This window comes from Micrococcus sp. CH7, from assembly GCF_001595485.1.
Classification (GTDB): Bacteria; Actinomycetota; Actinomycetes; order Actinomycetales; family Micrococcaceae; genus Micrococcus; species Micrococcus luteus.
The window spans coordinates 1-56,888 of record NZ_LOSQ01000004.1 but is presented as its reverse complement, the minus strand read 5'-3'; the positions used below and the strand labels follow the sequence as shown (position 1 = coordinate 56,888).

General features: G+C 74.6%; 50 protein-coding genes (1 of these 50 running past the window's edge). 36 read left to right on the top strand and 14 right to left on the bottom strand.

Annotation, left to right across the window (positions count from 1 at the left end):
* From AUV08_RS01610 to secA, 12 genes are all read left to right on the top strand, one after another.
* Positions 1–1,015: the 3' portion of a TrkH family potassium uptake protein gene (locus tag AUV08_RS01610; RefSeq protein WP_166437547.1), read on the top strand. 344 nt of this gene lie to the left of the window's left edge; 1,015 of the gene's 1,359 nt are visible here — the last part of the coding sequence; the start codon falls outside the window, past its left edge; it ends in the stop codon at positions 1,013–1,015.
* Complete coding sequence (locus tag AUV08_RS01605) at positions 1,008–1,697, top strand: TrkA family potassium uptake protein (RefSeq protein WP_061867007.1); 690 nt, start codon at positions 1,008–1,010, stop codon at positions 1,695–1,697. Before AUV08_RS01610 ends, AUV08_RS01605 begins: the two co-directional genes overlap by 8 nt.
* A 37-nt stretch (positions 1,698–1,734) precedes the next feature.
* Positions 1,735–2,937, top strand: a complete 1,203-nt coding sequence (locus tag AUV08_RS01600; RefSeq protein WP_061873071.1) for a cysteine desulfurase family protein — start codon at positions 1,735–1,737, stop codon at positions 2,935–2,937.
* A gap of 39 nt (positions 2,938–2,976) precedes the next feature.
* Complete coding sequence (gene mnmA / locus AUV08_RS01595; protein ID WP_061873070.1) at positions 2,977–4,113, top strand: tRNA 2-thiouridine(34) synthase MnmA; 1,137 nt, start codon at positions 2,977–2,979, stop codon at positions 4,111–4,113.
* 9 nt (positions 4,114–4,122) lie between these two features.
* A complete protein-coding gene (locus tag AUV08_RS01590) occupies positions 4,123–4,512 on the top strand; it encodes a chorismate mutase (RefSeq protein ID WP_061867004.1) in 390 nt (129 codons plus the stop codon).
* Complete coding sequence (locus tag AUV08_RS01585; protein WP_061867003.1) at positions 4,505–5,620, top strand: hypothetical protein; 1,116 nt, start codon at positions 4,505–4,507, stop codon at positions 5,618–5,620. Before AUV08_RS01590 ends, AUV08_RS01585 begins: the two co-directional genes overlap by 8 nt.
* Before the next feature lie 152 nt (positions 5,621–5,772).
* On the top strand, positions 5,773–6,453 hold the full coding sequence (gene mtrA, locus AUV08_RS01580; protein ID WP_061867002.1) for an MtrAB system response regulator MtrA: 681 nt from the start codon (positions 5,773–5,775) through the stop codon (positions 6,451–6,453).
* A gap of 4 nt (positions 6,454–6,457) precedes the next feature.
* Entirely contained in the window at positions 6,458–8,398 is a 1,941-nt protein-coding gene (gene mtrB / locus AUV08_RS01575; RefSeq protein ID WP_061873069.1) for an MtrAB system histidine kinase MtrB, read from the top strand.
* Positions 8,395–10,140 carry an LpqB family beta-propeller domain-containing protein gene (locus tag AUV08_RS01570; protein ID WP_061873068.1) on the top strand — a complete coding sequence of 582 codons (1,746 nt, stop codon included), beginning with the start codon at positions 8,395–8,397 and terminating at the stop codon, positions 10,138–10,140. Before mtrB ends, AUV08_RS01570 begins: the two co-directional genes overlap by 4 nt.
* A gap of 109 nt (positions 10,141–10,249) precedes the next feature.
* Entirely contained in the window at positions 10,250–11,047 is a 798-nt protein-coding gene (locus AUV08_RS01565) for a ComF family protein (protein ID WP_061873067.1), read from the top strand.
* A gap of 149 nt (positions 11,048–11,196) precedes the next feature.
* Complete coding sequence (gene hpf, locus AUV08_RS01560) at positions 11,197–11,874, top strand: ribosome hibernation-promoting factor, HPF/YfiA family (RefSeq protein ID WP_061873066.1); 678 nt, start codon at positions 11,197–11,199, stop codon at positions 11,872–11,874.
* Between the two features lie 174 nt (positions 11,875–12,048).
* Entirely contained in the window at positions 12,049–14,784 is a 2,736-nt protein-coding gene (gene secA, locus AUV08_RS01555; RefSeq protein WP_061873065.1) for a preprotein translocase subunit SecA, read from the top strand.
* Between the two features lie 87 nt (positions 14,785–14,871).
* Here the strand turns inward: secA and AUV08_RS01550 are convergent, their stop codons facing one another.
* Both AUV08_RS01550 and AUV08_RS01545 read right to left on the bottom strand, forming a co-directional pair.
* On the bottom strand, positions 14,872–15,384 hold the full coding sequence (locus AUV08_RS01550) for an Rv3235 family protein (RefSeq protein WP_061866997.1): 513 nt from the start codon (positions 15,382–15,384) through the stop codon (positions 14,872–14,874).
* A 50-nt stretch (positions 15,385–15,434) separates the two neighbouring features.
* Positions 15,435–16,187 (bottom strand): LysM peptidoglycan-binding domain-containing protein, encoded by a 753-nt coding sequence (locus AUV08_RS01545; protein WP_044659782.1) that lies wholly within the window; start codon positions 16,185–16,187, stop codon positions 15,435–15,437.
* Between the two features lie 156 nt (positions 16,188–16,343).
* Between AUV08_RS01545 and AUV08_RS01540 the strand changes: the two genes are divergently transcribed.
* A complete protein-coding gene (locus tag AUV08_RS01540; RefSeq protein WP_036383497.1) occupies positions 16,344–16,901 on the top strand; it encodes a hypothetical protein in 558 nt (185 codons plus the stop codon).
* 15 nt (positions 16,902–16,916) lie between these two features.
* Here the strand turns inward: AUV08_RS01540 and AUV08_RS01535 are convergent, their stop codons facing one another.
* Positions 16,917–17,141 (bottom strand): helix-turn-helix domain-containing protein, encoded by a 225-nt coding sequence (locus AUV08_RS01535; RefSeq protein ID WP_002854861.1) that lies wholly within the window; start codon positions 17,139–17,141, stop codon positions 16,917–16,919.
* Positions 17,142–17,366: 225 nt separating this feature from the next.
* Here AUV08_RS01535 and AUV08_RS01530 point away from each other — a divergent pair, with 225 nt between their 5' ends.
* Genes AUV08_RS01530 through AUV08_RS01520 form a run of 3 tightly spaced genes read left to right on the top strand, consistent with a single transcriptional unit; the run spans position 17,367 to position 21,078 of the window.
* Positions 17,367–18,014, top strand: a complete 648-nt coding sequence (locus AUV08_RS01530) for an SAF domain-containing protein (protein WP_060973787.1) — start codon at positions 17,367–17,369, stop codon at positions 18,012–18,014.
* A 2-nt stretch (positions 18,015–18,016) separates the two neighbouring features.
* Entirely contained in the window at positions 18,017–19,600 is a 1,584-nt protein-coding gene (locus tag AUV08_RS01525; RefSeq protein WP_061866996.1) for a tyrosine-protein kinase family protein, read from the top strand.
* A complete protein-coding gene (locus AUV08_RS01520; protein WP_036316015.1) occupies positions 19,570–21,078 on the top strand; it encodes a sensor histidine kinase in 1,509 nt (502 codons plus the stop codon). The genes AUV08_RS01525 and AUV08_RS01520 overlap by 31 nt, the downstream gene beginning before the upstream one ends.
* Positions 21,079–21,140: 62 nt before the next feature.
* Here AUV08_RS01520 and AUV08_RS01515 read toward each other — a convergent pair whose 3' ends face one another.
* Complete coding sequence (locus AUV08_RS01515) at positions 21,141–21,389, bottom strand: WhiB family transcriptional regulator (protein ID WP_002854852.1); 249 nt, start codon at positions 21,387–21,389, stop codon at positions 21,141–21,143.
* 367 nt (positions 21,390–21,756) lie between these two features.
* On the opposite strand from AUV08_RS01515, the gene AUV08_RS01510 reads away from it, so the two are divergent.
* On the top strand, positions 21,757–22,233 hold the full coding sequence (locus AUV08_RS01510) for a hypothetical protein (protein WP_041105247.1): 477 nt from the start codon (positions 21,757–21,759) through the stop codon (positions 22,231–22,233).
* 67 nt (positions 22,234–22,300) lie between these two features.
* Here the strand turns inward: AUV08_RS01510 and AUV08_RS01505 are convergent, their stop codons facing one another.
* Positions 22,301–22,672 (bottom strand): DUF1844 domain-containing protein, encoded by a 372-nt coding sequence (locus tag AUV08_RS01505; RefSeq protein WP_061866995.1) that lies wholly within the window; start codon positions 22,670–22,672, stop codon positions 22,301–22,303.
* Positions 22,673–23,000: 328 nt separating this feature from the next.
* Here AUV08_RS01505 and infC point away from each other — a divergent pair, with 328 nt between their 5' ends.
* The 4 genes from infC to AUV08_RS01485 all read left to right on the top strand — a co-directional run bounded on the left by infC (position 23,001) and on the right by AUV08_RS01485 (position 25,830).
* Positions 23,001–24,023: a translation initiation factor IF-3 gene (gene infC / locus AUV08_RS01500; RefSeq protein ID WP_225348917.1), complete on the top strand. Its 1,023-nt coding sequence runs from the start codon at positions 23,001–23,003 to the stop codon at positions 24,021–24,023.
* 104 nt (positions 24,024–24,127) lie between these two features.
* Positions 24,128–24,322: a 50S ribosomal protein L35 gene (gene rpmI, locus AUV08_RS01495; RefSeq protein ID WP_002853699.1), complete on the top strand. Its 195-nt coding sequence runs from the start codon at positions 24,128–24,130 to the stop codon at positions 24,320–24,322.
* 88 nt (positions 24,323–24,410) lie between these two features.
* On the top strand, positions 24,411–24,797 hold the full coding sequence (gene rplT / locus AUV08_RS01490; protein ID WP_041105250.1) for a 50S ribosomal protein L20: 387 nt from the start codon (positions 24,411–24,413) through the stop codon (positions 24,795–24,797).
* Between the two features lie 136 nt (positions 24,798–24,933).
* Positions 24,934–25,830 carry an RNA methyltransferase gene (locus AUV08_RS01485; RefSeq protein WP_049145970.1) on the top strand — a complete coding sequence of 299 codons (897 nt, stop codon included), beginning with the start codon at positions 24,934–24,936 and terminating at the stop codon, positions 25,828–25,830.
* Between the two features lie 109 nt (positions 25,831–25,939).
* Here AUV08_RS01485 and AUV08_RS01480 read toward each other — a convergent pair whose 3' ends face one another.
* Positions 25,940–26,212, bottom strand: coding sequence for a GlsB/YeaQ/YmgE family stress response membrane protein (locus tag AUV08_RS01480; protein WP_061866994.1), 273 nt, complete (start codon positions 26,210–26,212; stop codon positions 25,940–25,942).
* Between the two features lie 142 nt (positions 26,213–26,354).
* Positions 26,355–27,677: an MFS transporter gene (locus AUV08_RS01475; protein ID WP_061866993.1), complete on the bottom strand. Its 1,323-nt coding sequence runs from the start codon at positions 27,675–27,677 to the stop codon at positions 26,355–26,357.
* Between the two features lie 56 nt (positions 27,678–27,733).
* Here AUV08_RS01475 and AUV08_RS01470 point away from each other — a divergent pair, with 56 nt between their 5' ends.
* Positions 27,734–28,246 carry a (deoxy)nucleoside triphosphate pyrophosphohydrolase gene (locus AUV08_RS01470; protein WP_061866992.1) on the top strand — a complete coding sequence of 171 codons (513 nt, stop codon included), beginning with the start codon at positions 27,734–27,736 and terminating at the stop codon, positions 28,244–28,246.
* Positions 28,247–28,280: 34 nt separating this feature from the next.
* On the opposite strand, the gene AUV08_RS01465 is transcribed toward AUV08_RS01470, so the two are convergent.
* Positions 28,281–29,354 carry an Rv2578c family radical SAM protein gene (locus AUV08_RS01465; protein ID WP_020624690.1) on the bottom strand — a complete coding sequence of 358 codons (1,074 nt, stop codon included), beginning with the start codon at positions 29,352–29,354 and terminating at the stop codon, positions 28,281–28,283.
* A gap of 92 nt (positions 29,355–29,446) precedes the next feature.
* Here AUV08_RS01465 and AUV08_RS01460 point away from each other — a divergent pair, with 92 nt between their 5' ends.
* Entirely contained in the window at positions 29,447–30,109 is a 663-nt protein-coding gene (locus AUV08_RS01460; protein WP_060974027.1) for a hypothetical protein, read from the top strand.
* A 45-nt stretch (positions 30,110–30,154) separates the two neighbouring features.
* Here AUV08_RS01460 and AUV08_RS01455 read toward each other — a convergent pair whose 3' ends face one another.
* Together AUV08_RS01455 and AUV08_RS01450 are read right to left on the bottom strand one after the other, a co-directional pair.
* On the bottom strand, positions 30,155–30,604 hold the full coding sequence (locus AUV08_RS01455; protein ID WP_049147952.1) for a hypothetical protein: 450 nt from the start codon (positions 30,602–30,604) through the stop codon (positions 30,155–30,157).
* On the bottom strand, positions 30,601–31,008 hold the full coding sequence (locus tag AUV08_RS01450; protein ID WP_061866991.1) for a CHY zinc finger protein: 408 nt from the start codon (positions 31,006–31,008) through the stop codon (positions 30,601–30,603). The genes AUV08_RS01455 and AUV08_RS01450 overlap by 4 nt, the downstream gene beginning before the upstream one ends.
* An 86-nt stretch (positions 31,009–31,094) precedes the next feature.
* Here AUV08_RS01450 and pheS point away from each other — a divergent pair, with 86 nt between their 5' ends.
* From pheS to AUV08_RS01435, 3 genes are read left to right on the top strand one after another with little or no spacing between them, the layout of a single operon-like run.
* The gene (pheS, locus tag AUV08_RS01445) at positions 31,095–32,177 is read left to right on the top strand and encodes a phenylalanine--tRNA ligase subunit alpha (RefSeq protein ID WP_049147954.1); all 1,083 of its coding nucleotides are present in this window, start codon (positions 31,095–31,097) and stop codon (positions 32,175–32,177) included.
* 3 nt (positions 32,178–32,180) lie between these two features.
* Complete coding sequence (pheT, locus tag AUV08_RS01440; RefSeq protein WP_061873064.1) at positions 32,181–34,760, top strand: phenylalanine--tRNA ligase subunit beta; 2,580 nt, start codon at positions 32,181–32,183, stop codon at positions 34,758–34,760.
* Between the two features lie 2 nt (positions 34,761–34,762).
* Complete coding sequence (locus AUV08_RS01435; RefSeq protein ID WP_061873063.1) at positions 34,763–35,383, top strand: 4'-phosphopantetheinyl transferase superfamily protein; 621 nt, start codon at positions 34,763–34,765, stop codon at positions 35,381–35,383.
* Positions 35,384–35,401: 18 nt separating this feature from the next.
* Here AUV08_RS01435 and AUV08_RS01430 read toward each other — a convergent pair whose 3' ends face one another.
* The 3 genes from AUV08_RS01430 to AUV08_RS01420 form a co-directional block, all read right to left on the bottom strand.
* Positions 35,402–36,742, bottom strand: a complete 1,341-nt coding sequence (locus AUV08_RS01430) for a M1 family metallopeptidase (RefSeq protein WP_036337490.1) — start codon at positions 36,740–36,742, stop codon at positions 35,402–35,404.
* Positions 36,739–40,746 (bottom strand): Pls/PosA family non-ribosomal peptide synthetase, encoded by a 4,008-nt coding sequence (locus tag AUV08_RS01425; RefSeq protein ID WP_061873062.1) that lies wholly within the window; start codon positions 40,744–40,746, stop codon positions 36,739–36,741. Before AUV08_RS01425 ends, AUV08_RS01430 begins: the two co-directional genes overlap by 4 nt.
* Positions 40,747–40,867: 121 nt before the next feature.
* Positions 40,868–41,869, bottom strand: coding sequence for a quinone oxidoreductase (locus AUV08_RS01420; RefSeq protein ID WP_041104185.1), 1,002 nt, complete (start codon positions 41,867–41,869; stop codon positions 40,868–40,870).
* A gap of 102 nt (positions 41,870–41,971) precedes the next feature.
* On the opposite strand from AUV08_RS01420, the gene argC reads away from it, so the two are divergent.
* The 6 genes from argC to argR are packed head-to-tail and all read left to right on the top strand — an operon-like array spanning position 41,972 to position 47,894.
* Positions 41,972–43,012 (top strand): N-acetyl-gamma-glutamyl-phosphate reductase, encoded by a 1,041-nt coding sequence (gene argC / locus AUV08_RS01415; protein WP_061866989.1) that lies wholly within the window; start codon positions 41,972–41,974, stop codon positions 43,010–43,012.
* Positions 43,009–44,169, top strand: a complete 1,161-nt coding sequence (argJ, locus tag AUV08_RS01410) for a bifunctional glutamate N-acetyltransferase/amino-acid acetyltransferase ArgJ (RefSeq protein WP_041104181.1) — start codon at positions 43,009–43,011, stop codon at positions 44,167–44,169. Before argC ends, argJ begins: the two co-directional genes overlap by 4 nt.
* Positions 44,170–44,180: 11 nt before the next feature.
* On the top strand, positions 44,181–45,167 hold the full coding sequence (gene argB / locus AUV08_RS01405) for an acetylglutamate kinase (protein WP_196296765.1): 987 nt from the start codon (positions 44,181–44,183) through the stop codon (positions 45,165–45,167).
* Positions 45,164–46,450, top strand: coding sequence for an acetylornithine transaminase (locus AUV08_RS01400; protein ID WP_061866988.1), 1,287 nt, complete (start codon positions 45,164–45,166; stop codon positions 46,448–46,450). The genes argB and AUV08_RS01400 overlap by 4 nt, the downstream gene beginning before the upstream one ends.
* Positions 46,447–47,406, top strand: a complete 960-nt coding sequence (gene argF, locus AUV08_RS01395) for an ornithine carbamoyltransferase (protein ID WP_041104176.1) — start codon at positions 46,447–46,449, stop codon at positions 47,404–47,406. Before AUV08_RS01400 ends, argF begins: the two co-directional genes overlap by 4 nt.
* Positions 47,406–47,894, top strand: a complete 489-nt coding sequence (gene argR, locus AUV08_RS01390; protein ID WP_036337506.1) for an arginine repressor — start codon at positions 47,406–47,408, stop codon at positions 47,892–47,894. The genes argF and argR overlap by 1 nt, the downstream gene beginning before the upstream one ends.
* Positions 47,895–48,008: 114 nt before the next feature.
* Here argR and rpf read toward each other — a convergent pair whose 3' ends face one another.
* Positions 48,009–48,929, bottom strand: coding sequence for a resuscitation-promoting factor Rpf (gene rpf, locus AUV08_RS01385; protein WP_061866987.1), 921 nt, complete (start codon positions 48,927–48,929; stop codon positions 48,009–48,011).
* A gap of 621 nt (positions 48,930–49,550) precedes the next feature.
* Between rpf and AUV08_RS01380 the strand changes: the two genes are divergently transcribed.
* From AUV08_RS01380 to tyrS, 4 genes are all read left to right on the top strand, one after another.
* Positions 49,551–50,792, top strand: a complete 1,242-nt coding sequence (locus AUV08_RS01380; protein ID WP_060775414.1) for an argininosuccinate synthase — start codon at positions 49,551–49,553, stop codon at positions 50,790–50,792.
* Between the two features lie 85 nt (positions 50,793–50,877).
* Entirely contained in the window at positions 50,878–52,338 is a 1,461-nt protein-coding gene (gene argH / locus AUV08_RS01375) for an argininosuccinate lyase (protein ID WP_061866986.1), read from the top strand.
* 168 nt (positions 52,339–52,506) lie between these two features.
* Entirely contained in the window at positions 52,507–54,795 is a 2,289-nt protein-coding gene (locus tag AUV08_RS01370) for a UvrD-helicase domain-containing protein (RefSeq protein ID WP_061866985.1), read from the top strand.
* Between the two features lie 69 nt (positions 54,796–54,864).
* A complete protein-coding gene (gene tyrS, locus AUV08_RS01365) occupies positions 54,865–56,208 on the top strand; it encodes a tyrosine--tRNA ligase (RefSeq protein WP_061866984.1) in 1,344 nt (447 codons plus the stop codon).
* The last annotated feature ends 680 nt before the right edge of the window (positions 56,209–56,888 follow it).

Sequence of the window (56,888 nt, the reverse complement as noted above, 5' to 3'; positions counted from 1 at the left end):
CGACGCCGCGGCCTCCACCCGGGCCGAGGGGATCGGGGACCTGCCCCGGGTGCTGCGGGCCCTGATCCTGTACTCCACGGCCGTCGAGGCCTCGGTGGCGCTGCTGCTGAGCCTGCGCTTCTGGCTGGGCGCGGGAATGTCCCCGGGCCAGGCACTGTGGCAGGGGGTCTTCCACGCGGTCTCCGCATTCAACAACGCCGGGTTCGCGCTGTTCAGCGACAACCTCATGGGCTTCGTCTCGGACCCGTTCATCTGCCTGCCGATCGCGGCGGCGATCATCTTGGGCGGCCTGGGCCTGCCGGTCGTGCTGACCCTGCGGCGAGACCTGCGCCGACCCGAGCGGTGGAACCTCACGGTCCGGCTCGTGCTCGTGGGCACCGCGGTGCTGCTGGTGGGCGGCACGCTCATGTACCTCGTCCTCGAGTGGTCCAACCCGCGGACCCTGGGCGGTCTGGACCCGGCCTCGCGCGTGCTCGCGGCGTTCTTCCAGTCCGTCACGACCCGCACCGCCGGCTTCAACACCCTGGACTACGGGCAGATGCACCCCGTGACGCTCTTCGCCACCGACGTGCTCATGTTCATCGGCGGCGGCCCCGCCGGCACCGCCTCGGGCGTGAAGATCACGACGGCGAGCGTCCTGCTGTTCATCGTGCTCGCGGAGATCCGGGGGGAGGGCGCCGTCCATGCGTTCGGCCGCCGGCTCTCCCGGACCACGCACCGCGAGGCGATCACCGTGATCATGCTCTCCGCGACCGCGATCGCCGTCGCCACGATGGCGCTCATGGGCCTGTCCTCGTTCACGACCGACCAGATCCTGTTCGAGTGCGTGTCCGCGTTCGGCACGGTGGGCCTGTCCACCGGCATCACCGCCCAGCTGCCGCCGGCCGCGCAGGGCATCCTGATGCTCCTCATGTTCGTCGGCCGCATCGGCCCCGCCACCGTCGCCGGCAGCCTGGCCCTGACCGACCGCACCCGCCACTTCGAGTACCCGAAGGAGAGGCCCCTCATTGGCTGATCTCACCCGTTCCCTGTTCGCCCCCCGCCGGGGCGACCGCCCCACCGTGGCCGTCCTCGGGCTCGGCCGGTTCGGCTCCGGGGTCGCCCGCGAGCTCATGGAGTCCGACTGCCACGTGCTGGGGGTCGACGCCGATGCCGAGGCCGTCCAGGCGCTCAACGGCCGGCTGACCCACGTCGTCCGCGCGGACAGCACGGACGAGGAGGCGATGCGCCAGCTCTCGGTCCACGAGATGGACCACGTCGTCGTCGCCATCGGCGGCGACCTCGCCGACTCGATCCTCACCGTCTCGCTGATGCGGCGGTTCGGGACGCACCAGCTCTGGGCCAAGGCCAATGACGACCGCCACGGCGAGATCCTGCGTCAGCTCGGCGTGGAGCACGTGGTCCACCCGGAGCGGGACATGGGCCGCCGCGTGGCGCACCTGGTCAGCACGTCCTTCCAGGACTTCGTCGAGGTCGAGCCGGGCCTGGCCATGGTCCGGGCCGCGCCGCCGTCGCGCCTGCTGGGCAGGGACCTGCGAGCCACCGGGCTCGCGGGGGAGCGGGGCATGCGCGTGGTCGCGGTCCGCAGCCGCGGCACGTGGCTCTACCCGCCGAGTCACTACGTGCTCGAGCCCGAGGACACGATCCTCCTGGTGGGCCCGACCCGCGACGTCGAGCGGTTCCTCGCCCGGGACTGAGCCGGGGCACATCCGGGGCGGCTCCTAGACTGGCCGGGTGACCACCCCGGACCGCGTGCACCTGGACCACGCCGCCACCACGACGGTGCGCCCCACCGCGCTCGCGGCCCTGGCCGAGGCGGCCGCGCTGCCGGGCAACCCGGCCTCCCTCCACGCCTCGGGCCGCCGGGCCAAGCTGCGCCTCGAGGAAGCGCGGGAGCGCATCGCCGCGGCGCTCGGGGCGCACCCCACCGAGGTGATCCTCACGTCCGGGGGCACCGAGGCGGACAACCTCGCCGTCCAGGGGCTGTACCGGGCCCGCCGCGCGGCCGCGCCGGAGCGCACCCGGATCGTGCTGACCGGCATCGAGCACCACGCGGTCCTCGACGTGGTGGACTGGCTCGCCGCACACGAGGGTGCCGAGCCGGTGCTCGTCCCGGTCGACGACGACGGGCGGGTCGACCTCGTCGCATGGGAGGCCGCGCTGGCGACCGCGCCCGAGCGGACCGCCCTGGCCACGCTGATGTGGGCCAACAACGAGATCGGCACGGTCCAGCCCGTGGCCGAGGCCGCCCGGCTCGCTGCCGACCACGGGGTCCCGTTGCACACCGACGCCGTCCAGGCCCTCGGGGCGGTGCCCGTGGACTTCGCCGCGTCCGGGGCCGCGACCCTGGTCGTCTCGGGGCACAAGGTCGGCGCCCCCGTGGGTGTCGGCGCCCTGCTCGTGCGCCGGGACGTCACGCTGGAGGCCGTCGTGCACGGCGGCGGCCAGGAACGTCGCCTGCGCTCGGGCACGGTGTCGGTGGCCCTGGCCGCAGCGCTGGCGGCCGCCGTGGCGGAGGCCGTCGGGGAGCAGCCCGCCGAGGCCGCCCGCCTGGGCGGGCTGCGGGACGAGGTGATCGCCGCCGTCGACGCCCTGGACGGGGTGCGCCTGACCGGGCCGCGAGACCTCGACCCGGCGACGGGGCAGGTGCTGTCGCCGGGGACGCGCCGACTGCCCGGCAACGTCCACATCACCGTGCCGGGCCGGACGGCGGACGCGCTGCTGTTCTCCTTCGACATGGCCGGACTGGACACCTCGTCCGGGTCGGCGTGCACCGCCGGGGTGGCGGAACCGTCGCACGTGGTCGCCGCCCTGCCGGGGCGGACGGAGGCCGACGCGCGGGCCACCCAGCGGTTCACCCTCGGCCGGACGACGACGCCGGCCGAGGCAGCCGCGCTCATCGACGCGCTGCGGGCGCTGCTGGGGCCGGGCGTCTAGACTGGACCGCCCGTCCGTCGTCGAGAGAGGAGTACGCCCGTGAAGGTCCTGGCCGCCATGTCCGGGGGAGTCGACTCCGCCGTCGCCGCGGCGCGTGCCGTGGACGCCGGGCACGACGTCGTCGGCGTCCACCTGGCCCTGTCCCGCATGCCCGGCACCCTGCGCACCGGCTCGCGCGGCTGCTGCACCATCGAGGACGCCTCGGACGCGTGGCGCGCGTGCGAGCGGCTCGGCATCCCCTTCTACACGTGGGACTTCTCCGAGCGGTTCGCGGAGGACGTCGTGGACGACTTCGTGGCCGAGTACGAGGCCGGCCGCACGCCCAACCCGTGCATGCGCTGCAATGAGCGCATCAAGTTCGCGGCGCTGCTCGAGCGCGCCCTCGAGCTGGGCTTCGACGCCGTCTGCACCGGCCACTACGCCGCCGTGCGGCCCGGTCCGGACGGCTCGCTGGAGCTGCACCGCGCTGCGGACGACGCGAAGGACCAGTCCTACGTGCTCGGCGTGCTCACCGCGGATCAGCTCGCCCACTGCCTCTTCCCGCTCGCGGACACGCCGTCCAAGGAGCTCGTGCGCGCCGAGGCGGCCGAGCGCGGCCTGTCCGTGGCGGCGAAGCCGGACTCCCACGACATCTGCTTCATCCCCGACGGCGACACCCGCGGCTGGCTCGCCGAGCGCATCGACCTGGCCCCCGGCCCCATCGTGGACCCGGAGGGGCGGGAGCTCGGCACCCACGCGGGCGCCCAGGCGTTCACGGTCGGCCAGCGCAAGGGCCTGGCCATCGGCCGTCCCGCGCCCGACGGCAAGCCCCGGTTCGTGCTCGAGGTGCGGCCGAAGGAGAACACCGTGGTGGTCGGCGGACGCGAGCTGCTCGACGTCGACCGCATCACCGGCATCCGCCCGTCGTGGGCCGGCGCCCCGGTGCCCGAAGCCCGCACGGGCGCCTGGTTCGAGTGTGCGCTGCAGTTCCGGGCCCACGGCGAGATCGTCGAGGCCCGCGCCCGCCAGCGCGCGGACGAGGCGGGGAATCCGGGGTGGGAGATCGAGCCGGCGCGCCCCCTGCGCGGCGTGGCTCCCGGTCAGACGGCCGTCCTGTACCGGGGCACCCGCGTGCTCGGCCAGGCCACCATCGACACCGCCCGCAATGCCCGGCTGTCCGCCCCCGCGGATGCGTAGGCTTCGGCCATGAGCCCGGACTACGACCCCCACGCCAGCTCGCTGCCCGGCACCGCGGACCCGGCGGTCCTCGACGAGCTCTTCGCGATCCGCGGCAGCATCGACAACATCGACGCCTCGCTCGTCTACCTCCTGGCCGAGCGGTTCAAGTTCACGCAGCGGGTCGGTGCGCTGAAGGCCCGCCACGACCTGCCGCCCTCGGACCCCGGGCGTGAGGCCGCCCAGATCGCGCGGCTGCACCGGCTCGCGCTCGAGGCCGACCTCGAGCCCGCGTTCGCCGAGAAGTTCCTGAACTTCATCATCGCCGAGGTCATCCGCCACCACCGCGCGCTGGCGGCCGAGGGCCGGCCGGACGCCGAGGCGGAGTCGGGGGAGAGCCCCGGGGACGCGGATGACTGAGGCCGCCCACGACGCCGGCGCCACCGGCCCCGTCGCCCTCGGCGGCACGCCGTGGCGCGGCACCGACGTCGCCGAGGCGCAGCGCGTCACGCTCGGCGAGCTCGGCGCGGACCACTGGCCGGTGCTCCCCGAGCTGCCCGATCGCGGACCCGGCGCCGACGCCACCGGCCGCTCGGCCGCCCTCCTGCAGGAGCTGGCCGTCGACCTGCAGCCGCACGGCTGGCGGGTCAGCCCGCCCGGGGCCGCCGGCTCCGGCCGCGACCGACGCCGCGCCGTCTCCCTCTGGCGCGAGGACGCACACCGCTGGGCGGACACCGCGGGCGCCGAGGGCGCCGTCGTCGACCGTCTGGCCGTGCGGGTGCGCGGCCCGCTCAGCCTGCTCGCCGGCCTCTGGCTGCCCGGGGGAGAGCGCGTCCTCGGCGACCACGGCGCCCGCCGCGACGTCGCCGAGTCCTATCTCGAGGGACTGCAGGACGCCCTGCCCCGCCTTCGAAGGGCCACCGGGGCGGCCCGCCTCGGCGTCGTCGTCGACGAGCCGTGGGCGGCGGCCGTCCTCGCCGGAACCCTGCCCACCGCGAGCGGGTACCGCACCGTCCGGTCGCTGCCGCGCGAGGAGGCCCGCGGACTGTGGCGCGCCGCCCTCGACGGGCTCACCGCCCTGCCCGACGTCGCCCGGGTGTGGCTCGCGCCGGGCCGCCGCGCCGCCTCCCCGGGGGCCGAGCTGCCCGGGACCGCCGCGCTGGCGACGCTGACGGGAGAGTCCCTGCCCAGGCCCGACGCAGCCGCGGACGCGCCCGCCCCGGCCCCGGTCTCGCTCGTGGTGGGCGTGGGCCCCCTCGACGACGGCGCGGACGGTTCGCCCGGCACCCGCGAGGCGTGGGAGGCGGCGGCCGGCTGGGCCGACGTCGGGCGCGGGCTGACCCTGGCCCCCGAGCCGGGCGTGCGCCCGGTCGACGTCGTCCGCACGTGGGAACGGCTGGGGGTGGACCCCGGACGGGTGGGCGACGTCGGCCTCACGGCGGCGGGGCCGCACGACCCCGCCGTGCTCCGCACTCTGCGGCGGGACGCGGAGGAGCTGGCCGCGCGGCTCGCCGAGCTGCGCGGCTGAGCCGGCGCCCCGACGGACCGGGACGACCTCCGGCGTCGTCGGCCGTGGACGGGCCCGCCCGGCGGGTATCATCGGGCTGATCCTGAAAATTTCCTGTGCCCGGGGCCGGTCCCGCCTGCGGCGCCGGGGGGAGCGCTGACGAGGAGGTCAGGATGGGCAAGGCCAAGATCCTGGTGGTGGACGACGACGAGGCGCTGGCCGAGATGATCGGCATCGTCCTGCGCAACGACGGCTTCGAGCCGGCGTTCGCCGCGGACGGCACCTCCGCACTGCCCGCGTTCCACCGCGAGCGTCCCGATCTCGTGCTGCTGGACCTCATGCTCCCCGGCATCGACGGCATCGAGGTCTGCAGGCTCATCCGAGACGAGTCGGACGTGCCGATCGTGATGCTCACGGCCAAGTCGGACACGGCGGACGTCGTGCGCGGCCTCGAGTCGGGTGCGGACGACTACGTGCCCAAGCCGTTCAAGCCGGCCGAGCTCGTGGCCCGCGTCCGGGCCCGCCTGCGTGAGGGGGAGGCCAAGCCGGCGGAGGTCCTGCACATCGGGGACCTCGAGATCGACGTGGCGGGCCACGAGGTCACCCGCGGCGGCGTCGGCATCGCCCTCACCCCGCTGGAGTTCGACCTCCTCGTGGCCCTCGCCCGGCGGCCGCGCCACGTCTTCACCCGCGAGATGCTGCTGGAGGAGGTCTGGGGGTACCGGCACCAGGCCGACACCCGGCTCGTGAACGTCCACGTCCAGCGCCTGCGCTCGAAGGTCGAGCCGGATCCCGAGAACCCGTGCGTCGTGCTGACCGTCCGCGGCGTCGGGTACAAGGCCGGCCAGGGCTGAGGGCATGACGGTGTCCGGCCCGGGTCTGAGCGCGGCCCCGGCGGCCGAGCCCGGCGCCGAGCCGGTCGAGCCCGCCGCCGGCCGCCCACGGTCGTGGGTCCCCGGCCCCGCGTGGCGTGCGCTGCGCCGCCGGTGGCGTCGGTCCCTGCGGCTGCGCACGGCGGTGCTCGCGGCCCTGCTCTCGATCCTCGCGGGCCTCGTGGTCGCCGCGTTCCTGACGCAGCAGATCACCCAGGCCCTCTTCGAGGCCCGCTACGAGCAGGTCCAGGCCGAGGCCCGCCGTGGCCTGAGTCAGGTGCGCGAGACGTTCGCGCAGACCACCGCCACGGACGCGCAGAGCACGGACGTGCTGGTGACCCAGACCCTGCGTGCCCTCGAGGGGGACTCGGGCACGACGATCCGCCGCCGCTACCACCTCGCCCCGCTGCCGGGCTCCGAGTCCGCGTACGTGGGGACGATCTCCTCCGCCGGTCTCGATCCCGCGGTGATCCCCCAGGAGCTGCAGGACGCGGTCGCCTCCGGGCCGGGCGTGTACGACGCGAGCGTGGCGCTGCCGGACCCCGGCGGCGGCACCCGGCCCGGCCTCGTGTTCGGCGCCCAGGTGGTGCTGCCCCCGGGTGCCACCTACGGGCTCTACCTCGTCTACGACCTCGCGGACGTCCAGAGCTCGCTCGACTCGGTGCTCAGGGTGCTGCTGGTGTTCGGCGTCGGCTTCCTGGTGATCAACGTGCTGGTCTCGTGGTGGGTCTCGCGGCGTGTGACCCTGCCCGTGCAGCAGGCGGCCCGGGCGGCCGAGTCCCTCTCGAGCGGCAACCTGGCCGTGCGGATGCCGGTCGACGGTGAGGACGAGATGGCCCGCCTGGGCATGTCCTTCAACCGGATGGCGGACAGCATCCAGGACCAGATCGGCCAGCTCGCCCAGCTGTCCCAGATGCAGCAGCGGTTCGTCTCGGACGTCTCCCATGAGCTGCGCACGCCGCTGACGACCGTGCGGATGGCGGCCGACGTGCTGTACGGCTCGCGCGAGGACTTCGACCCGGTCAACCGACGCTCGACCGAGCTGCTCTACCACCAGGTCGATCGCTTCCAGGCCATGCTCGCGGACCTGCTGGAGATCACCCGGTTCGACGCCGGCGCCGCCACCCCAGCCCTCGAGGCCACGGACATGCTCGAGCTGGCCCGCGACGTCGTGCTCACCTCTCAGCCGTTGGCCGATCAGAGCGGCGTGCCCGTGTACGTGGTGCCCATGGACCGGGACCGCGCCGACGGCCACGTCGCCTGGGTCGACCCGCGGCGGATCGAACGGATCCTGCGCAACCTGGTGAACAACGCGATCGAGCACGCCGAGGGCCGGCCGGTGGACGTGCTCGTGGCGGCCGACGAGGAGGCCGTCACGTTCGCCGTCGTGGACCACGGCATCGGCATGAGCCCCGAGCAGGTGCAGCGCGTGTTCGACCGGTTCTGGCGGGCCGACCCCTCACGCAAGCGCACCACCGGCGGGTCCGGACTGGGTCTGGCGATCGCCACCGAGGACACCCGGCTGCACGGCGGCCGGCTCGAGGCGTGGGGCGAGCTGGGGGAGGGGTCCACGTTCATGGTGACCCTGCCGCGGGCGCCGCGCCCGGCCGCGCAGGGCGCGGAGGCCCCGGAACCGATCGGCCGCTCCGTGCTGCCCATCCCGCCCCGCTACAGCACGGCGGACCGCCGGTACGCCGATGACCTGTCCCGACCCGTCCCGCAGGAGGCGGACGCCGACGCCGACGCCGTCGGCAGGGTCGCGGACGTCGCCGCCACGGCCGCGGACGCCCCACCGTCCGCGCGCCAGGCCGAGCAGGCCCTGACCGCACCGACCCGGCCGGTGTGCGTGGCCCCTCCGGGGGATCCCGCCGACGGGCCGGCCGCCGGGGACCGGACCGGCGAGGACGCGGCAGAGGAGGCCCGATGACCACCGTGGATCCGCAGCCGCCCCGCCCGCCGCGTGTCGCCGTCGTCGCGGTGATCGTCGCCCTGGTGCTCGCCCTCAGCGGCTGCACCCAGATCCCCCAGAGCTCCGAAGTGCGCAGCGCCGACCCGGTCGACGGGGCCAGCGCGGCCGCCGACGCGCCGCAGTTCCATCCGCCGGGACCCGCCGAGTCGGACACGGCGGAGGAGGCCATCCGGGGCTTCCTGCTCGCGGGCACGAGCCCGCAGGACGACTACGCGGTGGCGCGCGAGTTCCTCGACGGCCCCGCGGCCACCCAGTGGACGCCCGGGCAGCGCACCCTCGTGTACTCGGCGGAGCCGCGCATCACCCGGGGCGACGGCGACGGGGACTACCAGATCCAGGTCGAGGTCGACTCGGAGATCGACGAGTACGGCCTGCGGACCGTCGCGCCGCCGGGGACCACACGGGCCTGGGCGGTCACCGTGCAGGAACGGCCCCAGGGCATGCGGATCACGTCCACGGAGAACGGCACGCTGCTCTCCCAGGCGCAGTTCGGACAGCTGTTCGCGCCGCACGAGCTCGCCTTCTACGACACCGCGAAGCGCTATATCGTGCCGGACGTGCGGTGGTTCGTCAATCGGGGCACCACCGTGACCGCGGTGACGCGAGCGCTGCTGCGCGGGCCGGCACCGTATCTGGCCGGGGCGGTGGAGACGGCCTTCCCGCTGCGCACCGGCACCGACCTGGCCGCGCCCACGGTGCCCGTCGACGACGACGGCGTGGCCCACGTCGACCTCACCCAGGCGGCCGCCGAGGGGGCCGACGCCGAGCGGCGGCACCGCATGCGGGAGCAGCTGGAGCTGACCCTGAGGGGCCTCCAGTCGGTCAAGGAGGTCGAGGTGACCGTCGCCGGTGCCCAGCTGTCCACGTCGGGAGACGACGGCCCCGCCCCGGTCCAGACCGACCCCGCCGTCAGATCGGTCCAGGTGGGCATCGACGCGGCGACGGGCGGACTCGTGTACGTGCAGGGGAGCAGCGTCACGCCGGTGGGCGGCGCTCCGGACGTCACCGCGCTCGATCCGGTCCGCCCGACGATGTCCGGCGACCGCAGCCGATTCGCGTTCGTCACCGGTGACCGGACGGCGGTCCACGTCGCCGGCACGGACGGCTCCCTGCGGGAGGTGCTGCGCGGCACCGGGCTTACCGTCCCGTCGCTGGACCTCCTGGGCTGGGTGTGGGCGGCCGACCGGGGCACGACCTCGCGGATCCGCGCCGTCTCGGCCCAGCCCGGCGGGCAGGAGCGCATCGTGACGGCCACCTGGCTGCGCCCCGGCGAGCGGATCGTCGACCTGCGGTTGGCCCGGAGCGGGGCCCGGGCCGCGATGCTCGTCGACGACGGCCAGCGGACCACCCTGCGCGTGTCCGGCGTCGTGCGCGGCTCGGACGGGGTGCCGAACGCCCTGACCGAGCCGATCCTGCTGCCCTCCTCCGGCTCCGAGGACTCGGTGGAGTGGGCCGGAGACACGAACCTGCTCGTCTCGGCGTACGCCGAGAAGCCCGACGAGCGCGTGGTGCCGCGGATCGTCTCGATCGACGGCACCGTCCGGGAGCTCAACCCGCTGGGCGGTCTGCGGGGGATCTCCGCCGGTGACGACGGCGCCTACTACGCGGAGACGGAGGAGCTCGTGTTCCTGCTGGTGGGCTCCTCGTGGCGGGCGCAGGAGCTCGACCGCGGGGTGCGCGACCTCTCGTTCCCCGACTGAGCCGAGCCCGCGCCCGCCGCCCCGTCGTCCACTCCTGCACAGCCGCCCCGGCCCGCACAGCGGCTCGCCCCGGCGCCCGGACGGCGGCGGCGTGCGGTGGACTCGTTGCATGCGTTCCCCGCCGTCCTCCCCGTCCCCGCCGTCGGTGTTCGGCACCCTCGGTCGGGCCCTGGCCGACCTGGTCCTGCCCGCCGAGTGCGCGGTGTGCGCGGCGCCGGGCCACCGGCTCTGCCCGGCCTGCGCGGAGGGACTGACCGCCGTCCTGTCCCGGCCCTTCCGGGCGGAGCAGGACGCCCCGGCCTTACCCTTGGGCCCCGGCGGCGCTCCCCTGCCGGTGATGGCGGCCGGGCGCTACGCAGACCCGCTGGCGGCCGCCGTGCTCGCGTTCAAGGACCATCACGCGCTGCACCTGCGCGGCGTGCTGGGCGAGGCCCTCTGCCGGGCCGTCGCCGCGGCGCGCCTCGAGCCGGACCTGCCCGGGGCGCGGCACGCCCTGCTCGTCCCGGTCCCGGGCGGCGCGGTCGGATTCCGACGGCGCGGCTACGACCCGCTCGCCGAGCTCACCCGGGCGCTGCCGGCGCCGTGGCTGGTCTCCGACGCCGTCCGTGCGCGCCTGCTGCCCCGCGCGAGCACGCTCCGGGGCGGCGGCCCGTCCCACGCGGGCGCCGGGGCGGGCCAGCGCCGCCGGCGGGCCCGGGACTGGCGCGTCGCCGCCGGGCGGCTGCCGGCCGGCGCGCCCGTCCTGCTCGTGGACGACGTCCTCACCACCGGCGCCACCCTCGCCGCGCTCGCGGAGGCGGTGCGCCGCGCCGGCGGGCACCCCGTCGGGGCCGTCGTGCTCGCGGCCGTGGCCCCGCCGCGGGACCCCGCCGAGCCTGGCCCCCGGCCAGGCCCCCGGGTAGGGTGAACGGCACGGAATCGCCCCTACGGTTCCCGTCCTGCCGACGGCTGGAAGGAGGTCGCACCCTCGGACCCGCCGCCGCCCTGCGGACGCGACACCGAGGCGCACCTCCCCTCCCGAGGCCGGACCCGTGAGAGTCGGACCAGGAGGACGCCATGACCATGGATGTCAGCTACATCGCCCGCAACCTCAGGCTCCCGGAGAGCTTCCGCGACCACGTCGTCGAGCGCACCGAGCGCCTCCAGCCGCTCGCCGAGGGCGCCGACACGCTCGAGGTCCGCGTGACGAAGTCCTCCCACCACAAGCACTCGGACGAGACGGTCCGCGTGGAACTGACGGTCCGTGGCCCGCGGGACGTCGTGCGGGCCGAGGCCGACGCGGACGACAAGCTGGTCGCCTTCGACCAGGCCGCCACCCGACTGGCCGAGCGCCTGCGGCGCCTGCGCGACCGCCGCAAGGACCGCCGTCACGGCAAGCTCGGCGCCTCCCGCGGCGCGGGCGAGGTCGGATTCGTGCCGCCGCTGCCGCCGTCGGGTGCCGCGCTGGCCGCGGAGGAGGCCGCCGAGCAGGACGCCCCCGAGGTGGGCACCCCGGTGCGCATCCGCCAGAAGGCGTTCCCCGCGACCCCCATGAGCGTGGACGAGGCCGTCGACGCGATGGAGCTGGTGGGCCATGACTTCTTCCTCTTCCAGAACGCCGAGACCGGCGTGCCCTCCGTGGTCTACCGCCGCCGGGGCTGGAGCTACGGCGTGATCCGCCTGGACGAGTCCCTCCCGCAGGATCACGTCTCCGCCTCCGAGGGGGAGCGGGCCTACCAGGCGCGCGAGGACTGACCGCCCCGCCGACGTCGACCACGACCTGCTGACGCCGCGGCGCCCGTCCCCTCCGGGACGGGCGCCGCGGCCCGTCCGGACTCGGCCCGTACACTGTCCCGGAGACCGCGCCACGGCCGAGCGCGAGGGGCATCCCGTCCCGCCCCGGCCACACCGCAAGGGAGCAGAGAACCAGTGCCTTCGATCATCGACCGCGTCCTGAAGATCTCGGACAACCGCGTCCTCAAGCGCATGCAGGCCACGGTGGACGCCGTGAACCTCCTCGAGGACGACTTCCGGGCGCTCAGCGATGCGGAGCTGCGTGCCGAGACGGACACGCTCCGGGCCCGGCATGCGGACGGCGAGTCGTTGGACCTGCTCCTGCCGGAGGCGTTCGCCGCGGTCCGGGAGGCCGCGGGACGCACGCTCGGCCAGCGGCACTACGACGTCCAGCTGCTCGGCGGCATCGCGCTGCACCAGGGCAACATCGCGGAGATGAAGACCGGCGAGGGCAAGACCCTCGTGGCCACCGCCCCGGCCTACCTCAACGCGCTGTCCGGCAGGGGCGTGCACGTGGTGACGGTCAACGACTTCCTCGCCTCCTACCAGGCCGACCTCATGGGCCGCGTGTTCCGCTTCCTCGGCATGCAGACGGGCGTCATCGTGGCGGGCCAGACCCCGGCCGTACGCCGCGAGCAGTACGCCGCGGACATCACCTACGGCACGAACAACGAGTTCGGCTTCGACTTCCTCCGGGACAACATGGCCTGGTCCCTCGACGAGCTCGTGCAGCGTGAGCACCACTACGCGATCGTCGACGAGGTGGACTCGATCCTCATCGACGAGGCCCGCACCCCGCTGATCATCTCCGGCCCCGCCCAGGGAGAGGCCAACCGGTGGTACGGCGAGTTCGCCCGGCTGGTGCGCCGCCTCGAGGCGGACACGGACTACGAGGTGGACCACAAGAAGCGCACCGTCGGCATCCTCGGCCCCGGCATCGAGAAGGTCGAGGACCACCTCGGCATCACGAACCTGTACGAGACGCAGAACACCACGCTCATCCAGTTCCTGAACAACGCGGTCAAGGCCAAGGAGCTGTTCAAGCGGGACAAGGACTACGTGGTCCTCGACGGCGAGGTGCAGATCGTCGACGAGCACACGGGCCGCGTGCTCAAGGGACGCCGCTACAACGAGGGGCTCCACCAGGCCATCGAGGCCAAGGAGGGCGTCGAGGTCAAGCCCGAGAACCAGACGCTGGCCACGGTGACCCTGCAGAACTACTTCCGCGGCTACGAGAAGCTCGCCGGCATGACGGGCACCGCCGAGACGGAGGCCGCCGAGTTCACGTCGACCTACGGCCTCGGCGTCGTCGTGATCCCGCCGAACCGGGAGCGACAGCGCGTGGACCGCAACGACGTGGTGTACAAGAACGAGAAGGTCAAGTTCGACGCCGTCGTCGACGACATCGCCGAGCGGCACGCGAAGGGCCAACCGGTCCTGGTGGGCACCACCTCGGTGGAGAAGTCCGAGTACCTCTCCACGCTGCTGGCCAAGCGCGGCGTCCGCCACGAGGTCCTGAACGCGAAGAACCACGCCCGCGAGGCCGCCATCGTGGCGCAGGCCGGCCGCCCGGGCGCCGTCACCGTGGCCACCAACATGGCCGGCCGCGGCACCGACATCATGCTCGGCGGCAACGCCGAGTTCACGGCGGTGGCCCGCATGCAGGAGCTGGGCCTCGACGCCGCCGAGGACCCGGAGGCGTACGAGGCCCGCTGGCCCGAGGTGCTGGCGCAGGCCGAGGCCGCCGTGGAGGACGCGCACCGCGCGGTCATCGAGGCCGGCGGCCTGTACGTGGTGGGCACCGAGCGCCACGACTCGCGCCGCATCGACAACCAGCTGCGCGGTCGTTCCGGCCGTCAGGGCGACCCGGGCGAGTCCCGGTTCTACCTCTCCCTCACGGACGAGCTCATGCGCAACTTCAACCCGGGCGTGGCCCAGCGGATCATGAACAGCCCGTCGATCCCGGACGACATGGCGCTCGAGTTCGGCTTCGTCTCGAAGGCGATCCAGAACGCGCAGGCGCAGGTCGAGGGGCGCAACGCCGAGCAGCGCAAGAACGTGCTCAAGTACGACGACGTGATGAACCGCCAGCGCGAGGCCATCTACACGGACCGCCGTTCCATCCTCGAGGGGGAGGACCTGCAGGACCGGGTGCGCCGCTTCGTGGAGGACGCCGTCGGGAACATCGTGGACGCGGCCACCGAGGAGGGCCACGCCACCGACTGGGACCTCGACCAGCTGTGGCGGGACCTGGCAGAGCTCTACCCCGTGGGCATCTCGCAGGAGGACGTCCTCGACGAGGTCGGCGGCCGGGGCCGGCTCAAGGCCGAGGTCCTCAAGCGCGAACTCGTCTCCGATGCGCTCCTGGCGTACGAGGACCGGGAGGCGCAGGTGGGGTCCGAGGCGCTGCGGGAGGCGGAGCGTCGCGTGGTGCTCGCCACCATCGGGCGCCGCTGGCAGGAGCATCTCTACGAGATGGACTACCTCAAGGAGGGCATCGGGCTGCGCGCGATGGCCCAGCGCGAGCCCCTCGTGGAGTACCAGCGCGAGGGCTACACGATGTTCCAGAACATGCTCGCCGCCATCCGCGAGGACGCCGTGCGCACGCTGTTCCAGGCGCAGATCAGTGCGGCCCCCGCGTCGACGTCGCTGCCCGGCGTCCAGGACGCCCGCGCCGTGACGATGGCCCCGCAGATCTCCGTGGAGGGCATCGACGCCCCGCAGCAGCCGGCGCAGCTGCGTTTCACCGGTCCGTCCGAGGACGGGCAGAGCGCGGTCACCCGCAGCGGCACGGACTCCGGCGCCACGGTCGCGGCGGGCACGAACCGCCGCTCCCGCCGTCAGGCGGAGCGCCGCGGCCGCCGCGGCTGACCGGCATCCTGCCACGACGCAGGACGAGGGCCCGCAGACCTCCAGGTCTCCGGGCCCTCGCTCGTCAGTCCGACGGGACGATCCGGCTCAGCCGATCTCGACCGACGTCACCTTCCACCGGCTGAGCCGCCGCTCGAGTCGGAGCGCGAAGGCCCGGGCCCGGCCCTCCCACAGCACCGTCGCGCTGGCCTCCACCCGGCCGGGCGCGACCTCGCACACGCGGGCACCCACCGGGCGGGGTGCGGACTTGGGCGTCCGGGGCGGGACGGCCGCGGAGGGCCGTCGACCGGGCCCGGTCGGCGCGACGGCGCCCAGCAGCTCCATGCGACGGGTCAACTTGTCCAGGACCTCGGGCGAGAGCCAGGCGGAGAGGTCCCGCAGGGCACGGCGGCCCGTCTCGACCTCGACGCAGGCGACGGCGATCACGGCGGCGAGCGAGCGGACGCGGCGCAGCTCCTCGCGCCCCTGTTCGGTGCGGGCCCGCCGGGCGATCTCCTCACCGCGGGGCAGGACTGCGGGGCTGTGGGCGGGCCCGTGGAGGAGGGTGTCGGCGGTGCGCCGGTCGGAAGCGGCGCGGGGGCGGGTGGCGAGGGTGGTCATGGCGGTCTCCTGAGGACGAGGCGAAGCGGGGGAGTGCAGGGTCGTGGATGTCATGGCCGTGGTCCGTCCACGCCGGCGTGCGGGGTGAACACGGGGGAGGTCAGCACGGTGCCGGGCAGCAGCAGGTGCGGGTCGTCGCCGATCACCCGTCGGTTGGCCTCGTACCAGCGGCGCCAGCGGGCGTCGATCTCTCGGGGGGTCGCGTCCGGGCCGAGCTCGGCGGCGGCGAGGTGCCACAGGCAGTCGCCGCGCCGGACGGTGACGGTCGGGTGGTCCGGATCCGCACGGCCGGTGCCGGCGCCCGGTGGGGCCGGCGCCGGGGGCCGGGGCGTCCACGCGGCGTCCGGCGCCGGGGCCTCGACGCCGGTGGCGTGCGCAGGCACCGCAGCCACGGTCCAGGAGGCGTCCGGCACGGGATGAGCCGCGTCCGCCCACGCGGCCGGTGCCGCGAGCAGCTGGGCACCGACGACGGCGCCTGCCACGCGTCCGAGCAGGGCGGGAGTGAGGCTCCGGCCCAGGCGGGCCCAGGCCGGCCGACCCGCGCGGCGCCCCAGCGCGACGAGCGCCAGCCCGATCAGGCCCACCGCCCACCATGCGAGCAGTCCGAGCCCGGCGAGACCGGCACCGAGGCCCAGCACGCGGGTCAGTTCCGCCCCGGGCGCGCTGGTGCCCGTCTGCAGCAGCGCCGCGGCACAGGCGAGCAGACCGGGACCGGCCAGAAGCAGGACGGTGAGGCCGACGGCGTCCGCCGCGTCGACCGGACGGGTCGGGGCCGGGCCGGCCGGTGATGTCGAGCGCTCCATGGATTCCCCTCCTGTGCGTCCGTCCGGCCGGGATCCCGCGATCAGGCCGGTGATGATGATCACAGTGAACTGCACGGGCCGATAGGTGTCAAGAGTGATGTTTGATGATGTTTGATGACGACCGATGTCCGGCGCTGAGCCTCCTATACTGAGCGCATGCGGTGGAACGGACTCTTCGACGACCTGGAGGCGCACTGGGCCGACCTCGGCTGGCAGGAGACGGTGGCCGAGGCCGCGGAGCTGACCCGAGCGGAGTGGATGGCGCTGTCCCTGGCCGACCGCCTGCGCGGAGCCCGAGGGCGGCAGGTCCGGCTCCACCTGGCCTGGGGCGAGGTCGTGGACGGCGTGGTGCACACGGTGGGCCAGGGCTGGGTCGGCGTGCACGTCGACGGCTCGGGATCGGCGATCGTCGCGGTGGACTGCGTGGCGGCCGTGGAGGCCGACCTGACCCGGGCCGTGGCCGCGCCCGAGCTCGCCGCGGCCGGCTGGGGGACGGTGCTGCGCGGCATCGCGCGGACGCGCCAGCCGGTGGCGGTGACGGGACGCCTCGGCGCGGCGCTGGCGGAGGGCACCGTGGACCGGGTCGGCGGCGACCACCTCGACATCGCCCGCCACCCGCGGGACGAGGCCCGGCGGGCCGCGGCCGTCCGCGGGCGGCTCGTCATCCCGTTCGGGGCGCTGGGGACGGTCCGGACCGCGCTGCGCCCCGCCTGAGCAGACCGTGTGGGCTCAGCGGGCCTTCGCGTCCGCCTCGGTCCACTCCCGGACGCGGGCGCGCGTCACTTCCTTCTGACGTTCCACGTAGTCCTCGAGCCAGGACACCTCGATGCGCCACTGACCGCGGCCCCCGACCTGGATGGCCTGCAGCTCACCCGAGCGGACCAGGGCACGGGCGGCCTGACCGGAGATGTTCAGGGTCTCCGCGACGTCGGTCAGGGTGAGAAAGCGCTGCACGGTGCTCCTTCGGTCGAGGCGTCCAGGACGGTCGCGGGCGGCCCACGACGTCGACCCATTCAACCCCGGGAACACCCGGAGGCGACACTTTTCCACAGCGTACGCGGCGGATCCGGCGATCCACGGCCCCAGTGGTTACTCTGGGCGCAGCGCGGAGGGGCCGACACCGACGGGGTGCCGGGGCCGCGGCGGCCCGAGGGGCCGGTCCGAAGGGGGGAACATCCGGTGTCCACGACCATGTCCGCGTCCGCCGAGGGCGGCCGTCTGCGCCGGCCCCGCTGGCGGGATCCCCGGCTCCTCGTCGGTCTCGTGCTCGTCCTCGCCTCGATCGCCGGCGTCGTGGCGCTGGTCGCCTCCGCCCAGCAGACCGCCGCGTACTGGACAGCTGCGGAGGACCTGCCCCCGGGCACACCCATCGCGTCCGGGGACCTGCGCCCCGTGGAGGTGAACCTCAGCGAGGCCGGCGAGCGGTACCTCAGCGCCGATGCTCCGGCTCCCGAGGGGCGGATGGTCTCCGGGACGGTCCGGGCCGGTGAGCTGCTGCCGGCGGCGGCACTGGTGGACGCGGACCCGGACGGCCGTCGTCCCGTCGGGGTGGCCCTGGACGAGCCGCTCCCGTCCGGCGTGGGCGTGGGAGACCGCGTGGACGTCTGGGTGGCCATGCCGGCGGAGGGAGGCCGCGGCCATGCGGACCCGGCCCGGCTGGCCGAGGCGCTCGAGATCTCCGAGGTCGCGGCGGAGCAGAACGGCTTCGGCGGCTCGGGCACCACCCGGGTGCAGCTGCTGGCACCGGAGGAGACCCTGCCGCGCATCGTGGACGCGAAGGTAAAGGACGCGCGGGTCACCCTCGTGCCGGCCCACGGGGTGCGCTGACCGTGCGCATCGCCCTGGCCACCACCGTCCAGCCGGGCCTGGACCACATCGGCCCGCTCGAGCGGCACCAGACGGACATCACCGTGCTCCGCCGGGCCGAGGACCTCGCCGAGCTGCTCGCGATCGCCCGCTCCGGTCTCGTGGACGCGGTCCTCGTGGCCGGGGACACCGAGTCCCTCACCGCCGCCTTCCTGGAGGAGACGGCCCGGCTGCCCCGACCCGTGGGCGTGGCGGCGCTCAGCGAGGTTCGCACCGAGCGCCGTCGCCTCCGCAGCATGGGGGTGCCCTGCGTGCGCGCCGACGCCGACCCCGAGCAGATCGCGGCCGTCGTCGTGGAGTCCGCGAGCGCCGCCGCGGAGGGCCGCCGGCCGGAGACCTCGCACGGGGAGGACGCCGACCACGCCCGGGATCACGCCGAGGACCTCGACGACCTGCCGATCACCCTGGAGACGCTCGGCGCGGACGAGGTGCCCGGCCTCACGGACCCCTGGCGCGGCGCCGACGAGCCCGACGACGCCGGGCCGGGTGCCGCCCCCGCCGCGGCCACGCCCGACGGCGGCCCCGCCACGGCGGACGAGGGAGCCGACCCCGCACCCTCTCCGGAGGAGGGCGAACCGGCCGGACCCGCGCGGGAGTCCCTGGTGACCGTGGTGTGGGGCCCCACCGGCGCTCCGGGACGCACCACCGTCGCCGTGAACCTCGCCGCCGAGCACGCCGTGGCCGGCCGGAACACGCTGTTGATCGACCTGGACACGTACGGCCCCGCCGTCGGTGTGCACCTGGGGCTGACGGAGGAGTCGGCCGGCGTGGCGCGGGCCGTGCGGCGGGCCGACCACGGCCGGCTGGGCGCCGCCGACCTGGCGGCCGCGGGCGTCCGCGTCCGCGTCGCCGGCGCGGACCTGACGGTTCTGACGGGGCTCACCCGCGTGGACCGGTGGCCCGAGCTGCGCCCCGCCGCCGTCTCCGCGCTGATCGCGGCCGCCAGGGAACGGTGGGACCGCGTGGTCGTCGACGTCGGGTTCGGTCTCGAGCAGGACGAGGAGTTGTCCTTCGACGTGCCCGCCCCACAGCGCAACGGTGCGACCCTGGCGGCGCTCGCCGCGGCCGACGAGGTCATCGCGGTCGGCGGGCCGGACGCCGTCGCGCTGCCCCGCCTGGTCCGCGGGGTCGAGGAGCTGGCGGAGGTGGCCCCGGCCGCACGGCTGCGCGTCGTGGTCAACCGGCTCCGGCCCGCGGCCGCCGGCGTCGCCCCGCGCGGGCAGGTCGAGGCCGTCTGGAACCGCTACGCCTCGCCGGCCACGCCCCTGGAGGCGTTCCTGCCGTGGGACCCGGCCGCCGCGGACCCCGCGCTGCTCGCCGGCCAGGTGCTCGCCGAGGCCGCTCCGAACAGCCCGCTGCGTCGCGCCCTCGCCACGCTGGCCGGTGTCCCTGCCCGCCCCGCCCGCCGCGGACGGCACCGCGCACGGCCCTCGCAGACCATCGCCGCCGTGTCGTCCGACGCCGCCCGCGACGCCACGGACACGGGCCGCCCGGCACGTCGCCGTACCCTGATCCCATGGTCAGTTCGCTCGCGCAGGACCCCCTGACGTCGCACCCGGACATCGGAGACGAGGACCGCGCCTGGCTGCAGCGGCTCGTGGGGGACTGGCAGCTCGTGGCAGACCTGGCGCTCGCGGACCTCGTGCTCTGGTGCCCCGTGCCCCGCCGCGACGAGGCCGGAGGGTTCGTCGCGCTCGCCCAGGTCCGGCCCTTCACCGCTCCCACCCTCTTCCACCGCGACATCGTGGGCTCGCGCGCCCGCGCGGACCTGCGGGCCGTCGTCGGGCAGACGTGGCATGGCGGGGAGCGGGCCGAGGGGGCCGGCCCCGTCGAGGCCCCGGGAGGCACGCTGCAGGTGCGTCTGTGGCCGGTGGTCCGCGCCGGGAGGGTCATCGCGGTCGTCTCCGCGCACGCGGACCCGAACGGCCGGCCGGCGCGCTCGGTGATCGAGGAGAACTACAGCCGGACGGCCAGCACCCTGCTGGACATGATGCAGCACGGCCGCTGGCCGGCGCCCGAGGAGCCCTCCGGCCTCTGGGCGGGCGGCACGCCGCGGGTGGGGGACGGCCTCGTCGTGCTCGGGCCGGACTCGGTCGCCGAGTTCACCAGTCCCAACGCGGTCTCCGCCCTGCGCCGGCTGGGCATCGCCTCGACCCTCGAGGGGCACCGGCTCACCGACGTGCTGGCCAGCACCGAGGCCGCCCGCGTTCCCACCGACGAGGGGACGTGGGCGGTGCTCACCGGCCTGCGTGCCGGACGGCGGGAGGTGCAGTCCGGCGGGGCGTCCCTCACGGTGCGCTCCGTCCCCCTGCTCGGTCCGGACGGCTGGCAGGGGGCGCTGCTGCTGCTGCGCGACGTGACCGAGCTGCGCCGCCAGGAGCAGCGTCTGCTCACCAAGGACGCGACCATCCGCGAGATCCACCACCGCGTCAAGAACAACCTGCAGACCGTGGGATCGCTGCTGCGCATGCAGGCGCGGCGCACGTCCTCGCCCGAGGCGGAGCGTGCGCTGCGTCAGGCGATGCAGCGGGTGGACACGATCGCCCTCGTCCACCAGACGCTGAGCGAGGAGATCGAGGACCAGGTCCCCGTGGACGGTCTGCTGCAGCGGCAGTTCCGCCTGGCCGTCGAGGTGGCCGGGGACGGGCGGCCGCTGCAGGTCGCGGTCACGGGCGAGTTCGGTGAACTGCCCTCCCACGTGACCACGCCGCTGGCGCTGGTGCTCAATGAGCTGGCGGCCAACGCCGTCGAGCACGGCACGGCGCCGGGCGGTGGCTGCGTGGGCCTGCACGCCGACCGCGAGTCGACCCCCGCAGGAACGGTGCTGGTCGTGTCCGTGACGGACGGCGGCCCCGCCGCCCCCGACGGATGGGTGCCGGGGGAGTCTCCCCGCGCGGGCGAGGGATCGGGGCTCGGCCTGCGCATCGTGCACTCGCTCGTGGAGGGGGACCTGCGCGGCACCCTGCGCTGGGAGCGGTCCGACGACGGCGGCACGCGCGTCGTGCTGCGACTGCCCCTGACGTGAACCCGGCCGGGCATGACGACGGCCCCGTCGACGAGGTCGACGGGGCCGGTGGTCCGGGTGGGTCAGGAGGCGCGGCGGGCGCGTGCCGCACGGCGCTTCATGGCGCGCCGCTCGTCCTCGCTCATGCCGCCCCAGACGCCCGAGTCCTGGCCGGACTCCATGGCCCACTTCAGGCACGTGTCCACGACCTCACACGAGCGGCACACCGCCTTGGCCTCCTCGATCTGCAGGAGGGCGGGGCCGGTGTTGCCCACGGGGAAGAACAGCTCCGGGTCCTTGTCCAGGCACGCTGCTTTACTGCGCCAATCCATCGGTCCGCTCACTTTCTGTCGGAAGAGCCGGAGCCCGCGGGCGCCGGTGGTCACGGCCTCCGCCGGCGGCGGGCGCGGGGGCCTGCGCGGACGACGCGCGGCACGACCGATACGGAGGGCGACCCTGGTCATTGCAACGGGGACCGCTTTCGTACGAACGCGGCCCCCGGGAATCTTTCGCGTGCCATCCTCGCACGGCCCTCACGAGTGAACAAGAGGTGAATGAGGTGCATCACCGCACCTCCCAGTGAGTCCTTGGTCACACCTGTGCCCGGGGCGGCGCGTCGCCGCGGACCTGGCCCGCGCACCGCCCGGCGTACGGTGGGGGACACGTCCGTCCCCGCAGCCGTCCCGCAGGAGAGGCCCCATGGCACAGTCCCGCCGCCCCGACCCCGTCGCCCCGTCCGAGTCGTCGGGCGCCGACGCGACGACGGTCCCGCCCCGCCCCGGCCGGGGCCTGCCGGTGGCCGTCCTCGTGGTCGCCGCGGCGCTCGTGCTCGAGGCGGGCGCGCTCCTCTGGCTCGCCGTGGACGCGGTGGTGCATGCGGCGGACGGGGTGCTCCCGGCCGGCGCCCGCGTGATGCTGGTCGTCATCTACGCGCTGCTCACCCTGTGGATCCTTGCGACCGCCGTCGCCCTGCTGCGCGGTCGGGCGTGGAGCCGCGGCGCCGCCGTCGCGATCCAGCTCTTCGGTGTGCTCCTGTCCTCGTGGCTCTTCAGCGTGGACGCCGCCGCTCTGGGTGGGCCGCTGCTCGCGGTCTCCGGCGTCGCGCTGCTCACCCTCTTCACGACGCCGGTCACCCGGCATCTCACCCCCGCCCCGGAGGCCTCGACGGACGCCTGAGCCCCGCCCCGACGACGACGGCGCGCCCCCGGCCAGGGGCGCGCCGTCGTCGTCATCGGGGCCGTGGTCAGCTCACCGGGCCGGTGAACTTCTCGCCGGGGCCCTTGCCCGGGGCGTCCGGGAACGGGGAGGCCTCACGGAACGCCAGCTGCAGCGAGCGCAGCCCGTCGCGCAGCGGTCCGGCGTGCTGGCTGCCGATCTCGGGGGCCGCGGCCGTGACCAGCCCGGCGAGGGCCGTGATGAGCTTGCGGGCCTCGTCGAGATCGATGAGCTCGCGGGCGTCGGGGGAGTCGGCCAGGCCGCACTTGACGGCGGCGGCGGTCATCAGGTGCACGGCGGTGGTCGTGATGACCTCGACGGCGGGGACCTCGTGGATGTCGCGGATCTCGGCGGGGGCGTCCATGGGGGTGGCGTCCTGGGCCTGACGTTCGTCTGTCATGGTGGTAAGCTTCCCATAGACCACTCGTGGTCCGCGCAAGACCTCGTCATCCGGTGACCCCGGGGCGGGCATGCACGGGCCAGGAGCAGCAAAGTGGAGGCCTCTCTCCCACCCGCGTCAGCAGGATGTCCGGTTCGCCCCGGGCCGAGTTGCCGGGTCGCCGGTCGGGACCGCCGCGTCGTGGCGCGCAGCCCGCACCGAGGGTCCCGTCCGACGGGATCGTGTCGAGGCCTCCGTCTGCGTCCGCGCAGGGGAGGCCTTCCTCGTTTCCGAGGGCCCCTCCGGTGGGCGCGGGGTCACCCGTCGTCTCACACAGAGGAGTACCACCATCAGCGATCCCCGCATCAACGAGCGTATCCGCGTTCCGGAAGTCCGCCTGGTCGGCCCGAACGGCGAACAGGTCGGCATCGTCCGCGTCGAGGACGCCCTCCGGCTCGCCGCCGAGGCGGACCTGGATCTCGTGGAGGTGGCCCCCACGGCCAAGCCTCCGGTGTGCAAGCTGATGGATTTCGGCAAGTACAAGTACGAGGCCGCGGTGAAGGCCCGTGAGTCGCGCAAGAACCAGGTGAACACGGTCCTCAAGGAGGTCCGCTTCCGCCTGAAGATCGACAAGCACGACTACGAGACCAAGACCGGCCACGCCAAGAAGTTCCTGAGCCAGGGCGACAAGGTCAAGGCCATCATCCAGTTCCGCGGCCGTGAGCAGCAGCGTCCCGAACTCGGCATCAAGCTGCTGCAGCAGTTCGCCGAGGACGTCGCCGAGCTGGGCACCGTCGAATCGCAGCCGCGCCAGGACGGCCGCAACATGGTGATGGTGGTCGGCCCGCTGCGCACCAAGGCCGATGCGCGGGCGGACCAGCGCAAGAACTCGGCCGAGAGCCACCGCGAGCGTCAGGGCGGCGGTTCGCGTCGCGACCAGGCCGCCCGCGAGGCCAAGGAGCGCGCCGCGCAGAAGGCGGCGTCCGACTCCGCCCCGGTGCGGAATTCGGTCGGGGATGCGTTCCCCGAGCAGCTGAAGGCCATGGCCGCCCGGACGCAGGAGAACGCCTCCGCGGCCCCGGCCGAGACGACGCAGGCGCCGAAGACCCCGGCCCCGGCGGCTCCCCGCCCGGCCGCGGCCGCCCCGGCTGCGAAGCCGGCCTCCAGCGCCACGCCCGCATCGGCCCCGAAGCCGGCCGCGACGCCGAAGCCGCAGTCCTCGGCTGCGCCGGCTGCCACGCCGAAGCCGCGGTCCGCCGCCAAGCCGGCCGCGCCGTCGTCGGCTCCGAAGCCGGCGGCCAAGCCGATGCCGGCCCCGCCCAAGCCCGCCGCCCCCCGCGGCGGTGCCCCCAAGCCCGGTCCTCGGGCCTGACCCCCCGGGGTCGCCACAGACCAGCCCGGTCCGGACGGACCGGGGTGACCAGCACTGCCGCGCGCGCCGCGCACGGCAGCGATGAGTGAAGGAGAACGGCAGCCATGCCGAAGATGAAGACCCACAGCGGTGCCAAGAAGCGCTTCCGCGTGACCGGCTCCGGCAAGATCATGCGCCAGCAGGCGAACCGCCGCCACTACCTGGAGCACAAGTCCTCGCGCCTGACCCGCCGTCTCAAGGGCGACCAGCTCGTCTCCAAGGGCAGCATCAAGCAGATCAAGCGGATGCTCGGCATCTGACACCCCCCCGGCCTCGCCGGAACCCCTTCCTCCTCGGCCGTGACGCGCCAGTGCGCGCCCCGGGGACCACACAGATTGGAGTACGCACGTGGCACGTGTGAAGCGGGCAGTGAACGCCCACAAGAAGCGTCGGACCATGCTGGAGCGCGCCTCCGGCTACCGCGGCCAGCGGTCTCGCCTGTACCGCAAGGCGAAGGAGCAGATGCTCCACTCGTTCACCTACAACTACCAGCACCGCCACAAGCGCAAGGGTGACTTCCGTCGCCTGTGGATCACCCGCATCAACGCGGCCGCCCGCGCCAACGGCATGACCTACAACCGCTTCATGCAGGGCCTCAAGCTGGCCGGCGTCGAGGTGGACCGCCGCATGCTGGCCGAGATCGCCGTCTCCGACGCCGCGACCTTCGCTGTGCTGGTGAAGACCGCCCGCGAGGCGCTGCCCGCGGACGTGAACGCCCCCGCCGTCTCCCGCTGAGCCGGCTCCGGGGCCCTGAGAGCCCCACCACCACGCCCCAGGCGTGAGCACCACCGCCGACGGGGCGGGTCCTCCACCGAGGCCCGCCCCGTCGGCGTCTGCGCACCCGCAGCCGAGCCCCGACCAGGAAGACCCCATGACCCCGCACGCCGAGCCGATGACCCATCCCCGCGCCGAGCGCGTGCGCGCGGTGGCAGCCCTCGCGGGCCGCTCCGCCCGACGCCGGACGGGCACGTTCCTCGTCGAGGGGCCGCAGGCCTGCCGCGAGGCCTTGCGCGCCCACCTGGGGGAGGGGCCGACGGCCGCCGCGGGGCAGTGGCGCGCCGGGCGGGTGCTGACCCAGGTGTACGTGTCCGGCGGACTCGTGGACCGGGACCCCGCGCTGGCCGAGCTCGTGGCGCGCGTCCGGGACCGCCCGACGCCGGGTGGTGAGCGCGTCCTGGTGCGCGAGGCCAGCGACGAGGTGCTCACCGCCATGGCCGACGCCGTGACGGGGCAGGACATCGTCGCCGTGGCGCGGATGCCGGAGCCGCAGGCCGTCGAAGCGGTCCTCGAGGAGGCGCGCCTGGCCGCCGTGCTGTGCCGCGTGCAGGACCCGGGGAACGCCGGCACGGTCATCCGGGCCGCGGACGCGGCCGGGGCGGACGCGGTGGTCCTCACCCCGGGCTCCGTCGACCCGTTCAACCCCAAGGTGGTCCGGTCCACCGCCGGGTCGCTGTTCCACCTGCCCGTGGCCACCGCCGTCCCCGCAGAGGCGGCGGCGGCCGCAGCCCGGGCCGCAGGCCTCCAGGTGTGGGCCGCCGACGGCTACGCCTCGGACCGGCTCGACGCCCTCGCCCCCGGCGTGGTTGCCGCGCCGACCGCGTGGCTGTTCGGCAACGAAGCTCAGGGCCTGGACGACGGTGAGCTCGCACTGGCGGACCGCCGGGTGGCGGTGCCGCTGTATGGGGCCGCGGAGTCCCTGAACGTGGGGACCGCCGCCACGGTGTGCCTGTACTCGTCCGCGATGGCGGGGGCGCGGCGCGCCGGCTGACGTGGCGCACGAGGCGGCGCCAGCCGTCCGGACACGCAGAAGGGGCGGGGATCCGCGTGGATCCCCGCCCCTTCTGCGTGTCCGGGTCGAACCGGGCCGCTCAGCTCACTCAGGCACGGGTGCCGGTGCGGCGGGTGATGGCCTGCCACACGGCCGCGACGATGACACCACCGATGATCGCGAAGATCCAGGTGCCCAGACTGAAGAACTTCTCGTTCACGTTGATGTTGAACACCAGGGAGGCGATCCAGCCGCCGAGGAGAGCACCGACAATGCCGGTGAGGAGGGCGCCGAGCCAGCCGCCGCCCTGACGTCCGGGGAGGATGGCGCGAGCGATGGCACCGGCGATGAGGCCGAGAACGATCCAGCCAATGATGCCCATGATGATGGTTCCTTTCGGGTTTCGAATCTGACGTACGAGAAGGAACGTAGCAAGGGATTTTCACGGGGGGCCACCTCTGGCGCCCCGACTTTTTCGAGATTCTCCGACGTGACGAGGTTCGCCCCGGCCTCGTGTGGGAGATTCAGCGGGGCGAGCCGCCGTCGTCAGCCCGGACGCCGGGTGAGGCCGCGACGTCGCGGCGCACGAGGAGGAACGCCAGCACCAGGCCCGCCAGGGCGATGCCCGCACCGACCAGCGGCGGGGTCCGCAGCGACGCCCCGGCCCCGATCGCGGCCGCCCCGACCCACGCGCCCATCGCGTTGGCCATGTTCAGCGCGGAGTGGTTGAGCGAACCGGCCAGCTGGGGTGCGGTGGGCGCGGAGTCCACGAGCAGCACCTGCAGGGACGGGGCGATCCCGGAGCCGCTGACGGCCACGCAGAAGAGGAACACGATCATCACCGGCGCCCACGGGGCCGTCAGTGCGACGGCGGCCAGCGAGACCGCGCTGAGCCCGAAGCTCAGGCGCAGGGTGCCGACCGGGTCGCGGTCCGTGAGCGCGCCGCTGACGAGCGTGCCGATCACCATGCCGACGCCGTAGAGGGCCAGCACGGCGGGGACCCACCGTTCCTCGAGGCCCGCGACCTCCGTGAGCAGCGGCGCGATGTAGGTGTAGAGCGCGAACATGCCGGCGAAGCCGATCACGCCCACGGCCACCGTCGCCCACAGGCGGCCGGAGGCCAGACCGCGCAGCTCGCGGCCGACCGAGGCGCCCGCGGGGGCCGGCACGGACGGGACGAGCCACGCGGTCGCCCCGACGCACAGGGCCGCGCAGACCGCCACGATGACGAACATCCAGCGCCAGCCGACGGCCTGCCCGAGCGCCGTCGCGCCCGGCACGCCCAGCACGTTGGCCACGGACAGCCCGGCCATCACCCACGCCACGGCCTGGCCGCGGCGGGCGGGCCCGGCGAGGTCCGCCGCGGCCAGGGCGGCCGCGGAGAAGTAGGCGCCGTGGGGCAGGCCCGACACGAACCGGGCCGCCATCATGCTCCCCATGTCCGGGGCGAGGAACGCGGCCACGTGTCCCACGACGAACAGCAGCATCAGCACGATGCTCGTGACCCGCCGGTCGACGCGAGCGAACGACGCGGCCAGCAGGGGAGCGCCGATCACGACGCCCAGGGCGTACATGGAGATGAGCACGCCGCCGGCCTCGAGACCGACGCCGAGGTCGGCCACCGCCTGCGGCAGCAGGCCCATCATCGCGAACTCCGTGGTGCCGATCGCGAAGCTGCCCAGGGCCAGCGCGAGGATGGCCGGCAGCAGACGCACACGGCGGCCGCCCAGCAACGCGCCCGGGCCCGGCGGCACGGTCGGCGGAACGGACGGGTCTGGGCGCGTCGGACGCGGAGCACGGGGGGAACGGTCGTGGGCGCCGTCGGCGGCGGGAGTGGGGATGGGCACCGACCCAGCCTACGGACTCCGGTCTGCGGGGGCGGGGGCCTCGCTAGCCTGGGCTCATGACCTCCGCCACACCTGTGCGCCCCGCGCCCGCCGCCAGCCCGACGACGTCGCCCCGGGACGGTGCGCGACCGCGGCAGGTCGTGGGGCTCGCGCTGCTCGACGATGTGGCCGCGCCGACCCGCCTGCTGGCGGCCCGTCGCAGCGCGCCTGCCCCGCTGCGGGGGCTCTGGGAGTTCCCCGGGGGCAAGGTCGAGCCGGGGGAGGGCGTCCAGGAGGCGCTGCTGCGGGAGTGCCGGGAGGAGCTCGGGGTCGCCGTGCGGCTCGGCCCCGAGGTGGCGGCGCCGGAGCCGGACGGGTGGGAGCTGGCCAACGGCGCCCGGATGCGGGTGTTCTGGGGCGTCCTGGCGGAGGAGGGGGCGACGCCCCGAGCCCTCCAGGACCACGACCTGCTGGCGTGGCTGCCGCTCGCCGGGCCGGGCGTGCGGCACCTGGACTGGATCCCGGCGGACCGGCCGATCGTGGCCGAGGTGCTCCGTGGCGCCGCCACGGCGTTCTCCGCGGGGCGCTGAGTCGACACGCGGCCGGCCGCGCCCCGCGGACCGGTCAGAACAGCGCGGGCTGCGCCGCCGGAGCGGAGGGCCGGGACGCCGGCCGGCGCCGGGCCGGGGGACCGTCCTCGCGCCGGATGCCGTGGGCGCCGCCGCGGGCCAGGCCGTGCCGTGCGGCGGCCTCCCCGGCCATCCGGGTGAGCATGCGGCGGTACGACTCGGGCGCGTAGGCGGACCGGGCGTACATCTGCTCGTAGCCGGCCAGCAGATCCGGGTGCTCGCGGCGGATCCAGTCCAGGTACCACTCCTTCGCGCCCGGCCGCAGGTGCAGGGCGCCCGGCATGACGCGCGCGGCTCCGGCGTCCGCCAGCGCGCGCATGAGGGCGTCGATCTCGCGGTCCCCGTCCGTGAGCCACGGCAGCAGGGGCATGGCCATGACGGTGACGTCCGCACCCGCGGCGGCGAGCCGCTCGATCAGGCGCAGGCGTGCGGTCGGCGACGGCGTGCCCGGCTCGACCGCGGCGGCGATGGCGGGGTCGAGCATCGCCAGGGACAGCGAGACCTGCACCGGCACCTGGCGCGAGGCCGCCTGCAGCAGGGGCACATCCCGCGCGAGCAGGGTCCCCTTGGTCAGCACGGAGAACGGGGTGCCGGAATCGGCCAGGGCCCGGATGATCCCGGGCATCAGCGCGTAGCGGCCCTCGGCCCGCTGATACGGGTCCGTGTTCGTCCCCAACGCCACCGCCTCGCGGCCCCACGTGGGGCGGGCGAGTTCGGCGCGCAGCACCTCGGCGACGTTGACCTTCACGACGATCTGCCGGTCGAAGTCGGCCCCGGCGTCGAGCTCGAGGAAGGTGTGGGTGCTGCGGGCGTAGCAGTACCGGCAGGCGTGGGTGCAGCCGCGGTACGGGTTCACGGTCCAGCGGAACGGCATGGCCGAGGCGGACGGCACCGAGTTCAGTGCGGTCTTGGCGAGCACCTCATGGAAGGTGACGCCCGCGAACTCCGGGGTGGTGACACTCCGCTGCAGGTCCGAGAGCGGCAGCAGGGCGGCGGAGCCGGCCGGTGTGCCGGCCGTCGCCCGCTGGGCTCCGCCCTCGGACCGCAGGGTCTGCGCTTCCCATCGCATGGCCAGAAGTAGAACACATGTTCGAATCGACCCGCAAGCGTGTTCGAGTCCGGGCGTGGCGCGGGCGCCGAGACGCGCCTACCGTGGTCGCCATGACCTCCCGTGCACCCGCCCCGGCCGCCCGCGTCCTGCTCACGGGCTTCGAGCCCTTCGGCGGCGATGTCCACAACCCGTCGATCGCCGCCGCGCGGGACGCCGTGGGCATCCTGGCGGACCGGGGTGTGACGGCCGAGGCGGTCGAGCTGCCGTGCGCGTTCGGCGCGGCCGGGCCGGCCCTGACCGCGGCCCTCGACCGGGTCCGGCCGGAGGTGGCGATCGCCGTCGGGCTGGCTGGCGGCACGGCGACGGTCCGGGTCGAACGGGTGGCCGTGAACCTGCAGGACGCCCGGATCCCGGACAACGCGGGGGAGCAGCCCGTGGACCGGCCCGTGCGCGCCGACGGTCCCGCGGCCCTGTTCGCCACCCTGCCCGCCAAGCGTGCCGTCGCCGCGATCCGGGAGGCCGGCGTCGCCGCGGAGCCGTCCCTGTCCGCGGGCGCGTTCGTGTGCAACCACGTCATGTACTCGCTCCTCGACGGCCCCGGTACCGCCCGGGCCGCCGGCTTCATCCACGTGCCGTGGGACACCGAGCACCGCCCGACGCCGGACACCCCGGCCCTGCCCGCGGCCGACCTGGCGCGCGCGGTGGCCGAGGCCGCCCTGACGGCGCTGGCCGGCGGCCCCGACCTCGACGTCCCCGGCGGCACCCTGCACTGACCTCCCCGGACCCCGGGTCCGTGTCGGCGCGATCGCCCGTGCCCGTCAGCGGCGGCGCCGCAGGCCGCGGACCACGGGCCGCTCGATGTAGCCGCCCAGGGCCAGGCTCGCGCGTCGTTCGAAGACGTTGCGCGAGGCCGGATCCCCGGTCCGCCACATCGACCACGCCGCCGCCAGCGCGTACGCCGGCAGGAAGGGCAGACCCAGCAGGAGGGCGTACTGGTCCGCATGGCCGGCCTCGTGCCGCCACAGCGCGGGCGTCATGCGCAGGCCGGGGCGGGTGAACACGACGTCGCCGACCGTGAACGCGGCCCCGCCCGGGAACCGGTGCGTCCAGCCGTGGGCCTCGATCAGCCCGTGCGGTCCGGGCCGCAGCGCGCAGCCGGCGACGACGGCGCCCACCAGCCCCAGCGGCGTCGCCAGGTTCAGCAGGTTCCACAGCCCGCGCGCCCGCACGTGCGCCGGAGGCGACGGCCGGGAGGGGGCCGCGGTCATGGCTGTGCCGCAGGATCGGCGTCCCCGGCGGGGGACCCGGACGCGGGGACGTCGAAGTAGAGCGGGGCATGGGCGGCGCAGCCCGGGTTGAACGGCGCCCCGCAGGCCGGGCACGCAGGATCAGCGGTGGCCTCGAGGGCGAGGTAGGCAGTCACGCTCAGCTCGGTGCGGCACACCCCGCACAGCACGTGCGGCCGGTCGAAGTCGCCGGCCGGCACCGGCACGGCCGGGTGGTCGGCGAGCTCCGCGTGGCAGCGGTGGCAGGACCAGTACGCGGGGCAGCAGGCGAAGCGCAGGGCGACGACGTCCCGCGCCGTGGCGTAATGGGCGCAGCGGGTCTGCGCGTCCAGGCCCACGCCCCGCAGCAGCGGGTCGGTGCCGTCGAGGGAGTCCGGGGCGGTCATGCGCCTCAGCCTAGGCCGGGCGCGTCCGGGGCGGACACTAGACTGACGGGCGTCCCACCGTCCCCCATGCGAAGGTCGTTGCCCTGATGACACCCAGCCCCGAGACCGGCGCGGAGCCCACCGCGCCCGTGGCGGAGATCTCCCCCGTGGACGCGGAGGCGGTGGAGGCCGCCGTGCAGGCCGCGCTCGCCGCGTACGAGGCCGCGGCCGACCTCGATGAGCTCAAGGCCGCCCGCCTGGCCCACACCGGCGACCGGGCCCCCCTGACTCTCGCGAACAAGGCGATCGGCGCTCTGCCCAAGGAGCGCAAGGCGGAGGCCGGCAAGCTCATGGGCGCCGCACGCGGCCGCCTGGGCAAGGCCCTGGCCGCCCGCACCGAGGTGCTCGAGGCGGAGCAGGCCGCGCGGATCCTGCGCGAGGAGACGGTGGACGTGACCACCGCGGTCCGTCGCCGCCGCGTCGGCGCCCGTCACCCGCTCTCGCTGACGATGGACCGCGTCTCGGAGATCTTCGTCGGCATGGGCTGGGAGATCGCGGAGGGCCCCGAGCTCGAGTCCGAGTGGTTCAACTTCGACTCCCTCAACTTCGCGCCGGATCATCCGGCCCGCGAGATGCAGGACACCTTCTTCGTGGACCCGGCCGAGGCCCACCTGCTGCTGCGCACCCACACCTCTCCGGTGCAGATGCGCTCCCTGCTCGAGCGGGGAGCCCCCACCTACGTGCTGTGCCCGGGCCGCACGTTCCGCACGGACGAGCTGGACGCCACGCACACCCCGGTGTTCCACCAGTTCGAGGGCCTGGCCGTGGACAAGGGCCTGACCATGGCCCACCTGCGCGGCACCCTCGAGTACTTCGCCCGCCAGATGTTCGGGGCGGAGGCGGCCATCCGCCTGCGCCCGAACTTCTTCCCGTTCACCGAGCCCAGCGCCGAGCTGGACATCTGGCACCCCGGCGCCAAGGGCGGGCCCCGCTGGATCGAGTGGGGCGGCTGCGGCATGGTGCACCCGAACGTGCTGCGCGCCGCGGGCCTGGACCCGGAGGAGTACTCCGGGTTCGCGTTCGGCATGGGCGTGGAGCGCACGCTCATGTTCCGCAACGAGGTCCCGGACATGCACGACATGATCGAGGGCGACGTGCGCTTCTCCCAGCACTTCGGAATGGAGGTCTGATCCATGCGCATCCCCCTGGACTGGCTGCGGGAGTTCGTCCCCGTGCCCGCGGAGCACCGTGCCGAGGACGTGATGGCCGACCTCGTCCGCGTCGGCCTCGAGGAGGAGGACGTCCACCGTCCGGCTGCCGAGCTGCAGGGCCCGATCGTCGTCGGGCAGGTGCTCTCCAAGGAGCCCGAGCCGCAGAAGAACGGCAAGACCATCAACTGGTGCTCCGTGCGCGTGGTGCCCGAGGGCGCCGCACAGCCGCTCACCGGCGAGGGGATCGAGCCCTCCGGCGTGCAGGGCATCGTGTGCGGCGCCCACAACTTCGAGGTCGGGGACAAGGTCGTCGTGGCCCTGCCCGGCGCGGTGCTGCCCGGCGACTTCCGCATCAGCCCCCGCAAGACCTACGGCCACGTCTCGGCCGGCATGATCGCCTCCAGCACGGAGCTGGGCATGGGCGACGACGGCACGGACGGGATCATCGTGCTCGGCGACCTCGGGCTCGACCCCGAGCCGGGCACCGACGCCCGGGACGTCCTGGACCTGCACGGCGAGGCCGCCGAGATCAACGTGACGCCCGACCGCGGCTACGCGTTCTCGATGCGCGGCGTCGCGCGCGAGTACGCGCACGCCACCGGCGTGCCCTTCACGGACCCGGCCGCCGCCGTCCACCCGCCCGCGGCCGACGACGCCGGCCCGGCCGTCCGCATCGACGACGACGCGCCGATCCACGGCGAGCCCGGGGCCACCCGGTTCGTGGCCCGCACGGTCTCCGGCGTGGACGCGACCCGCCCGACCCCGCCGTGGCTGGCCGCGCGCCTGCGCCTGGCCGGCATCCGCACCATCTCCCTGCCGGTGGACATCTCCAACTACGTCATGTGGGAGCTGGGCCAGCCCCTGCACTTCTACGACGCGGACACGCTCTCCGGTGAGATCGTGGTGCGTCGCGCGCGGGCCGGAGAGACCCTGACCACCCTCGACGGCAAGGAGCGCGAGCTCGACCCCGAGGACCTGCTCATCACGGACGACTCCGGCCCCATCGGCCTGGCGGGCGTCATGGGCGGGGCCGCCACCGAGGTCACGGACGCCACCACCACGATCGTGGTCGAGTCCGCGAACTTCGACCCGGTGTCGATCGCCCGTACGCGGCGCCGGCACCGCCTGCCCTCGGAGGCGTCGAAGCGCAACGAGCGCGGCGTCGACTGGGAGGTCGCCGACGAGGCGGCCGAGCGGGCCGTGCAGCTGCTCGTCGAGCTCGCCGGCGGCACCGCCGAGCCCGGCGTCACCGACGTCGGGACGCGGCCGGAGCCGGCCGTCGTCGAGATGGCCGCCGACTTCCCCTCCGCCCTGGTGGGCGTGGCGTACACGACCGACGAGGTCGTGGAGACGCTGCGCGCCCTGGGCGCCGAGGTGGCCGTGACCGAGGCCGCCGACGGCGCCGCCCCGCGGCTGACCGTGACCGCCCCGTCGTGGCGCACGGACCTGCGCATCCCCGAGGACCTCGCCGAGGAGGTCGCGCGCCTGCGCGGCTACGACGCGATCCCCTCCGTGGTGCCCGTGGCCCCGCCGGGCCGCGGCTTCACCCGCCGCCAGGCCCAGCGTCGCCGCGTGTCGGCCGCGCTCGCGGCCGCGGGACTCACCGAGGTGCTGGCCTACCCGTTCGTCTCCGAGGAGCAGAACCGGCGTTTCGGGGCGGACTCGGACGCGCAGGGCCAGGCCCTGGCGATGGTGGCCCTGGCCAATCCGATCGCCTCCCAGTACCGGTACCTGCGCCTGTCGCTGCTGCCGGGCCTCGTCGAGACCGCGCGCCGCAACCTCGGACGCGGCTTCCGCGATCTGGCGCTGTACGAGATGGGGCTGGTCTTCCTGCCCGGCGCGCAGCTGGGCTCGGCGACGATCCCCCCGCGCGCGGTCCACCCCTCCGCCGAGGTCCTCGCCGACCTCGAGGCCGGCATCCCCGCTCAGCCGTGGCACGTGGCCGGTCTGTACGCCGGGCACGACTCGGCGCCCGGGCCGGACCACGACCCCCGCCCGGTGGACTGGCAGGACGCGATCGCCGGGGCCCTCGACGTGGCCGACGTCCTCGGCGTCGAGCTGACCGTCCGGCAGGGCCGGCACCACGCGTTCCACCCGGGCCGGGTGGCCGAGCTCGTCGTCGTGACCGAGCACGGGGACCGGGTGGTGGGCGTCGCCAGCGAGCTGCACCCGCAGTGGCTCGAGGCCGAGGACCTGCCCGCCCGCACGAGCGTGTGGGAGCTGGACCTGGACGCGCTGTGCGCCGCGGCCCCCGAGATCGTGGTCGCCGCACCGCTGTCCACGTTCCCCGTGAGCACGCAGGACGTGGCGCTCGTGGTGGACGAGGCCGTCGTGGCCGGGGACGTGCGCGCGACCCTCGCCGAGGGTGCCGGGGAGCTGCTCGAGGCCGTCGAGCTGTTCGACGTCTACCGGGGCGCGGGCGTGCCGGAGGGGCGGAAGTCCCTCGCGTTCTCCCTGCGCTTCCGCGCCCCTGACCGCACGCTCACCGCGGAGGAGGTCTCCGAGGCCCGCGCCGCGGCCACCGCGCTCGCGGCGCAGCGGCACGGGGCGGTCCAGCGCTGACCGTGTCCGTCGCGACCGGCCCGTGGGGCCTGACCTCGGCCGTCCCCGCCTCGGCGGGGGCGGCCGACGCCGTCTCCGCGCTGCTCGGTCAGGTGCGCACCGCCCTGACGGCGGCCTGGGGCGTGCCGGTGGGGCCGCTCGGGCTCCGGCACGCCTGCCCGCGCTGCGGCTCGGCCGCGCACGGCGTCCCCGCGCTGACCGGCCTGCCCCCCGGCCGGGTCGCCCTCGTCCCGTTCACGCGCGTCCGGATGCCCGGCACTGAGGACCGGGCTCGGATCGGGGCGTGGTGGGCGCCGGCACGGCCCGCCGACGGGCTCGGCCTCGGGGTGGACGTCGAGCGGGCGGACGCCGCGGCCTTCGCGGACGAGGACGGCCTGGGCGGGGTGGGCTTCTCGACGGCGGAGCGCGCCCGGGTGCGGGAGCTTCCCGCCCCCGAGAGGCCCGCCGCGCGGGCCCGGCTGTGGACGCGGAAGGAGGCGCTCGTGAAGGCCGCCGGCACCGGCTTCACGGGCGACCCCGCCGCCGTCGACGCACTGACCGTGCCGGCCGACGTCGTGCTGGTGGACCTCACCGACCGGCTGCCGGGCGGTCTCCTCGGGGCGCTGGCGCTGCGGGGCCGCTGAGTCGACCGCGCGGGCGCCTCAGCCCGGGAACGGCGGCAGCTCGGGCCGCAGCGTCCACGCGTCGAAGAGCTCGTCCACCTGCGCTCGGCTCACCCCGGCGTGCGGGGCCCACGCGTGCACGTGCGTGCGCAGCCCCAGGGAGTCGACGGTGCCGAACCGGTGCTCCCGCACCCAGGCGCGCAGCATGGAGCCGAAGAGGTCCGTGCCCAGCAGGTGCCGCAGCGCCTCCACGGTGAGCGCGCCGCGCTTGTACACCCAGTCCTCGAACATCTCCTCCGGCCCGGGCTCGGCCAGCGCCTGCTCCACCGGGTGCGCGGCCAGCTTCTGCCAGGCCCGCCGCGCCATCGAGGTGATGCTGGACCGCCCCGAGGCCTCGGCCCACAGCCACTCGGACCAGCAGGCGAAGCCCTCGTGCAGCCACAGGTCGGACCAGCGGCCCAGGGTCACGGCGTTGCCGAACCACTGGTGGGACATCTCGTGGGCGATCAGCCGCTCGGACTCCCACGAGCCGTCCAGGTGGTTGGTGCCGAACAGCGACATGCTCGCGGCCTCGAGCGGGATCTCGAGCTCCTCGTCGGCCACGACCGCGGTGTAGTCCTCGAATGGGTATGGCCCGTAGGCGTCGATGAACGTGGCCATCATGGCCGGCTGGGGGGCAAGGGCCCGGAGGGCCCGCTGCTCGGTCCGCGGGGAGACCACGAGGCGCAGCGGCGGCAGGCCCTCGGCGGGAGGGGCGGCGTCCACGAGCCGGTAGCGGCCGATCTGCACGCTGAGCAGGTAGGCGGGCACGGGCTGGTCGAGCCGCCACCGCCACGTGACCCGCGAGCCGCGCGTGCGCACGGGCGCGCCCACGCCGTTGGCGACGGGCAGGTAGCCCGCGTCGCAGGTGAGGGTGATCTCCGCCGTCGAGCGGGAGGTGGGGGAGTCCACGCACGGCAGCCACGTGGAGGCGCCGTGGGGCTGCCCGGCCACGAGCACGCCGTCCGTGAGCTCCTCCCAGCCGATCGTGCCCCACGGGCTGCGCCGCAGCGTGGGCGTGCCCGCGTAGACCACGGTCAGCTCCACGAGCGTGCCCTCCGGCCGGCTCTCGTCCAGGTCGACGACGAGGCGGCTCGGGGCGCGGCCCGGCTGGGTGAACGAGGAGGCGACGGCGCGGCCGTCGACGACGGCGTCCACCCGGGACACGCGCAGCCGGTACAGGTCCAGCTCGATGCGGCGGCTCTGCTTCGTCAGGCGCACGCGCAGGACGGCGGTGCCGGAGACCCGGTTCGCGGCCAGGCGCACGTCGAGGTCCAGTGCGATGTGCTCGACGGTGGCGGCGTCGGTGCCGACGCCCGGGACGTAGGGATCGGTGCTCATGCTTCCTCTCGGGAGGGGGTGGCCGCGGCGGCGGGGTCGCCGTCGGGACGACGCCACGGGGAGACCGGGTTGCCGAGCCACCACGTGCCGGCGGGCAGCTCCTCGCCGCGCATCACGAGGGACCCGGCACCGACGGTGGTGCCGCGGCCCAGGCGGGCGGCGGGCAGCACCACGGAGTGGGGGCCGAGGGTGGCGCCGTCCTCCAGGACGACGGCGTCCAGGGACATCACGCGGTCGTGGAACAGGTGGGTCTGGACGACGCAGCCGCGGTTCACGGTGGCGCCGTCGCCGAGCTCCACGAGGTCGGCCTCGGGCAGCCAGTAGGACTCGACCCAGGCGCCGTGGCCGATGCGGGCGCCCATCGCGCGCAGGAACCAGACCAGGGCGGGGGTGCCGGCCGCGGCCCGGCTGAACCACGGGGCGGCGAGGAACTCGGTGAAGGTGTCCGCGACCTCGTTGCGCCAGATGAACGAGGACCACAGCGGGTGCTCGCCCGCGCGGATCCGGCCGACGAAGACCCGCTTGGCGAGCACGGTCAGGCTCGCCGCGACCGCGCCGGCCGCGAGCAGGACGACGCCGCCCAGGACGAAGGCCAGCGCCCACGTGCCGACCGCGATGAGGGCGGCCAGCGTCGCGCCGACGGCGAGGGACAGGGCCACGTGCAGCCACACCGGGATCGCGCGCAGCAGCTCCCAGGCGGTGCGGGCGGCCTTGAGTCGGGCCGGCGGGTCGTAGGTGAGGGCGGCGTCTGCGGTGACCTCGTTGCGGCGCAGGCGCACGGGCGGGGAGCCCATCCAGGACGTGCCCGCCTTGGTCTTGGCCGGGGTGGTGGACAGCACCGCCACGAGCGAGTCGCGGCGCAGGGTGCGGCCGCCGGGCACCATGCCGGAGTTGCCCACGAACGAGCGCTTGCCGACCTTCGCGGGGGCCACGTGCATCCACCCGCCGTCGAGGGAGTAGGAGGAGACCATCGTGTCGTCGGCGAGGAACGCGCCGTCGCCCACGCGGGTCATGCAGGGCAGGAGCACCACGGTGGAGGCCTCGACGCCGCGGCCCACCTCGGCGCCCAGCAGGCGCAGCCACGTCGGCGTGAAGCGGGAGGCGTAGATCGGGAACAGCTGGTCGCGGGCGGCGTCGAGGACGCGCTCGGTGGCCCACACCTGCCAGCCGACCCGGGAGCGCACGGGGTGGTGCCCCTCCGTGATGCCGAGCGCGAGCAGGCGCACGGTGACGAGCACGAGCAGCATCTGGGTCAGGAACCAGACGCCGGCCACCAGGGGGCTTGCGGCCAGCAGGCGCGCCGCGGTGGTCCCGACGGCGGCCAGCGGCCCCGCCTCCGGGGCCGGCGGCCACCAGGTCAGCGACCACGCGGCCACCGCGGCCGCCGCGGCGGCGGAGACGAGCGGAAGGAGGGAGATGAGGGTCGAGAGGACGGTCGCCATCAGGCGCCAGCCCGGGGTCTCCCGCGGCGCCTCGGCGGGGCCGCGGGACTTCACCTTGCCCACCTTGACGGCGGGGGAGCCGGCGTGGCGCTGGCCGCCGCGCACCCGCCCGGCGACGGTGGACCCGGCCTCGACGTGCGCCCCGGCGCCGACCTGGGCGCCCGGCAGGAGCGTGGAGCGGGCGCCCACGACGGCGTCCGCGCCGATGCGCACCTCGCCGAGCCGGACGACGTCGCCGTCGACCCAGTAGCCGGACAGGTCCACCTCAGGCTCGATCGCGGCGCCCTCCTCGACCGTGAGCATGCCGGTGACCGGTGGCACGGTGTGCATGTCCACGTCCTTGCCGATCCGGTTGCCCAGCAGTCGCGCGTAGGCGGGCACCCACGTGGCGCCGGCCAGCGAGTAGGGGTCCACGAGGTCGCTGATCTGCTGGGCGAGCCACAGGCGCAGGTGGACGCGGCCACCGCGCGGGTAGGACCCGGGGCTCACGCCGCGCAGCAGCAGCCGGGCCGTCGCGGCGGTGAGCAGCATGCGGCCGGGCACGGTCACCACCAGCAGACCGGCCACGATCAGCACCCACCACGGCACGGTGGGCAGCCCGGGCGCGAGCCCGGAGAGCGTCAGCAGGTTCAGGGCCAGGCCGGTCCACACGCCCAGGCGCAGGGCGGGCAGGACGAACACGGGCAGTCCCACGAGGGTCTGGACCCACTGGGTGCGGTGGCGGGTGCGGTCGACGTGCCGGTCGTGCACCTCGATGCCGCGGGGGCCGTCGTCGCCCACGACGGCGGCCACGAGGGCCCCGGCGGTGGGGTTGCGGTAGACGTCCTGGACGGTCACGGCCGGGTGGCGCAGGCGCAGGCGGGCCACGAGCTGGGCAGCGGCGAGCGAGCCGCCGCCGGCCTCGAAGAAGTCGGTGTCGGCGTCCTTGGGGGGCGCGCCGAGCACGTCCGCCCACTGGCGCAGCACCCAGCCGTCGGCGGTGTCCTCGTTCGGCTGGGGCGCGTCCTCGTCCACCTCGGCGCCGGGCAGGGGCCACGGCAGCGCGTGGCGGTCCACCTTGCCGGAGGTCTTCGTGGGCAGGGAGTCCACGACGGCCAGCCGGGGCACGAGGGCGGCCGGCAGCTCCGCCGCGAGGTGCTCGCGGGCCATGTGCAGGTCGAGCTCGGCCTCGGGGTCCGCGGGGACGAGGTAGCCGACGAGGATCTGGTGGCCCGCCGGGGTGGTCTGCACGGCCGCGGCGCCGCCGTGGACGCCGGGCAGGGCCTGGAGGGCCGCGTCCACCTCGCCGAGCTCGATGCGGCGGCCGCCGAGCTTCACCTGGTCGTCGGCGCGGCCGACGAACAGCAGGCCCTCCGGCTCGAAGACCACGAGGTCACCGGAGCGGTAGGCACGCTCCCAGCCGAGGGAGGGCATGGGGGCGTACTTCTCGGCGTCCTTGGCCGGGTCGAGGTAGCGGGCCAGGCCGACGCCGCCGATGATCAGCTCGCCCGTCTCGCCCTCGGCCACGGGCAGCGTGGTCTGCGGGTCGACGACGGCCAGGTCCCAGCCGTCCAGGGGCAGGCCGATGCGGACCGGGCCGAGACCCGTGAGCGGGGCCGCGCACGCGACGACGGTGGCCTCCGTGGGGCCGTAGGTGTTCCAGACCTCGCGGCCGTCCTCCGCCAGGCGCGCGGCGAGCTCGGGCGGGCAGGCCTCGCCGCCGAAGATCAGCAGCCGGACGTTGTCCATGGCCTCGGTGGGCCACATCGCGGCGAGGGTCGGCACGGTGGACACGGCGGTGATGCGCCGCTCGGCGAGCCACGGGCCGAGGTCCATGCCGGAGCGCACGAGCGAGCGGGGGGGCGGGACCAGGCACGCACCGTGACGCCAGGCGAGCCACATCTCCTCGCACGAGGCGTCGAACGCGACGGACAGTCCCGCCAGCACGCGGTCGCCCGGGGCGAGCGGATCGTCCGCCAGGAAGATCCGCGCCTCGGCGTCCACGAAGGCCGCGGCCGAGCGGTGGCTCACCGCCACGCCCTTGGGGGTGCCCGTCGAGCCAGAGGTGAAGATGATCCACGCGTCGTCCTCGAGCCCGGGGGCGCGGGCCTCCGCGGCCGGGTCCGCGGTGTGCTCGGGGTGCGGGGCGTAGACCCGCTCGTCGGTGAGGACGCCGGCCACCTTCGCCTCGCCGAACACGAGGCGGGCGCGCTCCTCCGGATCGTCCGCGTCCACGGGGACGTAGGCCGCGCCGGCGGCGAGCACGCCGAGGATCGAGACGTACAGCGCGGCCGTGCCCGAGGCGATCCGCACGCCGACCCGGTCTCCCGCCCGCACGCCGGCGGCCCACAGGTGGCGGGCGGTCTCGTCGACGCGCTCCCGCAGCTCCGCGTACGTCAGCGGCTCGACGCCGTCGTCCAGGGCGGTCGCGTCCGGGTGCTCGCGCGCCGTGGCGTCGAAGAGCTCCACGAGCGTCCGGGCGGGCGGGGTGCGCTCGGAGCCGGGCAGCTGCGGCCGATGCGGCGCGCCCGCGGGGTCGAGGGGGACGGAGGGCGGGGTGGGCGCGGCGGACGAAAGGGACACAGGGGCCTCCGGGGGTGTGAGCGGCAAACCGAGGGTCGGACGCGGACCAGGCCGCAGCGGGACATTCTATGCCCCGCCCGCGGCCGCGCGGGGCGCCTGGAAGGCACCGGGCGGGTCCGGCTCAGGACAGGGTGAGCAGCACCTTGCCCGTCGTCGACCGGGACTCGAGTGCGGCGTGCGCGGCGGCCGCGTCCGCCAGCGGGAAGCGCTCGCCGATCCGTACGTCGAGCTCGCCGGAGGCCCACGCCCCGAACACCTCTCCACCACGCCAGCGGGTCTCCTCGCCCGTGCGCGTGTAGTGCACCAGCGAGGGCCGGGTGACGTACAGCGAGCCGGCCGCGTTGAGCCGCTGCAGGTCGAAGGGGGGCACCTGCCCGGAGGCCCCGCCGAAGAGCACGAGTGTGCCGCGCACGCGCAGCACCTCGAGCGAGGTGTCGAAGGTGTCCTTCCCCACGCCGTCGTACACGGCGTGCGCGCCCTCGCCGTCGGTCAGCTCCGCCACCGTGGCGGCGAGGTCCGGATAGTCCACCGCGGCGACGGCGCCCGCGCCCCGGGACAGCTCCCGCTTCTCCTCCGTGGACGCCGTGGTGACCACGCGGGCGCCGCGGGCCGTCGCGAGCTGGGTGAGCAGGAGCCCCACCCCGCCGGCACCGGCCGTCACGACCACCGTGTGGCCCTCCTCCACCGGGAAGGTGGACCGGCAGAGGTAGTGGGCCGTCATGCCCTGCAGCGGAAGGGCGGCGGCCTCGGCCAGGTCGATGCCCTCCGGGACGGTGAGGAGACGATCCGCGGGGGCGGTGAAGTGCTCGGCGTACGCACCGGTGGCCGTCGCGGTGGCGACACGGGCCCCCAGGAGCCCGGCGTCCACGCCCTCGCCGAGCGCGACGACCTCGCCGGAGCCCTCCGTACCGGGGGTGAAGGGCAGGTCCATCGTGTAGACCCCGGAGCGCTGGTACGTCTCGATGAAGTTCAGGCCCGCCGCGGCGGTGCGCACCAGCACGTGCCCCGGCGCGGGGGAGGGCACCTCCGTCTCGGTCCACTGCAGGACCTCGGGGCCGCCCGTGGCGGACACGACGACGGCGTGGTGGGTGCGGGGGACGGCGGGGGTGTTCGCAGTGGTCATGGCCCCACTCTAGGAGCGGGCCGGGCCATCCGGCCCGGCCCGAGGGACCCGAGGCGCCGCATAGATATTCGGTGCAACGCATATCTGCGCTAGGATGAAGCCATGACCCACACCGTCGCCGTCTCCGGAGCCAGCGGCTACGCCGGGGGAGAGGCCCTGCGCCTGCTCGCCGGCCACCCGTCCGTCACCGTCGGAGCCATCACGGCCCACTCGAACGCGGGGGAGCGCCTCGGCGCTCTCCAGCCGCACCTGCACGCCCTGGCGGACCGCGTCCTCGCCGAGACCACCGCGGAGGTCCTCGCCGGCCACGACGTCGTGATCCTCGCGCTGCCCCACGGGGCCTCCGGGGCGCTGGCGGCCGAGATCGCAGAGCGATCCCCGGACACCCTGGTGATCGACGCGGGCGCCGACCACCGCCTCGAGTCCGCCGCAGACTGGGAGGCCTTCTACGGCACCGCGCACGCCGGGACCTGGCCCTACGGCCTGCCCGAGCTGCCCGGTCAGCGTGAGCGACTCGCCGGCACCCGCCGCATCGCCGTCCCCGGGTGCTACCCGACCACCTCGATCCTCGCCCTCGCGCCCGGCTTCGCCGCGGGGCTGCTCGAGCCGCAGGACGTGGTGATCGTCGCCGCCTCGGGCACCTCCGGGGCGGGCAAGGCGCTCAAGCCGCACCTGCTCGGCGCCGAGGTCATGGGAGGGATGAGCCCGTACGGCGTCGGCGGCGGGCACCGGCACACCCCGGAGATCGAGCAGGGCCTGGCCCAGGCGGCCGGCGAGCCGGTCCGCGTCTCCTTCACGCCCACGCTCGCGCCGATGTCGCGCGGCATCCTCGCGACGGCCACGGCGCGGCTGCGCCCCGGCGTCGCCGCCGCGGACGTGCGCGACGCATGGGCCGAGGCCTACGGCGGCGAACGCTTCGTGCACCTGCTGCCCGAGGGCCAGTGGCCCACCACGAAGGCGGTCCTCGGCTCCAACCACGTGCAGCTGCAGCTCGCCGTGGACGAGCGGGCCGGCCGCGTGATCGTCTGCGCGGCGCTCGACAACCTCACCAAGGGCACGGCCGGCGGCGCCGTGCAGTCCATGAACATCGCCCTGGGCCTGCCGGAGCAGGCGGGGCTCGAACAGCAGGGGGTCGCACCGTGAGCGTCACCGCGGCACAGGGGTTCCGGGCGGCCGGCGTCACCGCGGGGCTGAAGGCCTCGGGCACGCCCGACGTCGCCGTCGTCGTCAACGAGGGCCCGCGCCGCGCGGCGGCCGCCGTCCTCACCGAGAACCGGGTGGCGGCCGCCCCCGTGGTCTGGACCCGCCGCGCCGTGCGGGACGGCCGCGCGACCGCGGTCGTCCTGAACTCCGGCGGGGCGAACGCGGCCACCGGCGCCGAGGGCCTCGCGGACGCCCGTCGCACCGCCGAGCACGCGGCCGCGGCCCTCGCGACCGCCGCCGACGACGTGCTCGTCTGCTCGACCGGCCTCATCGGCGAACGCCTGCCGATGGACACCCTCACCGCGGGCGTGTCCGAGGCGGTCGCCGCCCTCAGTCCGGACGGCGGCGAGGACGCCGCCGTCGCGATCAAGACCACGGACACCGTGGCCAAGACCGCCGTGGCCCGCGGCGCGGGCTTCACCGTGGGCGGCATGGCCAAGGGGGCGGGCATGCTGGCACCCGGCATGGCCACCATGCTCAGCGTCATCACCACGGACGCCGACGTCCCCGCCCCCGCCCTCGACGCGGCCCTGCGCGAGGCCGTGCGCGCCACCTTCAACCGGGTCGACTCGGACGGGTGCATGTCCACCAACGACACCGTGATCCTGCTGGCCTCGGGCGCGTCCGGGACCGCGCCCGAGCCCGAGGCGTTCGCCGCGGCCCTCCACGAGGTCTGCGCGGACCTGTCCCGCCAGCTCGTCGCCGACGCCGAGGGCGCCCGGCACGACATCGCCGTGCGCGTGGTCCACGCCGAGACCGAGGAAGCGGCCGAGGCCGTCGCCCGCGCCGTCGGCCGCTCCAACCTGTTCAAGACCGCGATCTTCGGCCAGGACCCGAACTGGGGACGCGTGATCGCCGCCGTCGGCACGGTCCCGGAGTCGGTCGCCGCCTTCGACCCGTACGCCCTCGACGTGCGCTTCAACGGCGTCCAGGTGTGCCGCGCCTCCGGTGTGGGGGAGGACCGCTCCCGCGTGGACCTGACGGCCCGCGAGGTGCTCGTCGAGGTCGACCTGCACGCCGGCGACGCCGAGGCCACGGTCTGGACCAACGACCTGACGCACGACTACGTCCACGAGAACTCCGCCTACTCCACGTGAGGACCCCCAGCATGAGCCCGCACACCGACCCGGCCACGGCGGCCGCACCCGTCCTGTCCACCGCGGACCGGCTCGACCGCGCCGAGTCCAAGGCGGAGGTCCTCGTCGAGGCCCTGCCCTGGATCCGGCGGTTCGCCGGCACCGTCATGGTCGTCAAGTACGGCGGCAACGCCATGGTGTCGGAGGAGCTGCGCCGGGCGTTCGCCGAGGACATCGTGTTCCTGCACCACGTGGGGGTCCACCCCGTGGTGGTGCACGGCGGCGGCCCGCAGATCAACGCGATGCTCGACCGCCTCGGCATCGCGTCCGAGTTCCGCGGCGGCCTGCGCGTGACCACCGAGGAGGCCATGGACGTGGTCCGCATGGTGCTCACGGGACAGGTGGGCCGCGAGCTGGTCGGCCTCGTGAACTCCCACGGCCCGTACGCCGTCGGCTTCTCCGGCGAGGACGCGGGGCTGCTGCGCGCCCGCCGCACGGGCGCCGTCGTGGACGGGCAGGAGGTGGACCTCGGCCTCGTGGGCGAGGTCACCGGCGTCGACCCGACCGCGATCCTCGACGTGATCGAGTCCGGGCGGATCCCCGTGGTCTCGTCGGTCGCCCCCGAGATCGACGACGACGGCCAGCCCACCGGGCAGGTCCTCAACGTCAATGCGGACACCGCCGCCGCGGCCCTGGCCGCCGCCCTCGGCGCCGCGAAGCTCGTGCTGCTCACCGACGTCGAGGGCCTCTACGCGGACTGGCCGGACCGGGACTCCCTCATCAGCTCGCTCACCGCCGCCCAGCTGCGTGCGCTGCTGCCCTCCCTGGCCTCCGGGATGATCCCGAAGATGGCCGCGTGCCTGGCGGCCGTCGACGCCGGCGTGCAGCGCGCCCACGTCGTGGACGGCCGCCGCCCCCACTCGATGCTGCTGGAGGTCTTCACCTCCGCGGGCGTCGGCACCCAGGTGGTGCCCGACGCCGAACCCACCGCCCCGACCACCCCCGAGGAGGACGCATGAGCACCGACCAGTCCGCGCTGCTGGAGCGCTACCACGCCGCCCTGACCGGCGTCTTCGGCCGCCCCACCCGCGTGCTCGTGCGCGGCGAGGGGGTCCACGTGTGGGACGCCGACGGCCGGCGCTACACGGACCTGCTGGCCGGCATCGCCGTGAATGCGCTCGGCCACGGCCACCCGGCGCTGGTGCGGGCCGTGTCCGAGCAGATCGCCACGCTCGGCCACGTGTCCAACCTCTTCACGTCCGAGCCGCAGATCCGCCTGGCCGAGCGCCTGCTGGAACTGGCCGGCGTGCCCGCGGGCTCCACCGTGTTCTTCGCGAACTCCGGCACGGAGGCCAACGAGGCCGCGTTCAAGCTCGCCCGCCGCCACGGTGCGGACGACCCGTCCGGCCGCCGGACGCGGGTGATCGCGCTCGAGCGGGCCTTCCACGGCCGCACGATGGGCGCCCTCGCGCTCACGCACAAGGAGGCCTACCGGGCGCCCTTCGAGCCGCTGCCCGGCGGCGTGGAGCACGTGCCGGGCGGGGACGCCGCAGCCCTGCGGGCGGCCCTGGCCCCGGACGACGACGGCGCCACCGTCGCCGCCGTCATCCTCGAGCCGGTCCAGGGCGAGGCCGGCGTGCACGGCTGGCCGGCCGGCTACCTGGCCGAGGTGCGGGCCGCGACCCGCGAGGCCGGCGCCCTGATGATCCTCGACGAGGTGCAGTCCGGCGTGGGCCGCACCGGCACGTGGTTCGGCTTCCAGAACCCGGCCGTCACCGGTGCGGCAGAGCCGGTGGTGCCCGACGCCTTCACCCTGGCGAAGGGACTGGGCGGCGGCGTGCCGATCGGGGCGCTCGTGTGCGTCGGCCCCGCCGTCTCCGGGCTGCTCACCGCCGGCCAGCACGGCACCACGTTCGGCGGCAACCCCCTGGCCACCGCCGCGGGCCTGGCCGTGCTCCAGACCGTCGAGGACGAGGGCCTGCTCGGCCACGTCCGCGCCGCGGGCGAGGCCGTGGCCGCCCTGCTGGAGGACCTGCCCGAGGTGGCCGCGGTGCGCGGTCACGGCCTGTGGATCGGCGTCGACCTGGCCGACCCCGCGGGACCGGTCCCGGCCGGCGGGCTGGCCCCCGCCGTCGTCGCCGCCGGCCTCGAGGCGGGCTGGATCCTCAACGCCACCGGCCCGTCCACCCTGCGCCTGGCCCCGCCGCTCACCGTGCCCGTGGCCGAGCTCGAGCGCTTCGCCGCCGCCCTGCCCGGGCTCGTGGCCGCCGCCCTGACCCCCGCCGAAGGAGACCGCCCATGACCCCCGCCACCGCCGTCCGCCACTTCCTGGTGGACACGGACCTCACCCCGGCCGAGCAGGCCGAGGTGCTCGACCTCGCCGCGCAGATGAAGGCCGACCGGTTCCGGCACCGCCCGCTGGCCGGGCCCCGGACCGGCATCGTGTTCTTCGACAAGACCTCCACGCGCACCCGCGTCTCGTTCGCGGCCGGCATCGCCGAGCTCGGCGGGACGCCCTTGATCGTGAACCCGGGGGAGTCGCAGCTGGGCCACAAGGAGTCCGTGGCGGACACGGCCCGCGTGCTGGAGCGGATGGTCGGCGTCATCGTCTGGCGCACGTTCGCGCAGGCCGGTCTCGAGGAGATGGCCGCCCATTCCTCGGTGCCCGTGGTCAATGCGCTCAGCGACGACTACCACCCCTGTCAGATCCTCGCCGACCTGCTGACGGTGCGCGAGCACCTCGGCGGCACGGCGGGCCGCACTCTGACGTATCTGGGGGACGCGGCGAACAACATGGCCCACTCGTATCTGCTCGGCTGCGCGACGGCCGGCATGCACGTGCGGGTCGCCGGCCCCGAGGGGCACCTGCCTGCCGAGGACGTCGTGGCCGCCGCCCGACGGCGGGCGGCGGAGACGGGCGGTTCCGTCCTCGTCACGACGGACGCGGCCGAGGCCCTGGCGGGCGCGGACGTCGTCGTGACCGACACGTGGGTGTCCATGGGCCAGGAGGAGGAGAAGGAGGCCCGCCTGGCGCTGTTCCGGGACTACCAGGTGGACGCCGCCGCGATGGCGCGGGCGGCCGACGACGCGATCTTCCTGCACTGCCTGCCCGCGTACCGGGGCTACGAGGTCACGGCCGAGGTGATCGACGGGCCGCGGTCCGTGGTGTTCGACGAGGCCGAGAACCGGCTGCACGCGCAGAAGGCGCTCATCGCCTGGCTGCTGTACCGCTCCGGCCTGGCCGAGGAGCCGCGCTGATGGCCGCCCCCACGACGAAGATCGCCCGTCAGGCCGCGATCCGGGAGATCCTGGCCACCCGGGGCATCCGCTCCCAGGCCGAACTCTCGGACGCCCTGGGCGATCGCGGGCTGTCCGTCACCCAGGGCACGCTCTCGCGGGACCTGGTGGACCTCGGCGCGGTGCGGACGCGCGGGCCGGCCGGCATGGTCTACGCCCTTCCGGCGGAGGGCGACGACGCCGCCGTGCCGGGCCGCGGCTCGGACGCGCAGCTGAATCGCCTGGCGAGCATGGCCCGCGAGCTGCTCGTCTCCGCCGAGCCCACCGCGAACCTCGTGGTCCTGCGCACGCCCCCGGGCGCGGCGCAGTTCCTGGCCAGCGTGATCGACCAGGCGCGCGTGGAGCACGTGATGGGCACGATCGCCGGCGACGACACCATCCTCCTCATCACCACGGGGACCACGTCCGCCCCGGCCGTCGCGGCCCACCTGCTGGGTCTGGCGGGCTAACCGACCCGTCCGGCCCCGCCCGCGCGGGTGACGGGCACCAGGCACGAGGAAGGCCCCCGCCGACGGCGGGGGCCTTCCTCGTGTGGTACCGGTCCGGGGGACCGGTCAGGCGTCTCAGGCCTGCGGCAGGACGAGCTCCTGGCCGACGTAGATCACGGCGGCGTCGGAGACGGCGCCCTTGTTGGCCTCGTAGAGGGCGGTCCAGCCACCCTCCACCTCGTACTCGTTGGCGAGCTTCCAGAGGGAGTCACCGGACTTGACGACGATGGTCTCGGCCTCGGCGACGACGGCCTGCTCCGCGGCAGCGGCCTGCTCAGCGGCGGCAGCCTTCTGAGCGGCGGCCTTCTCCGCGGCGGCAGCCTTCTGAGCGGCAGCCTTCTCCGCGGCGGCGGCACGCTGGGCAGCGGCCTTGTCGGCGGCGGCCTGCTCGGCAGCAGCCTGCTCGGCGGCCCAGCGCTCGGCGGCGGCCTGGTCGGCAGCAGCCTGCTCGGCGGCCCAGCGCTCGGCGGCGGCCTGGTCGGCAGCAGCCTGCTCAGCAGCGGCCTGCTCAGCAGCAGCCTCGTCGGCGGCGGACTGGCGCTGCACGGTGGCGGTGCGCTCCACGGCGACCGGGGCGGCCTCGGTGGCGTCCACGTCACCGGCGTCCACGTCACCGGCGTCCGCGTCAGCCTGGGTCAGGCCCAGCTTCTGCGAGCACAGCGGCCAGGCGCCCCAGCCCTGCAGGTCCTGGAGGATCTCGGCGCGCTTGATCTGCTCGGCCTTGGAGGCCTGGTGCGGGTAGCCCTCGCCGCCGACGGCCTGCCAGGAGGACAGGGTGAACTGCACGCCGCCGTAGAAGCCGTTGCCGGTGTTGATGTCCCAGGTGCCGTTGGACTCGCACTCGGCGAGGCGGTCCCAGGTGTCCACGGTGGCGGCCTGGGCCAGGGCGGAGAAGCCCACGGCGGCGGCGCCGGCGAGGGTCATGCCCGCAACGATCGAGGCGGTGGCACGGCGGGAGCGGGTGGCGGAAGTGGTGAAGAGAGTCATGGTGTCCATGGCGAGTCCTCGCTGATCGGTGGCCGAGGCACACCGGGGTCGTCCTTCTCCTTGGTCGGGTCATGCCCTCCGTCGGTTCGAGACGACCCAGCAGCGGGCGACCGTCGGAGGGGGTTCGATGTCGTGGCCTCCCCGTCCCCGACCTCTCGGTCAGATCACGGTTCGATCACGAATCGGCTACGGAAGAGTCAACGACGGGAGCCCCCCTCGCGTCAAATCATGGGTCGACGAATTCTTGCCCGTCCGTCTCACATTTGAGATCAGGTGACGAATCGCTCCCTGAGGCGGGAGTACGTGGACGAAATGCACGCCACTGCCCGCATTGGATCTTAGGGCGTCTGATTGGACAGTGTGGACAACCTCCGTCACAGGGGCGTGGGCGAAGGTCACGATCGACGGTCGAAGCCGTGACCGGCGTCGCGTTCGACCCGAACTTCGAGCGCGGGGCCATGGTTGCGGGTGGCCGCCGCGGTGGGCGCAGAGGGGCTGCGCAGGATCCATCAGGAGCTGATATTCCGTCAGTTGCATATTTATTCAAGACCCGGGTAGGATCGTCGCCGAGCACGCCTCCGACGGCCACGTGCCGCGCTCGGAGACCCCCCTATATAAAGAGGAGAAAACGTGAAGGAACGCATCATCCTTGCCTACTCGGGCGGCCTGGACACCTCCGTGGCCATCGGCTGGATCGCCGAGGCCACGGGCGCCGAGGTCGTCGCCGTCGCGGTCGACGTGGGCCAGGGGGGCGAGTCCCTCGAGACGATCCGCCAGCGCGCCCTGGACTGCGGCGCCGTCGAGGCCTACGTCGCCGACGCGCGTGACGAGTTCGCCGAGCAGTACTGCATGCCCACGCTCAAGGCCAACGCCCTCTACATGGACGCCTACCCGCTGGTCTCCGCGATCTCGCGCCCGGTGATCTCCCGCCACCTGGTCGCGGCGGCCCGCCAGTTCGGCGCCTCGACGGTGGCGCACGGCTGCACCGGCAAGGGCAACGACCAGGTCCGCTTCGAGGTCTCCATCCAGACCCTCGGCCCCGACCTGAAGTGCATCGCGCCGGTGCGCGACCTCGCCCTGACCCGTGAGAAGGCCATCGAGTACGCCGAGCGCAACGACCTGCCGATCGTCACCACCAAGAAGAACCCGTTCTCGATCGACCAGAACGTGTGGGGCCGCGCCGTCGAGACCGGCTTCCTCGAGGACATCTGGAACGGCCCCACGAAGGACGTCTACGACTACACGGACGACCCCGCCTTCCCGCCGGCGCCGGACGTGGTCACGATCGCCTTCGAGCGCGGCGTCCCCACGGCCCTCGACGGTCGCGCGCTGAGCCCGCTGGAGATCATCGAGGAGCTCAACCGCCGGGCCGGTGCCCAGGGCGTGGGCCGGATCGACATCGTCGAGGACCGCCTCGTGGGCATCAAGTCCCGCGAGATCTACGAGGCACCGGGGGCCATGGCGCTGATCGCGGCCCACCGTGAGCTCGAGAACGTCACCCTGGAGCGTGAACAGGCGCGCTTCAAGAAGCATGTGGACCAGCGGTGGACCGAGCTGGTCTACGACGGCCAGTGGTACTCCCCGCTGAAGCGGAACCTGGACACGTTCATCGACGCGACCCAGGAGCACGTCAACGGTGAGATCCGCCTGGAGCTCCACGGTGGCCGCGCCACGGTGCAGGGTCGCCGGTCCGAGACCGGCCTGTACGACTTCAACCTCGCCACATACGACGAGGGCGACTCGTTCGACCAGTCCTCGGCCCGCGGGTTCATCGACATCTTCGGCCTGTCCGCGAAGACGGCCTCCGAGCGCGAGCAGCGCCTGCGCGGCAGCGACGACCTCCAGGACGTCGCCCGCCTGTCCAACGACTGACCCCGCACGCCCCGTGCACGACGGCGGCCCGCCCGCGACCGGGCCGGCCGCCGTCGGCCTGTCACCGACCTCGAGGAGACCTTCGATGACCGAGAACACCGATGCCCGCCACGGGACCAACGAGGGCGCCCTGTGGGGCGGCCGCTTCGCCGGCGGCCCTTCCGAGGCGCTCGCCGCGCTCAGCAAGTCCACGCACTTCGACTGGCGCCTGGCGCCCTATGACATCGCGGGTTCCCGTGCCCACGCCCGGGTGCTGCACACCGCCGGTCTGCTCAGTGCGGACGACCTGGACGGGATGATCGCGGCCCTCGACCGTCTCGAGGCGGACGTGCGTTCCGGTGCCTACACCCCGGCGGCGTCCGATGAGGACGTGCACGGCTCGCTCGAGCGCGGCCTCATCGAGCGGGCCGGTCCCGAGCTCGGCGGCCGCCTGCGGGCCGGCCGATCCCGCAACGACCAGGTCGCCACCCTCGGCCGGATGTTCCTGCGCGACCACGCCCGCATCATCGCGCGGGGCGTGATCGCCACGGTGGACGCGCTGCTCGATCAGGCGCGGGCGCACCCGCACGCGCCGATGCCGGGCCGCACCCACCTGCAGCACGCGCAGCCCGTCCTGCTCTCGCACCACCTGCTCGCGCACGCCTGGGCGTTCGCGCGGGACCTGCAGCGGCTCGTGGACTGGGACGCGCGCGCGGCCGTCTCGCCGTACGGCTCCGGGGCCCTGGCAGGCTCCTCCCTGGGTCTGGACCCGAACGCCGTGGCCACCGAGCTCGGCTTCGAGTCGGCCGTGTGGAACTCGATCGACGGCACCGCCGCCCGCGACGTGTACGCGGAGTTCGCGTGGGTCGCCGCGATGGTCGGCGTCGACCTGTCCCGCATCTCGGAGGAGGTCATCTTCTGGGCCACCAAGGAGGCGGGCTTCGTGACGCTGCACGACGCGTACTCCACAGGGTCCTCGATCATGCCGCAGAAGAAGAACCCGGACGTCGCCGAGCTGGCCCGCGGCAAGTCCGGCCGCCTCATCGGCGACCTCACGGGGCTGCTGGCCACGCTCAAGGGCATGCCGCTGGCCTACAACCGCGACCTGCAGGAGGACAAGGAGCCCGTCTTCGACGCCGCGGACACCCTCGAGCTGCTGCTGCCCGCCGTCTCCGGGATGATCGCCACCCTCGAGTTCCAGACGGAGCGCATGGCGGAGCTGGCCCCGCAGGGCTTCGCGCTGGCCACCGACGTCGCCGAGTGGCTCGTCCGCCAGGGGGTCCCGTTCCGCGAGGCCCACGAGCTGTCCGGCGAGGCCGTGAAGGCGGCCGAGGCCCGGGGCGTGGAGCTGTGGGACCTCACGGACGAGGAGTACGCCGCCATCTCGCCGGCGCTGACCCCGCAGGTCCGCGAGGTGCTCAGCACGGAGGGCTCGCTCGCCTCTCGCGACGCCCAGGGCGGGACCGCACCGACGGCCGTCGCGGCGCAGATCGGGGCGCTCGAGGACGCCCTGGAACCGCTGCGCCGCTGGGCCGACACGCCGGGCTCCGTCGTCGACGCCCGCTGACGCGGTCGCCCGGCCGAGTCGGCGGCGGCCGGGCCGGACGCGGCGGTGCCCGGCAGGGCACCGCCGCGTCACCCGCCGTTCACCGCGGTCGGCGTAGCATGGGTGGTCACTTTTCCGCCGGGCGGGCCGCAGCATGGTCCGCCCCTCACCGCACCGCGAGGGCCCCCGATGACCGATACCGTGTCCGTCCGCCAGTCCGAGCTCGACCTCGAGCGGGGTCGGGTCGCCGAGCGGTACGCCCGCCTCGACGCCCTGCGTGAGGAGAAGGAGCGCCAGCTCGCGGCCGTGCGCCGGACCGGCCCGCAGGGGTCGCTGCAGAACCACTCCGAGCGCGACGCCTTCGCCAGCCTCTACGAGGACCGACTCGCCCAGCTCTACGCCGTGGACGACCGCCTCGTCTTCGGCCGGCTCGACCTCGACGCCGAGCGGGAGGGTGGGGCCGACGAGCAGCGGTACATCGGGCGCATCGGCCTCACCACCGAGGACCACGAGCGCCTCCTCGTCGACTGGCGCGCGGCCGAGGCCGGCGCCTTCTACCAGGCGACGGCGGCCCACCGGGGCCGCGTGCGCCGTCGTCGTCACCTGATGCTGCGGGGGCGCGAGGTGCGCGACCTCGAGGACGACATCCTGGACCCGACGCTGCTGGGCGGGGACGGCGTGCGCGCCGATGCCCAGGGTGCGCTGCTGGCCGCCGTCACCGCCCGACGCACGGGACGGATGGGGGACATCGTCGCCACGATCCAGGCGGAGCAGGACGAGGTGATCCGCGCGCCCCTGCCCGGGGCGGTCGTGGTGCAGGGCGGGCCCGGCACGGGGAAGACCGCCGTCGCCCTGCACCGCGCCGCCTACCTGCTGTACACCCACCGGGAGCGCCTCGCCCGCTCGGGCGTGCTGATCGTCGGCCCCTCGACCGCGTTCATGCGGTACATCGAGCGGGTGCTGCCCTCGCTGGGCGAGACGGGTGTCGTGATGTCCTCGCTGGGTACGCTGATGCCGGGCGTGCGGGCCGTCCCGGAGCGGGACCTCGACGCGGCGGCGGTGAAGGGCCGGCTGGACATGGTGGACGCCGTCGCCCACGCGGTCGCGCAGCGCCAGCGCCTGCTCGTCGAGCCGCGGCGCCTGATGATCGACGGCACGGCCGTCAAGCTCAAGCCGGCCATGGTCCGGCGCGCCCGGGACAAGGCACGGGCCACCCGCAAGCCCCACAACGAGGCCCGGGTGACGTTCGTGAAGATCCTCGTCCGCGAGCTCGCGGAGAAGCTGCGCAAGAAGCTGGAGAAGTCCTCGGGCACCCCGGTGCAGCGTGACCTCCTGCTCGAGGACGTGCGCACCTCGCGCGACGTGCGCATCGCGCTCAACCTCTGCTGGATGCCGCTGACGCCGGAGAAGCTCATCGGCGACCTCCTCACCCGGGAGGACCTGCTCCGGGCGGCGGCCCCGTGGCTGTCCGACGTCGAGGTCGGCGCGCTCCTGAGGCCGGCCGGCGCCCCCTGGACCGAGGCCGACGTGCCCCTGCTGGACGAGGCGGCCGAGCTGCTCGGACGCCTCGAGACCCCGGGCCGGGGCGGCGAGTCCGCGGCCCAGCACGAGCGCAACCTCGAGAACGCCCGGGCGTCCCTGGAGAACATGCACCAGACGCTCGCGGACCTGGGCGTCGACGGCGTCGTGGACGCCGAGCAGCTGGCCGCGGCCAACGAGGCGCGCGGGGTGCGACGGACCACCGCCGAGACCGCGGCCCACGACCGCACCTGGACGTACGGGCACGTGGTGGTGGACGAGGCCCAGGAGCTCTCTCCGATGCAGTGGCGCCTGCTGGCGCGCCGCTGCCCGATGAAGTCGTTCACCATCGTGGGCGACATCGCGCAGTCCTCCCGTCGCGACGCGGCCGGCTCGTGGGCGTCCGTCCTCGCCCCGGAGTTCGGGGACCGCTGGCGCCTGGAGGAGCTGACCGTGAACTACCGCTCGCCGGCGCGCGTGATGCGCTGGGCCGCGCAGGTCGCGCGCGCGGCCGGGCTCGAGGTCTCCCATCCGCGTGCCGTGCGCGAGGGCGACCATCGCCCGCGCCTGGTGACGGAGCCGGGCGGTGACGTCGCGGCCCTGGCCCTCGAGGCGGTCGAGGCCGAGCGGGGCCGCGTGCCCGAGGCACTGACCGCCGTGATCGCCCCCGCCGGGCGGACGGGGGAGCTGCTCACGGTCCTCCGGGAGCGGTGGGGAGAGGCGGCCGTGGACACCGCGCCGCTGCCCGGCGTCGAGATCGTCGTTGCCACCCCGTGGGAGACCAAGGGACTGGAGTTCGACACCGTCGTCCTCGTCTCGCCCGAGCGGATCGTGGCCGACGCGCGCGGCGTGGTGGGCGATCTGTACGTGGCGATGACCCGCGCCACCCAGTCGCTGTCCGTCGTCGCCGGGACGGACGCGGCCGCGCTGCCGGCCGGGCTGGCGGACGTCCCGGAGTGAGCCCCGCGGGCGACGTCGCACGTGCGCGGCGTCGCGGAGGCGCGCGGGCGCGTCGCTAGGCTGGGGGCTATGGCACCCCAGAACGAGGAGCGCGCGGCCCGACTGCGCGCACAGGCGAACGACCCGAGCTTCGAGAACGTCTGGCAGGAGCTGCGCTGGCGCGGGCTCGTGCACGTCTCGACGGACGAGGCCGCGCTGGAGCAGGCGCTGGCCGGGGAGCCCGTCTCGTATTACTGCGGCTTCGACCCGACCGCTCCGTCCCTCCACCTGGGACACCTGGTCCAGCTGCTCACCCTGCGCCGCCTGCAGCTCGCCGGCCACCGCCCGTACGCCCTCGTGGGCGGCGCCACCGGCCTCATCGGCGACCCGCGGCAGACCTCGGAGCGCGTTCTGAACTCGCAGGAGACCGTGGCGGCGTGGGTGGAGTCCCTGCGCGCGCAGATCGAGCCGTACCTCTCCTTCGAGGGGGAGAACGCGGCGACCATGGTCAACAACCTGGACTGGACCGCGGGCATGAGCGCGCTGGACTTCCTGCGGGACATCGGCAAGAACTTCCGCGTCGGCACCATGGTGAAGAAGGAGATCGTGGCCAAGCGCCTGAACTCTGATGAGGGCATCTCCTACACGGAGTTCTCCTACCAGGTGCTGCAGGGCAACGACTTCCTCGAGCTGCACCGCCGGCACGGCGTGACCCTCCAGACCGGCGGCTCCGACCAGTGGGGCAACCTCACCGCCGGCACCGAGCTGATCCGCAAGGTGGAGGGGACCCACGCCCATGCGCTGGGCACGCCGCTGATCACGAACGCGGACGGCACCAAGTTCGGCAAGTCCGAGGGCAACGCCGTCTGGCTCGACGCGGAGATGTGCTCCCCGTACGCCTTCTACCAGTTCTGGCTCAACACGGCGGACGCGGACGTCGTCGACCGACTCAAGGTCTTCACGTTCCTGACCCGCGCGGAGATCGAGGAGTACGCGCAGAAGGTGGCCGACGAGCCGTTCCGCCGGGAGGCTCAGAAGCGCCTCGCGTGGGAGGTCACCGCGCTGGCCCATGGAGAGGAGACGACGACGAAGGTCATCGAGGCCTCCCAGGCCGTGTTCGGAGGCGGCGACCTCACCACCGTGGATCCGGACACGCTGACCGCCGTGCTGGCCGAGCTGCCGCAGGCCGACCGGACCCAGTGGGAGGGGAAGCCGGGCACCGTGACCGCGGTCGAGCTGCTGGTCTCCACCGGGCTGGTCGCCTCGCGCTCCGAGGCGCGTCGGACGGTGCGCGACGGCGGCGCGTCGGTGAACAACGTGCGGGTGACGGATGCCGACCAGGTGTTCACCCGAGTCGACGCCTTCGCCGGCCGGCACCTGCTGGTGCGCCGGGGCAAGAAGAACATGGCGGGCGCAGACCTGGGGGAGGGCTGACCGCAGCCGCAGACCACCGGTGTCCACCGGCTCGCCAGAAGTGACCGAGGACACGACGGGCGGCGACGGCGGAGGAACCGCCCACGGGAGGAGCACAGGGCCCCGTTCTCCGCAGGATTCTGCGGAAAACGGGGCCCTTTTTCATGCGTGGCCGCCGGGTGTCACCCTTGATTTTGTGTTCGGTGGGGTTCGTGTGTAGAGTTCCATCTCGTGCTCAAGACGCCGACCGGGTGACCGGGAGGCGGGGTGAAGAACACAGAATCCGCGGATTCATGCCGAGAATGGCAGGTCCAGGGCGGGTGGTGCTCACCGGGTGCGCGGCTGGCAGTGATGCGGGTCGGATTCCTGAAGAAGATGATCTGGTTTGACAGCCGGGAATCATGTGGTAGGCTTTTCGAGGCCTTCCATGTGGATGGTCCGGTGAGTGTCTGGCCCCGCGGAAGCGGAGTTGACATTGTCGGATCGCGTGGTAAGGTTTTCTAGCCCGGCCATGTGAACGGACGGTGAATGCTTCGGACACGGAGTTGACACGGTCGAAACGGATGGTCTAGGATGGAGAAGTTGCTCCAGAGCGAAACGGCCCGCGGAGCGGGTCGCTGAAGCTGGAAGCGCCTGTTGTTTGAGAACTCAATAGTGTGCCAAGTTTGTTGATGCCAATTGTTTTAACACATATTGGTTGA

What these genes read in the sequence shown, in the direction of transcription:
- AUV08_RS01455 (WP_049147952.1), bottom strand. Translation starts at nt 30,604, where the DNA reads ATGACCGCGGCCCCCTCCCGGCCGTCGCCTCCGGCGCACGTGCGGGCG.
- AUV08_RS01450 (WP_061866991.1), bottom strand. Translation starts at nt 31,008, where the DNA reads ATGACCGCCCCGGACTCCCTCGACGGCACCGACCCGCTGCTGCGGGGC.
- AUV08_RS01520 (WP_036316015.1), top strand. Translation starts at nt 19,570, where the DNA reads ATGGTCAGTTCGCTCGCGCAGGACCCCCTGACGTCGCACCCGGACATC.
- AUV08_RS01420 (WP_041104185.1), bottom strand. Translation starts at nt 41,869, where the DNA reads ATGACCACTGCGAACACCCCCGCCGTCCCCCGCACCCACCACGCCGTC.
- AUV08_RS01510 (WP_041105247.1), top strand. Translation starts at nt 21,757, where the DNA reads ATGGCACAGTCCCGCCGCCCCGACCCCGTCGCCCCGTCCGAGTCGTCG.
- argR (WP_036337506.1), top strand. Translation starts at nt 47,406, where the DNA reads ATGGCCGCCCCCACGACGAAGATCGCCCGTCAGGCCGCGATCCGGGAG.
- hpf (WP_061873066.1), top strand. Translation starts at nt 11,197, where the DNA reads ATGACCATGGATGTCAGCTACATCGCCCGCAACCTCAGGCTCCCGGAG.
- AUV08_RS01470 (WP_061866992.1), top strand. Translation starts at nt 27,734, where the DNA reads ATGACCTCCGCCACACCTGTGCGCCCCGCGCCCGCCGCCAGCCCGACG.
- AUV08_RS01570 (WP_061873068.1), top strand. Translation starts at nt 8,395, where the DNA reads ATGACCACCGTGGATCCGCAGCCGCCCCGCCCGCCGCGTGTCGCCGTC.
- AUV08_RS01480 (WP_061866994.1), bottom strand. Translation starts at nt 26,212, where the DNA reads ATGGGCATCATTGGCTGGATCGTTCTCGGCCTCATCGCCGGTGCCATC.
- AUV08_RS01585 (WP_061867003.1), top strand. Translation starts at nt 4,505, where the DNA reads ATGACTGAGGCCGCCCACGACGCCGGCGCCACCGGCCCCGTCGCCCTC.
- AUV08_RS01465 (WP_020624690.1), bottom strand. Translation starts at nt 29,354, where the DNA reads ATGCGATGGGAAGCGCAGACCCTGCGGTCCGAGGGCGGAGCCCAGCGG.
- AUV08_RS01545 (WP_044659782.1), bottom strand. Translation starts at nt 16,187, where the DNA reads ATGGAGCGCTCGACATCACCGGCCGGCCCGGCCCCGACCCGTCCGGTC.
- argC (WP_061866989.1), top strand. Translation starts at nt 41,972, where the DNA reads ATGACCCACACCGTCGCCGTCTCCGGAGCCAGCGGCTACGCCGGGGGA.
- AUV08_RS01550 (WP_061866997.1), bottom strand. Translation starts at nt 15,384, where the DNA reads ATGACCACCCTCGCCACCCGCCCCCGCGCCGCTTCCGACCGGCGCACC.
- mtrB (WP_061873069.1), top strand. Translation starts at nt 6,458, where the DNA reads ATGACGGTGTCCGGCCCGGGTCTGAGCGCGGCCCCGGCGGCCGAGCCC.
- AUV08_RS01370 (WP_061866985.1), top strand. Translation starts at nt 52,507, where the DNA reads ATGACCGATACCGTGTCCGTCCGCCAGTCCGAGCTCGACCTCGAGCGG.
- AUV08_RS01400 (WP_061866988.1), top strand. Translation starts at nt 45,164, where the DNA reads ATGAGCACCGACCAGTCCGCGCTGCTGGAGCGCTACCACGCCGCCCTG.
- AUV08_RS01540 (WP_036383497.1), top strand. Translation starts at nt 16,344, where the DNA reads ATGCGGTGGAACGGACTCTTCGACGACCTGGAGGCGCACTGGGCCGAC.
- AUV08_RS01485 (WP_049145970.1), top strand. Translation starts at nt 24,934, where the DNA reads ATGACCCCGCACGCCGAGCCGATGACCCATCCCCGCGCCGAGCGCGTG.
- argF (WP_041104176.1), top strand. Translation starts at nt 46,447, where the DNA reads ATGACCCCCGCCACCGCCGTCCGCCACTTCCTGGTGGACACGGACCTC.
- AUV08_RS01515 (WP_002854852.1), bottom strand. Translation starts at nt 21,389, where the DNA reads ATGGATTGGCGCAGTAAAGCAGCGTGCCTGGACAAGGACCCGGAGCTG.
- mtrA (WP_061867002.1), top strand. Translation starts at nt 5,773, where the DNA reads ATGGGCAAGGCCAAGATCCTGGTGGTGGACGACGACGAGGCGCTGGCC.
- rpf (WP_061866987.1), bottom strand. Translation starts at nt 48,929, where the DNA reads ATGGACACCATGACTCTCTTCACCACTTCCGCCACCCGCTCCCGCCGT.
- tyrS (WP_061866984.1), top strand. Translation starts at nt 54,865, where the DNA reads ATGGCACCCCAGAACGAGGAGCGCGCGGCCCGACTGCGCGCACAGGCG.
- AUV08_RS01565 (WP_061873067.1), top strand. Translation starts at nt 10,250, where the DNA reads ATGCGTTCCCCGCCGTCCTCCCCGTCCCCGCCGTCGGTGTTCGGCACC.
- argH (WP_061866986.1), top strand. Translation starts at nt 50,878, where the DNA reads ATGACCGAGAACACCGATGCCCGCCACGGGACCAACGAGGGCGCCCTG.
- AUV08_RS01430 (WP_036337490.1), bottom strand. Translation starts at nt 36,742, where the DNA reads ATGAGCACCGATCCCTACGTCCCGGGCGTCGGCACCGACGCCGCCACC.
- pheS (WP_049147954.1), top strand. Translation starts at nt 31,095, where the DNA reads ATGACACCCAGCCCCGAGACCGGCGCGGAGCCCACCGCGCCCGTGGCG.
- AUV08_RS01505 (WP_061866995.1), bottom strand. Translation starts at nt 22,672, where the DNA reads ATGACAGACGAACGTCAGGCCCAGGACGCCACCCCCATGGACGCCCCC.
- AUV08_RS01460 (WP_060974027.1), top strand. Translation starts at nt 29,447, where the DNA reads ATGACCTCCCGTGCACCCGCCCCGGCCGCCCGCGTCCTGCTCACGGGC.
- AUV08_RS01590 (WP_061867004.1), top strand. Translation starts at nt 4,123, where the DNA reads ATGAGCCCGGACTACGACCCCCACGCCAGCTCGCTGCCCGGCACCGCG.
- rpmI (WP_002853699.1), top strand. Translation starts at nt 24,128, where the DNA reads ATGCCGAAGATGAAGACCCACAGCGGTGCCAAGAAGCGCTTCCGCGTG.
- pheT (WP_061873064.1), top strand. Translation starts at nt 32,181, where the DNA reads ATGCGCATCCCCCTGGACTGGCTGCGGGAGTTCGTCCCCGTGCCCGCG.
- argB (WP_196296765.1), top strand. Translation starts at nt 44,181, where the DNA reads ATGAGCCCGCACACCGACCCGGCCACGGCGGCCGCACCCGTCCTGTCC.